This window comes from Paraglaciecola hydrolytica, from assembly GCF_001565895.1.
GTDB classification, from domain to species: domain Bacteria; phylum Pseudomonadota; class Gammaproteobacteria; order Enterobacterales; family Alteromonadaceae; genus Paraglaciecola; species Paraglaciecola hydrolytica.
The window spans coordinates 85313-127203 of sequence record NZ_LSNE01000015.1; the positions used below are offsets into that span (position 1 = coordinate 85313).

Below are 41891 nucleotides of genomic sequence, written 5' to 3' on the forward strand. Positions count from 1 at the left end.
TAGATTCAATGAGTAAAGCACAAGAGCGTGCCAACGAAAGTGTAGATCATGCCAAAGACTCATCCATTGTGTTACAGGAAATCATTACCGCCATGTCTGAAATTGCGAATATGAACACCCAAGTATCAGTTGCGACTGAAGAACAAACCATGGTGGCCAGCGAGATCAGTAAAAACGTTAACGAGTTTAGTATTAGCATTGCTGTGGTAAACGAAAGCTCCCAGCAAAATGCCATCGCCAGCGGAGAATTAACCCAATTAGCGGATAAATTACAAAAACAAATCTCGATCTTTAAAATTAACAAAAAATACTAATAGCGCTCAAGGTAAGCAAAAAGTCTTCTAACTTGGTGGCCATTTCTCGCTCGGGCGCATGTTCAATTTCTACCCGCAAGTATTCTGAGTTTTCAATTAATAACTCAAAATTTTCGAGGTATTTAATCCCTCCCCACGCCAACTTAGACGAGTTAGAACGGGTGCAAGCGGCAAAACCTCTTTGATCGATTAAGGCCCCCCCAAGCCCCTACCGCACCATTCTACCACCACCGAAAATCCATACATTGAAGGTGTGTATAATACCAACTCCATTAAATAAGGAGTTTTTTGAGATTGCTGGTTCTAAGTGAGCCCACAGTTGTCCTGAACAATTAACTTCAACTTTATTAAGGGTTACTTTAGCGCTGTCTACATGGAAAAGTAGCGGAATCACTGATTACCAATAACAGATCACACTTTTTTGCTCTGGCCTTTTCCAAAAAATTCAAAGATGTGCAAACAATACAATTCGGCTACCATGACAACTCTACATCGCTTCAGGAAAAAACATGAATTTACTTAGTCTTATTTTACTCAGTTGCGTGATATTGAGCGGCTTATCAACGGCCCATGCCAATCAATCAGGCAGTATTATTCGGGCTGCCCAGATGCTCGATATAAAAAGCGGCAAATTGATCTCACCTGCCGTATTAGTAGTACAGGATGGCAAAATAACTGCAATAAACCCAACCAGCCTACCTACAGGTTTAGCCACCTATGATCTTGGAGATAAGGTGCTATTGCCCGGCTTTATTGATATGCACACTCACCTCACCCAAGACTTTTTTAATGGTAATCATTGGGAAACCGAAGCGGTTAACGAAACGCCTGCTGACTGGGCCTTACATGGCGTGGAGTTTGGTAAAAATATGCTTTTGGCAGGTTTTACTTCGGTCAGGGATGCAGGCGCGTGGCCGGGATTTCCTGATGTCGCTTTAATGCGAGCCATTGAGCGGGGTGCGGTGGTTGGTCCTCGAGTATTTCCTGCTGGGCATTATATTTCTATCACCGGAGGTCATTGTGATGTAACGGGTTTCGCTCCCGGCATAATGGAATTAGGCCCTAAACAGGGCATTGCCGATGGCAAAGACGAAATCCTCAAGGCTATTCGTTATCAGGCCAAACACGGAGTAAAAGTCATTAAAGTCTGCGCCACTGCCGGAGTTTTTTCCAAAGGCTTTAGCCCCGGAGCTCAACAATATTCTGATGAAGAATTAAATACCATAGTGCAAGAAGCCTCACGCCATGGTTTGAAAGTGATGGCACATGCCCATGGTAGCGAAGGTATCATGGCCGCGGTTAAAGCTGGCGTTGCCTCTATCGAACATGGCTCGATGTTAACCCCAGAAATAATCAAAGAAATGAAAAAACGCGGTACCTATTATATTCCTACTATTCATCTTGCAGATGTACCATTGCCCCCCGAAACACCACAATGGACAGTAGACAAATCAAACTTCCTCGCCCCTTATGTGGAACGCAGTTTTAAAATGGCTTTGGATGCCGGTATCAATATCGCCTTAGGCAGTGATGCAGGTGTGATGGCACACGCCGATGCGAGATTTGAATTTAATGCCATGGTCAAGCGTGGTATGAGTGAACTACAAGCGCTGCAAGCGGGCACCATCAAAGCCACCGAGCTACTAGGTGTGAGTGATAGAGGTGAATTGAAGGTCGGCATGTTAGCGGATATTGTAGCGGTTAAGGGCAATCCACTTAAGGATATTCAGGTGGTGGAGAATGTGACATTTGTGATGAAAAATGGTGAAGTTTATAAACATCTACAATAACCACTCAGTACACAAACAACGGGGTTTAGCTAACATTGTTAGTTGACCGACTAAGGCCTTCGTGATCCAATAGGCGGCTCTCAGCAGACAGTCGCCCAATCTTAATTTGCGACGTTTTTATAAAAATGACACAGGACTGACCATGTTAACACCCACCCAACTAGCCACTATGCTTAAGCTGCAAGACGGCATGAATTGCAAAGTAAACCCAAGCTGGTTAACCGCCGGTTATGCGTATTTACGCGCCGCCATGATTGAGTCCGTTGAAGGTATCGAACATCACGGTTGGAAATGGTGGAAGGCCCAGCACAAAGACCTACCCCAATTACAAATGGAGTTAGTCGATATTTGGCACTTTGCCCTTTCGCACATCATCATTGAATATTCTGGTGATATTCAACAATCGGCGCGCACTATAGCCGAACAACTCGCTTCACAGCGCAGCAAAGTCACTTTTGACGGTCTTGATTATCACTTTAACACCCTGGATATATTAGATAATCTCGAATTAATGGCCGGACTCTGTGCCGCTAAACGTTTTGATGTGCCCTTGTTTATTAAAATTGTTGAACAGGCAGAGATGAATTCTGACGAGCTCTATCGGCAGTTTGTAGGCAAAAACGTATTGAATTTTTTCCGTCAAGACCATGGTTACAAAGATGGTACTTATATCAAAGTCTGGCACGGCCGCGAAGATAATGAGCACTTGGTTGATGTACTCAACTCACTGGATATCAGCCTGAGTGACTATAGCGATCAAGTGTATGTAGGTTTGCAACAACGCTATCCACGTTAAGCCAGATTGCAGCAATTAACCTTATTTTGTTGCTAAAATTAACTAACTAATCATCAAGTGCAAAACCAATAAGGGTTTTGCACTTGATAGCGCAAAACATCTCCCTCTTTCTTTAGTTTTTAATAGGCCATGTTGACCTTTGCTGTATATTGATATATCAAAGAACAATGCAGCCTTAAATAAAAAAATTTAACCTCACTATTTTTAGCTAATTAGCTTTTCAGTAACGTTGATTCAGGTTAGATTAAAAACCTTACTTTATTAGTGGTTAAGTAAACGTTGAACAAATTGATAATTACTGGAAGCGAATTGTCATAGGGGTTTTATATCGTTTAGGTGTGCCATTAAAAGGCAATAGTCGCAGTATTAACTAAGATGGACGTAATTTTTGCTAGCAATTCCTGATAAAAAAGCCTTACAAGAATTTAATGTACTTATCATCGACGAACAGTCATTTGCTCACGATGTGATCAAATCAGCCTTAAAAGATTTAGGTGTCGATAACGTTAAAAGTGCGCAAAATGCTTTTTATGCCTTAAGTCTATGTGAAACTATTTCATTCGATATGGTCCTGATTGCCTTTGATGTAAAAAGTGATAAAGACGGATTCAACTTACTCGAAGAGATGAAGTTCAAAGGTTTTATCACTAAAACCACTATCGTTATTTTTCTTAGCTCTAATACTTCAGCGGATTTGGTCAATTGCGTGGTTGAACTGCAGCCCAACGATTTTTGGGTCAAACCTTTGGATAAATCCAAAGTCGAAAAACGCATACGGCACATCCTCGATTTTGAGCAAAAACTGCACAAATTGCATTACTGTTTTGATCAGGAAAAATATAACACTGCGATTTATTTAGCTCAGCGCCATTTAGCCGATCAGAGTTTGAAAAACTATCATCCGCAAATCAACCGACTAATGGGTAAGTCATTATTTTTAATGCATGAATACACCGAGGCCGAAACTTTTTATCGGTATCTCAGTGAAATGTACAAGTTTGCGTGGGTTTATGTGGAATTAGCCAGAACCTTATTCAGCTTACAAAAAAATACCGAAGCCATGACATTGATTGATACTTTACTGAAACGGGATGACGCAAGATTTAGTGCCTTTGATTTATTAGCAGAACATTACATTGCCAACGAAAATTTTGCTAAAGCCTACGAGATTATTAAACAGGCCTGCGAATTAGCCCCACGTAATATTGAGCGTAATAAAAAATGTTGGAACCTAGCGCGCCTGAATCATGATCGCATGGGTCAATATACAGCCACCAGAAACATGGCCAAATACGCTAAAAACTCCATTCATGATTCACCTGAACTGACGTTAAATATCATCAGAGCCGGTTTAGATCTGGCCACCGCATTAACCGGCCAAGATGCCCAAACCATGGTCAGTAAAATTGAAAAAGATATTGTTGCACTCGAAAGTAATAAACCACAAATGCAGGCGTTTAATAGCCAAATAAATATTATTCGTGCTCGTTTATGTAATCTAAAACAGGATAAAAAAGGCGCTGAAAACTTGATGAAGGACAAGTTAAAAGACCAAACTAATGGCTCTTTTGAAGATAATCTGGATAAAATGAAGGTCTATCACGAGTTGGGAGAGCGGGAACAGTCTATTGCTTTACTCGAACAGATGAATATCGATAAGTTAGGCCATTCATTTACCGCCAAAGTCCTCTCGCAATATTTGGAGCAAGAAACTGTCGAAAGGAAAGAAATTCAGTTCAGCCCTAAAGAACTCATTGAAATGGCTTCGGCACATTACAAAGGCCGGCGTTACACACCGGCCTATGAGCTATTATCGCAGGCCTTAACCCTATCACCCAAAAATGCCCACATCATGTTATCTATTGTCAAAGTGTTGGTTTTTATCGCTGAACTAGAAGGGCTCGATGAGGAACAACAAAACACTAAAGATGCCTGCGCAAATCTACTGAAAACCAGCAACTTATCTGACTTACATCGTGACGAGTTAAACAATTATTTGTTACGGATCCAAGCCACGGCACCACTCAGTAAAATCGTCAGCCATTGAGTTAATATTAACAACGCTGCTGGCGATACCACTCGCCTAAAATCAAACTGGCCGCAACACTGACATTGAGTGATTCTACCTGACCAGATCCAGGAATTTGCAGTGCCACATCAGTACTTTTGGCTACTTGGGGCGATACTCCATCCATTTCTTCGCCAAACACCACCACGACTTTGTTAGCAAGTTTACTTTGATACAAAGACACACTGGCATGGCTAGAGGTAGTCACCAAGCTATAACCCGCTTGTTTGCACTGTTGCAGCGCCAAGGGCAAATTATCACAGCTTAAACCATCCACAAATTCAATCCCGCCTTCTGCAGTGCGAGCAGCCGCACCGGATTGCAGCAGATAGGGCTGAGTCATCATCACCCCTTTCACCCCAAAGTGCGCACAACTGCGGGCGATAGCACCTAAATTATGTGGGTTACCCACACCATCTAAGGCCAGCAAACAATCTTGCTTAAGATCTTTATTAGCGGCCAAATAAGCAGCTAACGTCAGTTCGGGTTTGCGTTTAACTATCAATACCACGCCACCGTGATGTTCGCTGCCAGCAACTTTTTCTAACTCAGCGTTTTCGACAATGTGATAAGCATATTTGTTAGCGGCCAGATATTTCATCACGTCAGCAAATTTTTTAGCCATGTTGACTTCGACATACATTTTGACCACAGACTGAGGACGTTTGTTAAAACACACTCTACAGGCATTTTCGCCCTGCACTTTGGCCTCTTCTAGTCGATGCTGCCTTAAGGTAGCGGCACTGACTTTAGAGGTAAGCGTTTTTTTATTGTTTTGCCGAGCCGTTTTATCCCCCTCTTTAACCCAAGGTTTTTGTGCAGCATTACCACTACTGCCTTGAGTATGGCGCGGCTGACTTGGTTTACGAGGGCCACCTGCTGTATTGGATGAAGGCTTGCCTGGAGAACGGCGAGAATTGGCTTCTTTAGACACGAATATTTCCTTTAGGCATGCACCTGCGTTGCAGGCACCAATAAGGGGATATTCTAACCTAGTTATCAGCAAGCACGAAGGCCAGACTTACTCCTTCTTAGTCCTTATCACTTTCAAGCCAAACAACCAGCGCGATAGGCTAAACCGGCGCACCAACTCATAGCCCAATAAACAGCCCAAGCTAGTTAACAAAATTAATATTGGCGCTTCTATTCCAGCGGGTAGATTAAACGGCAACAACTGCATGGCAAATACCACTATCAAAGTTTGGTGAAAAATATACCAAGGCAAAATGGCTTGATTGGCATAAGTCAAAAAGCGATTAGTAAAATTCAAATAATGGCCAGCATAAGCCACCACGACTAGGATCCACGCCCAATAGTTAAGACTAAGTAATACACCGTGTATTAATTTAATAATAATTAAACCATCCAGCTCGTCACCCACATCCAAAAAGCCGTGGCGATCAAACATTAGCCAGCTATAACCCAAGACGGCAATAACTAACAAAACACGACGACCTTGTATGATTTGCTGCCATACACCTTTAACAAAGGCTAATAACACGCCAAAAACAAAGGCCAAAAAGTACTTAGCATGACTGTACCAATCGTCTAATAAAGCGTGGGTGACGGGATAAGTCTCGCGCAAACTTACCCAGATTAAAGCCATCGCCATCACTAAAAACCCAAAGACCAACCATAACTGCAGATTTAACTTATGTAAGCCGGTGCCCAAATTATTAAAAAATGGAAACAACAATAAAACCACTAAACTGTAAGCCCACAAATAAGGCAAAAACCACAGATGATTCCAGGTCAGTAAACCGATAGAAGATTGTTTAAATGGCGCAAGGTTAGTATCCACATTCCAGTATTCTTGTAAAAATGCCCAAAAACTCATTGTTAAACCATGTTGTTGCTGGAGTTCATAAAACAGCTGGGGCGGCACGATGATATACATGGAAATTATCAGCGGTACTAATAAACGATTGGTTCTGAGGCCACTTAAACGCCAACGGCTGAATTTATGTTGTTGTAAAACTAAGGACAAGGCGATGCCTGAAATCAAAAATAATAAGGACATGCGCCATTGGTTTGTCAGGATCATAAGATCCTGTAACCACACACTTTGTTGACCGCTTTTAATATGCCAATCCCAATCGGCCACGTAATACATACCCACGTGGTACAAAATCAGCAAACCAAAGGCGAGTGTGCGTAACCAGTCAACATCGTAACGGCGTTGATCATCTACTTGGTTTTTTACTTGAGCTAATACTTGAGTCATAACAACCCTTGCGGTTAAATATGCCAAGAATGATGTGGTGACTTGAGTCCACACACTAGCGGTAAACGCCCAGTGGACATGCCTCAGGGACAAAGGGTGGATATGAGGGGTAAACAGTAGTGACTTTATTTGAACGCTTTGACCAACATAAAACGGCTTATACCGCCCTGCTCATTGTGCTCTACCTATTTATCAACAATGGCATTAATGCCACCTCTGATTGGATGGAAACCACCCGTGATGGCAGCCCCGACTTTGCATTATGGGAACCTTTTGTGTGGGAGTATTCCAGCGCTCTGAGTAGCCTGTTATTACTGCCAGTTACTTTTATGCTGTGGCAGCGCATGCCCCTCAGTCTCACTCATGTCAAAACTCAAATAGTAAAACATTTGTTATTGTCACTGCTTTTTTCGGCGGCACACGTCACCTTGATGGTATTAATGCGCGAAGCTGTCTATTGGTTCATGGGTGGCAACTACGACTTTGGCCCGCCACTACGTGAATTTTTTTATGAATACCGTAAAGATGTGTGGGGCTATGTGTTCTTTTTAGGACTCTATCATCTCTTCCATTTTGTTTACCGCCGTCTCAAGGGTGAGGCGAATTTAATTGAAGCCGAACCGACTGGGAATAAATACGCCCAAGTGCCTGAACACCTATTAGTGAAAAAACTTGATCGAGAATTTTTAGTGCGAGTGGCCGACATTGAATGGATGGAATCTTCAGGTAACTACGTTAACTTGTATAGCGGTGGGCGCATCTATCCTTTGCGCTCTACCTTAGCCGAGCTGACCGATCGCTTGAGATCAAAAGGCTTTAGCCGTATACATCGCAGTTATGCGGTTAATCACTATGCCATCGACCATATCAGTTATCAGCCAAGTGGCGATGGCGAGATCCAGTTAAAAAATGGCCACAAGCTGAACTTATCACGACGTTATAAAGACGAATTTAAACAGAAGCTCGTTTAAGCAAAATGTCTAACCACAGCGCTATTTAGGTAAGTTTTGCATAATCCACTGTTTGAGTTGTGTTTCATTAAGTGCACCCGACATACGTGCCAGCTCCTTGCCTTGCTTAAACAAGATCAAAGTAGGAATACTGCGGATACCCGCCTCTGCAGAAATTTGCTGGGCTTGTTCAGTATTCACTTTAGCAAACAACAAACCCGGTGATTGCGATGCCACTTTAGTAAAAATCGGCGCCATCACCTGACAAGGCCCACACCAACTCGCCCAAAAGTCCACCAGTACGGGCATGTCATTTTTTTCAATATATTTATAAAACGAGTCATCGTTAAGCTCAACGGGTTTATTAGCATATAAACTCGCCTGACATTTGCCACACTTGGCTTCAAGATAAGGTTTACTCTCTGGTATACGGTTGGTTGCCTTGCAGGCAGCACAGACTAAATGCATGAAGTAACTCCGCTAGAAATTAGAAGGTTGCTTAAGCTCACACATTAGGCGAGCTTAGCCAACAATTCTGAAATTTTAACTAAGGTATTAAGGTTACGGGCTGTTGTCGCAACACCTAAACATTTTTCAACTTTTTCTGCTAGCTTTGAACGACCAATGCCATCGGGAGCGTAGAGATAAAAGCCATCTTGTTGTAGGTCGAATTGTTCAGTAGCCGATTTTAATGCATTTAACTTTTCTATATCCGCTGAATTAGCTGGTTCGTCTAAAAAGAATAAATGTAGATTTTTGGGCTGCTCGTAGGCTTGTTTAAAGGGATTATTAGCTAATAACTGGCAAAATTCATCAGCCCTCAATAATAATACCTTAGGTTTAAAACCAAAATGCTGTTCAACCAAAGTGGATAATAATGTGGCAAGCTCGGCTTTATTAACGTCCTTATATTTAAACAGTACATTGCCACTTTGAATATAACTTTGTGCCTCTTCACAGCCCACCTGAGTCATTAAATCAAGCAGTGCTTTCATTGGTAGAATATTATTTCCCCCAACATTAATACCGCGAAATAAGGCTACCCAAGTTTGCATTATTAATTCTCGTTCAGGTAAGTGATAGCAGCCGCTATCATAGCCGTATGCAATGGATTAGCTTGTGGCACTGAACAGGCTTCAACCTCACCTAAATTGCTCATGTCATAATGCATATCTTGCAACTGAGTATCGCTGATCACCAAATCTGCATGGCAGACATTTTCGCTAAGGGGGATTTCGAAAAACTTATTTTGACCTTGATTGGCCGCCATTAAATCTTTTACGCCTTGAATTAAGGTAGTGGCATCAGCCTGCGAGTGAGCCACAAAAATAGGTAGATTTAACACCGATTTTTGTTTAATTTTTTCCCGTACTGAACTAATTACATCGACCAGTTGCAAGGCGGCGTAAGTGGATACTTTAGGGTATTTAACCGGATTACGACCTGCTGTTTGATAGTCCCCATCCATCAACTTAGCTACCCAGCGCATGCCCCAGACATTAGCCAGCGTTTCTACGGTTGAATCTAAACGTAAGGCGCCAGAAAACAGCAATAAGCCTTTATATTCACCAGGTTGCTTTAATACATATTCAGTAGCCAAAGCTCCTCCGGTAGAAAAGCCGCCGATATACTTACTATCACCAAGGTTGATAGCCAGTTCACTAATATCTGCCACTCGTTTACGCCAACGATTAGCCAGTTCAGAGTCTTGCATATCGGCATCAGCGTTAAGCAAACCATGGCCGGGTAATAGAGCCACTACCACGTTGTAACCTTCCAGATGAAAAGCACCCGCGATGGAACGCAAAAAGAAGGGTGAATCACTTAAACCATGAAATAACACTATCACTTTGTCGGTGGGTTTACCGTGATGCAAGATATAGGGCGCATTGCCATCACCACGTAAGGCGCTTGAACAAACCGCAAACTCTTGCAACTTTGGCTCTTGGCAACCTTGGGTAGAGCCCAGTTCCTGTTGGTAAATCTGCGCAAAACGATCAAAGGCCGTATCTAAAGACTGCGCATTAAGCACAGAGCCAGAGACATAAAAAGCCAAAGTCAGGCCAAGTAACAAAGTGGTAAAAAGTGATTTCATGTAACAGAACTTAAAGTAGTTAATGTGGCAATACTATAACGACAAATTGGGGCCTGCGCCATGGCTGACAAACATGGCCTACGGCCACTGAGATTATAAGCTGCGCTTACAACGCAATGGGCTGCGCCCACTAAGATATGTGCTGGGCACACTAAACGACCTATTCCTGAGTTGAACCTGATTTGACTCATCAAGTGGTGGGACTTATTTGCGTTTGTGCGCGGAGCCCATAGGCTTTGTGGCCGTAGGCCATTTATTCTCGACTCCAACTTACCCAATTTCAGTCTCATCTTGTCAAATGACCAGACATGGATGTCTGGCAAGGCGAGATGAGTACATGCGACCTGCATGGATGCAGGAAGGTAGAATAACGCAGGGAGCAGTTATCGAGACGTGCTCTCCGCGCCGGTTTGAAAACAAGTTGGGGCTGAAATTGGAATAGAAAGTTGGTTGGAGAGCGGCCCTTTTTGCTTACTTTTTACGGCTATTGGTAAAAAGTGAGTCGAGCCACGGGACGTGGTTTGAAAAATCGCCAAGGAAGGCGTAAGCGCTAGCGGATAATCTTAGTCGCGAAGCGATAAGTGCGCGCAGCGCATGCTTTCAGCTTGCCCAGCAAAGTAAGTTTGGTGGCCGCAGGCCATGCTTGATAAGCATGGCGCATGCATTTTCTAATTAGGCGAAGTACGCCGCTAGGTCGTCACTTCCACCTATGTGTTTGCCACCGATAAATACTTGTGGCCAGGTTTCTTTGCCTGACAAAGCTTTTAGGCTGGTGAAAGACACTTCTTTGCCCATTACCAATTCTTCATATTGATAACCTTTTTCTTTTAACAAGGCCTTAGCTTTAGTGCAAAACGGGCAACCTGGTTTAGTCAAAATCGTAGTTGGCAATTGTTTAACTGCATTAGGTGCAATGTAGCTCAGCATAGTATCAGCATCCGATACTTCAAAAGGGTCACCTGGTTTATTAGGTTCAATAAACATTTTGTCTACTATGCCGTCTTTCACCAGCATAGAGTAACGCCAGCTGCGTTTGCCAAAACCTAGGTCCGCTTTGTCTACTAATAAACCCATGCCTTGGGTGAATTGACCATTACCATCTGGGATCAAAGTAACATTGGCAGCTTCTTGCTCACTTGCCCATGCGTTCATTACAAAAGTGTCGTTAACTGACATACAGATAATCTCGTCTACGCCATGGCTTTTAAAAGTAGCCGCGAGTTCGTTATAACGAGGTAAATGAGTTGACGAACAAGTTGGGGTAAAGGCTCCAGGTAGAGAGAAAACCACCACGGTTTTACCTTTGAATAATTCTTCAGTTGTACGGTTTACCCATTCATCGTTAACACGCATAGCAAAAGTAACATTGGGTACGGCTTGGCCGGTTTTGTCTTGAAAAGTAGAGTTGGACATCGTTGTTCCTTGTTAGTAGATAAGCAATCAGTGCAAGCATAGTAAGAAAATATGCCCAACAAGGGAAACTGATAAATACGATGGGCTTAATCTTAAAAATAGATTAAAGATGAATTATCTGATTAGATTAGGCTTGCTTTTGGAATACAAACTTATTGAAAAAAGTCATCGCCTTGTTCGGCGAGCAATGCCTCAATATCTTCGATATCTGGCAAAGCAAGCAGCTCCTGATCTTTATTGGCAGCACAAGGGATAGCTTTTTCTTCGTTTGCCCATTCACCTAAGTCAATAAGCTGACATTGTTTTGAACAAAAAGGCCGAAATTGGCTGGCACTTGACCATTCGACGTTTTTTTTGCAGTTAGGGCACTCTACTTTCATTTTTAAATCAGTATCTCAAGATCAGCAACAAGCAAGTTTAAAAGGGACTACCGCATCTACCGAGCTATTGCCTTGCATCGAGGGGGTAAACATCGTAAAGCGGATCGCATAGCGATATTTATTACCACTTAACATCGGGTAATAACCTTGATCGGTAGAGCTAAATACGCGGATCAATTCGTTTTTATCTTCGGCGATACCCTGATAAAAACCTTTTTCAGCTTCATATTGCACAAAACGTCCACGCTCACGTAAAAACGACAGAGTAATTTCAATCGCTTCTTTAATGGCACTTAATTCCTGCATCCAAGTTTGTACCTGACGTATTTTATCCGCATTGGCTTGTTGTAACCAATAATGTAGGTTGGGTAAATCAAAGCTACAAGTACCACCGGGTATGCTAAAACGCTGACGTATTGAAGCCAAAAAGCGTTCTTCTTTTAAATCAGCACCGATTTTTTTAGTGCCTTTTAAAGACTCGCGCAAACGCAGGATTTTTTGTAATGACTGTTGCAACGCTTCGGTGTCGATATTCGGATGTTGTGACCAAATAACCAGATTTTTTTCATGTAATTCAATGTCTTTGAGTACATCGTTACGTAAATCAAGGCGTTCTAACAAATCTAATAAAGTAAATAATGAGCTGAAAAAGTGAATAAATTGCCAGTTTTCTGTGGCCGAATTAGCATTCACAAGCTGTTTAAACAGTTGCTCGAGGCGCAGGTACGTTCTGACCTTTTCATTGAGCGGAAATTCGTAAATCGCTTGTGACATAGTGGCTTGTTACCGTTTTTATATTTGTGATGAATTTGCTTCTCAACTAAGCAATGTAACATTGTAAAGAATATTTAGGCAAATCAATAGGCTATTATGCTGTAAAAGCGCTTAAGCGTCGAGGTGTGGTATAAAAACTAATCAATACAAAGGTGGAATTTTAATGCACCGACAAATAGCCGAAAAGATCAGCAACTCATAAATACCGCTTAATACTGATTAAGTGCCAATAGCGACAAAAAAGCCCCTTACATTGAGGTGTAAGAGGCTTTCATCAGGTATTCACTTAATACCAGCAAACACGCTGGTAACTGTATTTAAGCGTTATAGGTAGAAGACGCAGTATTTCCACCACGGCCTGTCCAGTTAGTATGGAAAAATTCACCACGAGGTTTATCTGTACGTTCATAGGTATGAGCACCAAAATAGTCACGTTGGGCTTGTAACAAGTTAGCCGGTAAACGCTCTGTGCGGTAACCATCAAAATAGTTAAGCGCAGCGGTTAAACAAGGTGCAGGCACACCGTTACTGATGGCACTCATTGCCACACGGCGCCAACCGTCTTGGGCATTAACCACGGTATTGGTGAAGTAGTCATCCAACAACAAGTTATTTAAGCTAGGATTTTTATCAAAGGCTTCTTTAATCTTGCCTAAGAAAGCCGAACGAATAATACAACCACCACGCCACATTAACGCAATGCCACCGTAGTTCAGATCCCAGTTGTATTCTTTAGCCGCTTCACGCATCAAGGTATAACCCTGCGCGTAAGAAACAATTTTAGAAGCCAATACTGCTTGGCGTAAATCTTCGATAAAGGCGGCTTTGTCACCATTAAAAGATTTAGTGGGGCCAGTTAACACTTTAGCGGCTTCAACACGCTCGCTTTTAAGGGCTGATATACAACGGGCAAAAACTGATTCAGCGATAAGGGTTAGAGGTACGCCTAAATCTAGCGCGATAACGCCTGTCCATTTACCTGTACCTTTTTGGCCGGCGGTATCGAGAATTTTTTCAACCAGTGGGCTGCCGTCTTCGTCTTTATAGGCAAGGATGTCGCGGGTAATTTCAACTAAGTAGCTGTCTAATTCAGTAGTATTCCACTGTTTGAATACTTCATGCATTTCGTCGGCAGACATGCCAAGTACTTCTTTCATGATTTGATAGGCTTCACACAACAACTGCATATCGCCGTATTCAATGCCGTTGTGCACCATTTTGACAAAGTGACCAGCACCGTTTTGACCAACGTAATCACAACAAGGTGAACCATCATCCACTTTGGCAGAGATAGCTTGGAAAATTGGTTTAACTGCTAGCCATGCTTCGTTTGAACCACCAGGCATAATCGAAGGACCCGTTAACGCGCCTTCTTCACCGCCTGATACGCCAGCGCCAACAAAATGTAGGCCCTTTTCAGCTAAATACTTTTCGCGGCGAATAGTGTCAGGGAAATGAGTATTACCACCATCAATGATGATATCGCCTTTGTCTAAATACGGTACTAATTGCTCAATAGTGGCATCAACCGGTGCACCCGATTTAACCATGATCATGATCTTGCGTGGACGTTCTAAAGACTGGACTAATTCTTCTACAGAAAAAGCTCCGCGAATGGATAATCCTTTAGCACGACCATTAATAAAACTCTCTACTTTGTCAGTGGAGCGATTATAGGCAGTGACGGTAAAACCTTTACTCGCCATGTTCAGGATCAGGTTTTCACCCATAACAGCAAGGCCAATTAGGCCAATATCAGATAGAGTTTTCATAGCGTTCCAATTTTAACTTGAATGATGGTGTGCGACCTTGGCAGCTCAAAGAGTAGCTTAACTGCTGATAAAGCGCATTACCGTGACACCTTAAGTAATAACATCTGCATTTTAACGATTAAAGCACAGCTTAACACCTTCAAATTGCATAATATTTCATAGATTAATATCTTTATTATCTAACAAATAAAAATTGGCTTTAATATCAAGTTATTATCGACAAAATTGTGAATAAATTGCAGCATAATCTAGCTTACACCAAACAATCCATTAACAAAAAGTTCCTCTTCGAAAAACATTTTAAAACAAATTGGTATTTGTTAGTTTTTTAACTCTCTCAGCATTTTTCATAAGAGCTTATGCTTTATAGTGCATAGAATATATACCCAAGCAACCTGAAGATGTAGGACTAAGTTGGAATTACCCTTATGGCCACCAAACTGGAGTGACCGTTATTCAACATAGTGAGCGGGTTGGGATATTCAACGTTTTGGTATGCAACAGTACTTTTCCACAGAAGCTGGCCACAACATACCAGTAGCGACTTTTACCTCAATGCACTTAACTTTTATTAGGTGTACCCCCCGATAACAATACCATGTCATTTGTCTCGGGCGTGGGCTCTGAATCGGCCTTAGTAGCTTATGGCGTAAACCGTGCAGACTGGTCGCATATTCCTGGCGTCATCTCAGATACAGCGTTGATCCGCCCCGACTTGTCCGAGTTAAAAATATGGCGCTATTTTTGGCAACAAACTGAATATGTAATGGGAGGCGGTGCGACTAACTCTATGTTTTTAGCATTAGCTGCCGACCCGTGGTATAGCAAAAAATAATAATGTTTTTGCAATACCATAAGCTCAAAATACAAATGAGCTTATGGTTATTCTATGTTCTATAGATTCATTATTCGAACTGTATAAGTGCCAAACGTTGGTCAATAGGCAATCTTAATGTTGCAGTTTACGCTCGCTCAGCAAGAGCCTAATGTCCTTCAGCAGCAACTCAACCGATGTATTATTTAGGCCATTGTAAATGCCACGGATATGTCTGTTGCCATCCACTAGTACGAGGTTTTCGGTGTGCAAAAAGTCTTGTTGGCTAACAAATTCACCTAAGTCTTCGTTGGCAAAATACGCATTACGTGCCAAAGCATAAATTTCATCTTGGTCACCCGTAAGTAGTTGCCATTTACCCGCGTTAATATCGTTCTCTTGGGCATAGGCTTGCAAAACGTCGACCGTATCATTGGACGGTTGAATAGAATGTGAAATGATCATGACATCGTTATTTTCCATAAATTTATCTTGTACCTTGGACAACTGCGAACGCATCTTGGGACAAATTCCTGGACATGAAGTAAAGAAAAAACTGGCCACATAGGTTTTGTTTTTGACCTTATCTTGCGTGATGTATTCACCTTGTTGATTGATCAATTTAAAGTCTGAAACTTGATGAAAATTAATTAATTCAGGGCTATTTTCACTAAACCAATGAGGTGTAAATTCTGCACTACCATAATAAGGCAAGGCAGATATTTTATTATCTTCCTTGGCATGTTGTTCTGCGTGTAATGCCAAACTCAATATTAGGCAACTAATCAGCCAAAGATATTTTTTCATTTTCTAATCCTACGCACATGTTCGCTCGTTTAAGGCCATACACCCGACCATTTTTATACTCGTAATTACTGTATAACTTGCCGTTACGCCGCCAAGCTTGTTGCAGTCCCTCTTCCTGACCTTCGAGGTAGTGCATTTTTTTAAATACTTCGCCACTGGCATACCACTGTTCAGTGACACCATGCACCTTACCGGCCACATAAGGAGTAATGGAACGTAAATTACCATTACTCCACCAGCTTGTAGTTGGCCCTTCCAATTGACCATCTAGGTATTGCGAATCAAAGGCTAAAACCCCGTGAGAAAACCATTGTTTAAGCTTGCCATGGCGCAAACCCAGCTTAAAACTCTCCAGCTTGGCTAGTTGACCGGAGGGGTAATATTCAACAGATTGACCACTAAATGGCGAACCTTGGTACATGCGTAACCCGGTATTAGCAGCAATGCTAATCTCACTGCTGGGCACAACAGCTTGGTTCGCTTGTAGATTTAACAAGGGCTCAGCATCTGCCATGGCTGCACTGACAAAGGTCAGCATCCCAAGATTAGTTGCCATTATCAGCAGCATCGTTTGGCCAATATTAAGCAACAATGTCAGCACAACGATATTATTAACGGATCGCATTGGCCGTACCTTGATAATTACCTGGGAATAATATGTAAGATGAACCCAAATACACTTCGTTTTGAATATGGTAGTGATATTCAGCTGCTTGGCTATGCTGAGTGATTGAAGTATGCCCACCCGACTCATCTAAATCAGTGGGATAGGTGCCAGTAGAATTACACTTGCGACCATATAGAAAAAAGCCATCGGCAATAACACCGATCAAATTACTATCATCTTCTGAAAAAGAAATAGGCTCTAAATGATAGTGATAACTTTGTGGACCGGTATGGGCACCATTAAAATCTAAACTACTAAGCGCGCCATCTAAAGGAATACCGGGGCCTTCCTCATCGTTGTAAATAACAGCACCACTGACGGCAATACCGATTGCACCTAATCCCGTGGCTGAACTTGACGTCGCTTTGCTTGGATTATTAGCTACGGTTAAAGTGTAGGTACCCACAAAATCATCAATATTGCCCGGGGCCATATGTGAATATGTTGTGGTACTTGGAGGCACAAACAAGACATGGTTGCTGGCAGCTGCTGCTGTAATAATTCCACCACCGCTACGAGCCGTGGTATTTGACCAATAGGGCGACGTATGATTAGGTAAACCATTGGTTTCTAGCACCACCTTGCTACCGCTTAATACCACAGTGACATTATTATCATCGAACTCAGCATAAGCATTATGTAAAATGCCAGTACCAAAATCATCAGTGGTATTGTTGTCATTGCTATCGGTCGTCAACTCATCAGTGGAGCCACCACAACCACCTAAGCTCAGTAAACTGCTTATTAGTAAAACAGCAAACCAAAGTTTGTTTATTGCGAAAATTTTCATGTCTTGTTTCCATCAAATTACGCTGTTTGTAAGCATAATCGTTGATTGTGCAGAACCAGTGCAGATTTAATGGAGAACCTCGCTATTCAATCTTAAGGGCTAGGTTGTTGGGATTTCTCTCGATATACTGCAAATATGAATATATCCAATAAACTTTTTTGGTCCTTACTTGGCCTAACCAGCGTAATTTTGCTTGCCACATTGTCACTGGCAAGGTGGAGTTTTGAGCGCGGCTTTTTAGACTTTATTAGTGGTCAAGAAAACCAGCGTTTACAACTGGTCGCCGAAGAGTTGTTAGTGGACTACACCAGTGCAGACAACAACTGGCAAAACATTCTATTTAATGGCTTGGAGTATTATTTAAATCAGCACATCGGGGCACGACCAGGACGGCGCCCTCCGCCAATAGGGGCGCAATCCCCTCCATCGCATTTTCGGGGAGGAGATAATACACAACGTCCACCTAGATTGAACAACAATGCAAAGTCAGAAATAGGACCTCCGACAGCCCTATTTGATCATCAAGGCAATTGGCTGGCTGGCGATAATCAACATCAAGATCAAAGCAACGAAATTCGCGTGCCACTGTTTTTAAATAACCAACTCATTGGCGAATTACGTAGTTGGCCACGATCCAATCTAGATTCCCCCTTGGCGAGCGCTTTTTCCCGAGATCAATTGTGGACTAGTTTATTAATTGGACTCATCTGCCTTGTGCTTGCCAGTTTGATGTCTTGGCTATTAGCACGACTACTTTTACAACCCTTGAAAAAAGTCCTAAGCGGCGTGTCCCAATTGTCAAAGGGGAATTACAACTTACGCTTTGAGCACAATAGACACGACGAGTTAGGGCAACTAATGGACGATGTGCAACATTTGTCAGTCACCTTAGACAAAAATCGTACTGCCAAAAACCGTTGGTTAGCCGACATATCCCACGAATTGCGTACCCCACTAACAGTGTTGAGCGGTGAAATAGATACTTTAAAAGCAGGCCTACGACCTTTTAATCAACAGCAACTAAGCTCTTTAGAACAAGAAACTGCGGTGTTACGACATTTAGTCGACGACTTGTATGAATTATCTCTGTCAGATATTGGTGGTTTACGCTATCAATTTAGCCGGATTAATTTAAACGATAGCCTAGCGAACTCCCTCAATACACTCAGTCAGACTATTCAAAATAAAGGCATCGATTTAACTATTGAGTCTGCCGATGCCCTTTGGCTGAATGCCGATCCACGCCGTATAGAGCAGTTGCTTAACAATTTATTGAACAATGCCATTAACTATACCGATGCCCCCGGAAAAATTGCCATTCAACTTATTCACCAGCAAGACTGCATTGTCATGTTAATTGACGACACCCCACCGTCGGCATCTGAGACAGAATGCCAGTTTTTGTTTGACCCTTTGTATCGGCAAGATTCTGCCAGAACAAGACGTAGTAGCGGTGCAGGCTTAGGTTTGAGTATTTGTAAAAACATTGTGGAAGCGCACCAAGGTAGTATAAACGCTAAGCCCAGTAAATTAGGTGGATTACAAATCGAGGTCATTTTACCTTGTGGGAGAGAATCATAATGAACACAGTAGCCACTATCTTAGTCATTGAAGACGAGCCTAAAATTGCCAAAATATTGGTGGATTTTTTACAACAAGAAGGCTTTAACGTTGAAGTGTTGCATGACGGATTAGGTGCTGTCGAACATATCAAACAACACCAGCCAGACTTCGTCATCTTGGATATCATGTTACCTAACAAAGATGGCTTGAGTATATGTAAAGAAGTTCGTCAGTTTTCTGCCGTACCTATCTTAATGTTGACTGCCAGAATAGATGAAATAGACCGCTTAATGGGTTTGGGCTTTGGCGCCGATGACTATGTATGCAAACCCTTTTCGGCTCGAGAAGTGGTGGCGCGGGTGCAAGCAGTTTTGCGCCGAACTCAAATTAAAGCCTCGCCCATTGATCCACAAGTTGTCACTTATAAAGCAATTAACTTGAATCTTGAACGATTTCAATGTCTGGTTAATCAGCAGTTAGTTGAGTTAACCCCAGTAGAATTTCGACTGTTACTTGCCTTAGTCAAAAAACCAAGGGTGGTGTTTTCCCGTGACAGTTTAATGCACAGCAGTTATGACGATGATCGCATAGTCAGCTCGCGCACTATTGATAGTCATATGAAAAATTTACGCAATAAATTGGCTCAAGCTCTACCTGAAACCGAACTGTTACATTCAGTTTATGGTATTGGTTATAAGATTGAATAAGCAATACCACGGTAGATTTTCTTAAAAACTTATAACGTTCTGGCTTTTACCTCAATACTACTGAGGTAATCAAATACCATTCGACTGGATTTTTCCATCCGCTCCAATTCATCACTAACATTGTCTAACTTGCCTGCCCTCTTTGCATGTAACGCTTCTTTGCCTGCCTTATGTAGATACGCTGATGTTTTGTTGGGGTAATACTCGCAGCAGCTAATGCCTCATTGATAGTCGAATATTGCGGGTAGCTTGTCGCAAGTTTTTGTTGGCTGACCAGCATATCAACCTTACCCAGCCACTTAGGTAACACATCAGCCTGCGCAGTCGCGGAACAGATTAACCAAAGTATGCAGAGTTTTTTTTTCATTTTACTTCCGGCGCAGGCATGTGTCGTTTTAAAAACTGATCAGTTAACTTAACCGTTTGGCTAAGGTAAGGATCAAATAACCAAAAGGTATGAAACAACTGTTTAAATTCATGATACTGGTGGGGGATCCCGAGTTGCTGTAGCTGTTCAAACACTTGCTCTTTACCTGCCGTAAAACGCAAGTGACTACTACTGATAACCAACATGGGCGGAGTGGCTGCATTGATATGACTGGCGGCTGAAGCCTCATGCCACCGCTGTGGTATTTTTTCATATGAGCCACCGAACCATAATGCCGCTGCAGACTCTTCACCTTTGGCGTTTTCATTGGCAAGACCCAAGGCTGAAGTAAAATCCAGAACACCATCCAAATCAATTATGGCAGCGACGCTAGTATCTTGAGCTGTCAGCCCTTGTTTAAACACATCAGTGTCTGCTGTAACCCCCTGTAACGCGGCCATCTGCCCACCCGACGATCCACCACCGATTACCATGCGACTCGGCTCAAAACCCAATTCTTCAGCATGCTGTTTAGCCCAAATAATGGCATGGTTAATATCGTTCAGACCTGCGGGATACTGAGCCTCAACTGACAAACGATATTCCGGCAATACCACCACATAACCCAATTGCGCCAGTTTATTCGCCATCGGATAAAAATGTGATTTATTGCCGCTGCGCCAACCACCACCGTGAACCAATAAAATGGCTGTACGTCGTTCCATTTGCGCTTTTTTCGCGGCGTCACCCGGAAGAAATACATCTAAATGCAGTTCTCGCCCCTCCACCTGACGATAAGGCACGTCATTCATCCATTGTTGCCCCTGAGTAAAACTCATGGTCGGCCAGGATATTTCAGGATAGTTTTTTTGATTACGAACAAAACGCTCTGCCACCGTATAACTATCATCCACCTGCAATAAATGTGCGCCGTAATTACGTGCTGAAAACGTTAAGGAAAAGAGTAAAACTGTAGCTATGATGAACTGTTTAAACGTCATTTGTAGAAAATGCCAATGGCTAATTTCATTAACACTAATAAATAAGGCTGACCCAAGCAACTGAATTGGCTCAGGTAATAACAGTAAATAGCCTATAACTGCGTTGATTATTCAAATAAGGAATGGCTGGGTATAAATGCAGGCGTTTTGTGGTTTATTTTGTGCAGCATTAATCTACACACCCATCAGCTTTAGGGCATAAAGCTGATGTAATGCATAACGTGAGGTTTAATCAAAACGATAGACAGGGGGTAAATAAACGGGCTCACCATTTTTAAACTTTTTTTCAGCATAATCATAAAAACCTTTGACTGATATGCCATGCACTTTTTGAATATTCAGTTTAGTTTGTAAGTCTTCAATAAAATCTTCGGTAATGTTATGGGCATATTTAATCAACTCCAAATCAGCTTCATCACCGTGCTCAAAAGAATACAGCATAAACTTATGTAACTGAGAAATACGAAACACCACTTTCATTAACGATGGATTCCAGCTCTTAAATTCCATCTCTGGCACATTACGTAACTCCCGTTCAAATTCCCGATCTTTTAACCAAGGAATACAGTGAATTTCGAAGCCATATTGAGTAAATAATTTATAAATAGATAAACGTGGCATTTTTTGGCATTCAATATCACCAATGCCATTTTCGCGGCCACCTAATAATTCTAAATTCCAATTCTTTTTATCGAGCAGAATATCTAAAGAATTTTCGAAGCCGTATTTATACATGCCCTCAGCCAAACCCAGTGAGGTTGACACCGAATGATAAAAATTGGAAATATTGCCAAAAGTAATCTTCTTTTTTAATCGATTAATTTCGCGCAATCTTAAATCGGGCTGATCAACGCCTTCTAACACCAGATACTCCTCTAAATAAATAACGCTAAAAGCTTTGCGTAAAGCATAACAAAATACATTTCAACATGTCGCGCTAATCAATATCTTTAACTTAGTAAATTACCATTTTTGCGTGGATTAAAATCTGCAAAAATACCACCAACAACAGTACTTGTTTGTGAATGAGCATTATCCACGACTGCCTGCGGCGATGCTAACAGCCACACATGTTTTAAACATATCAAACTTTATACCCCTGTATTTGTTTCCATCCCACAGGATAATTTAAGCTTGTTACAAATCGGTTTTTGAAAAATTCAGGCCTAAGCTAAATTGCCTCTTAAGCAATAATCAACTCACCCAACTTTGCAAAATCACAGTGGCGATGGGAAGTGCCATATTGAGCAGATGTTTTGGAATTGAGCCTTGGGTTAGATCTTTCATCGGTATTCCAAATGACTTAAATACGCTATCACATCAGTTGTGATTCAATTACTCTGGTTTTGCAACTGAGCCAGTAATGCCAGACATTGTTGCAACTGGGTTTCAGTCAGAGTTTGAGTTGAGCTATCCGCTCTATTTTCAAAGCTCTGCATAGCATCGATCAATAACTGCTGACCTACTGGTGTTAATTTCACCAGACTGACTCTGGCATCCCGAGCATTTTGCTCTTTTTGGATAAGGCCAATTTTTTCGAGGGGTAATAATAAACGGGTTACGCCTGAGGCACTCAAACCCACACTATTGGCCAGTTCTATGCGGCGCAAAGTAAGATTGGGAGCAGAGGCTAATTCATGTAGCACCATCAGTTCAGTAAAGCTAATACCGTGGCAACTCAATGTTGAATTGAGGGAATTGGCCAACTGACTTTGTGCTTGGGATATTGCCATGCATAGTTGCATGGCAGGTGTCATAGAATACATAGTGTGCTCATCAGTGAAATTGAACACCCACAATACTTGATCACTCAAGCATATGTCAACCATATAGCAAGCAAATGTCTCCGAAAAATAATCAGAGACGGGCTATCGACCTTATTTGCTGGTGATACTCACGTGCGCAGCCTCTAAACCTTCGGCCTCCACACTTAAGCTAATGTTACCTGGTTCGCCTTTTTTAGCTTTAATAATCACCAAAGCCAGGCCATTAAAGGCTGCACGCTGATGAGATGGAAAAGCCACTAAATTAGCCGAGTCGCCGTTGTCGGTCGCCACTATTTCACCCGGCCCTTGCAGACTGAAGCTAAGTTGATGTTTAGCCCTAGGTACCATTAGTCCGTCTTTATCAACAACTTTAACCGTGACAAAAGACAAATCTACACCATCTGCATTAATCTCAGCTCGGTCGGGAGTGAATGCAAGTGCGGTGGCTGCGCCGGTGGTGACTACTTTATTTTCTGCCCATGGTTTGCCTAGTTTGTAGGCTTGTACTTTTAGCTCACCCGGCTCATACACCACATCGTCCCAACGTAAACGAGCAGCAAATTCGGCTTTTTGTTTACGCCCTAATGAACGACCGTTGAGAAATAGTTCAGCTTCATCACCCGAGGTAAATACATGCACAGGAGTGATTTTGCCAATACGCTCCGGCCAGTTCCAATGGGGTAATATATGCGCCATTGGAAAGTCTGGGCGCCACATTGATTGATACAGATAAAAACGATCTTTTTTAAAGCCCGCCAAATCAATTACACCAAAATAAGAACTACGGGCCAGATAATAAGGTGTCGGTTCACCCAAATAATCCCAACCACTCCAGATAAAACCACCCGAAACATAAGGATGCTGAGCTAAAGACGCCAATACCTTGTCTGCTGATGAACCAAAGGGCGCGGTATACAGCTCATATGCACTGACTTGCAGCGATTCGGGATCACCACCTGCGCCATCGGCAACCGGAGCACTAACACCATCATTGACTGGAAATAAATATTCACCGCGCGAACTTACCGCAGCGGCATTTTCACTGCTCATTATCACTTTATTAGGGAAGGCTTGGTGAAATGCAGGGTACAAAGGTGCGGTACGAATACCTTGTAAATGAGCATAAGCTGGAGCGTTACGTATGCCTTCACCTTGATAATTCAAACTAACGGTATCAAATACCGCAGACAGTGGCATATCCGGTTTGGCAAAGTTCATCGAAGCCGCAGTGGGGCGAGACGTATCTTCTTGTTTAGCTATATTTTGTAAACGCTGGGCCAATTTTGCGCCGTCGGCACCGGTATATTGCTCACCAACTTCGTTACCTATACTCCACATGACTACAGATGGACTATTACGATCACGACGAATAAAGGCACGTAAATCAGGCTCTGCCCATTCAGGGAAAATTAAATGAAAATCCAGCGGCGTTTTTTTACGCTCCCAGACATCAAAAATTTCATCAATCACCACAAAACCCATTTTGTCGGTCAACTCTAACAATTCCACGGCAGGCGGGTTGTGTGCCAAACGAATAGCATTAACGCCCATTTCTCGTAATAACTCGAGTTGGCGCTGTGCGGCTCTGACATTAAATGCAGCGCCCAGTGCACCTAAGTCGTGGTGCTGGTTCACGCCTTGAAAGTAGATGTGCTCGCCGTTTACGATCAAGCCCTTATTGGCATCAAAATGCAGCTCACGGATACCAAAACGGGTTTCATAGCTGTCAATGACCTTACCTGCTTGTAGAATATTAGTCACAGCCACATAACGGTTAGGTTGTTGATTGGGTAATGGCCCCCACAGTTTAGGATTGTTAATCACTACTGAGCCATCTACTCTAGAACTTTGGCCACCATCTATCAAAATAGCATCGGTAGCGATAGTCGCACTGGCCGACTTAGCCACCACATCATCCATATCTAAAGCATAAATATTAGTCTGAGTGCTGACCTCAATAGTTTGCGCTGAATCATTATCAATAGTGACACTTAATGAGACTTTGGCGCTCTTTTCACTAATATCAGAACTGCTTATTGCAGTGCCCCATTGCCCAACATGCACTGGATTAGTTTTAGTCAACCAAACATTGCGATACAAACCACCGCCGGGATACCAGCGTGAAGAAGCCGGTGGATTATCGATGCGTATCGCCAGTTGGTTTGCTTCACCAAGTTTAATGTAGGGGGTTAAATCCAAACGAAAGGATGCATAACCATAAGGCCAGCCTCCAACTAGATGACCATTTAACCAGACCATGGCATAGGACATCGCACCGTCAATATCTAAGAAAATAGATTTCTCAGCATCGGCGGCTGTCAGCTCAAAATGCTGACGATACCAGCCAACACCGGGGCTGGGTAAACGCCCCATACCACCACCTACCGGTGCATTATGCCCAACATAAAATGGCCCACTTATCGCCCAGTCATGGGGAACTTGCACTTGTTGCCATTGACTATCATCAAAATCGCCTTGTACAAAAGCAAAATCTGCACCTGGGTTACCCTCAGGGCGTTGATGTTGCTGTGCAGGATCGTCGATAAAAGGATTGGCTGTCGGCAGTATCCATGGTTTTAAAACAAAGGCTTCGCTTACAATATCCACAGCTTCCGTAGGTTTCGCATCGGCCGCTTTGCCATCTTCATCTGATTCGATTTCAGGGCGCACATCATAAATAAGACTGTCAGTCACTTGATTGTCTGCGTATTTATAAAAGCGCCAATTATCGCTGAGTAATATTCGCTGGCGAGTGAGTTGTGATGGTTGATCCTCAACTTTATGGATTTCACTGCCAGCTTGTTCCACCTTGCTGCAGGCGCTTAGCAGCACCACAAGACTTAACAAAGAGAAGATAAAAATTGAAAACGTGCCCTTGTTCATTTTTATGCCTTACGTTTTGTATGTAAACCAACTAACAATAAACCATCATTAGATGTGCAATTTTTAACATTGGTAATTAACCCCACACTTTAACCAGCAAACAATATAAAAGCTAAACATGAGACCTTCTGTTTTTTGCAAAGACAGTTACCTTTAATCGTATTCATACAAAACCACTATTTGACCTGTATTTAAGGCTGTTTGTGTTTTGCAGCCCATATCCGCTATCATCAATTTATTGTTAAATAAGGCAAATACACTGATGTCACGGACTCAATGGTTTTATGCTGCATTACTGTGCTGGGCATTCTCTGCTCAGGCTGAAGACAAGCAGAAATTGCTTATTTATACAGAAGATTTTCCCCCATATAACTTTGTTGAGGATGACAAAGTGGTGGGTATCAGCATCGACATTGTGAAATTACTGTGCCAAGCGACACAAGTTAAATGTGAATTTATATTGCAGCCTTGGAGCAGGGCTTATACGAATACCTTGAATAAAACAAATGCAGGGTTAGTCACTATTTCCCGTCACGCTAAACGCGAAAGCCAATTTCAATGGGTCGGCCCATTAGTATCCTCACAAGCTTATCTTTATCGTTTGACAGAGCGCAACGACATTAATATTCACTCTTATCAAGATGCCTTGAAATATACCGTTGGAATTCCACGAAATGATGTTTATGAAACAATATTGTTAAGCAAAGGATTTATAAAAGGGGTCAATCTACTGGATTTTTCCTATAAACAGGAAATGAACGAACTATTTTTTAAAGGCAAACTCGATTTGATAGTCGGTTCTGCATTTACCCAGCCTTATCAACTATTAGCCAGCAAACAAAATAGCGCGGCAGTCATGACTCCCGCATTAGAATTTGAGGTGCCTGAACTGCAAGGTAATCATCTGGCATTTAACCTGAAAGTTGATCCCAAATTAGTTGCGGCTATGCAATCAACCCTGAACAGCTTAGTTAAACAAGGGCTTATACAGCCTATTATTGCTCAATACATAGCATTAGGTGAGCACCGCTTAGATGCTCACTAATTCTTGCTTGAACTCTAGTGTTTATATATGGCCGGTTGACCTTCTGCCGGGGTGGCAGCCTTAATAAATTCACGTAGGTCATCATTCGATTGTTTTAAATCTGCATGACGTAAATACATCATATGGCCACTTTCATAGGTTTTAAAATCTAAACGATCCTGCATTTTGCCACTGGGATCCAACTGCCACATACTGTATTTAGCATCAAAATAATTACAGGCTCCATCATAATAACCTGACTGAATTAATACTTTCAGATAAGGGTTTTCTGCCATCGCTTGGCGTAGGTTTTCACCGGTATTATCGTTGCTATTGTCCCACGGATGTACCGAACCAAACATATTGTATTTAATGTCGGTTTTGTAATTTAACTCTTCACGCAGATAATAATTAATCGCCGGGGTAAACGAGTGCAACCATGAGGTTAACTCTGGGAAATAATCCACTTCAACACCAGCTTCTTTTTTGTCAATGCCCAAATAACGGCTATCCAAACGTCCTATAGTTTTGCCTTCATCACGCAGTAATTCCTTCCAGAAAAAGTCTAGGCTCACATCCATATTGTTTTGCATGATGGCCTTGCTACTGATCCCTGCATAACGGGCCATTTGTTGAATAACTTGTTGTTTTTCCTCAGCGCCGATAAAACCGCCTTTAGTTAAAGCAGGCAGCAGAGTACTCATGGTAAAGGCCTCCACTTGCGGTAAAAATTGCTCTAGGGTCATGGCCTGAAACTCTGGCGCCAGCTTTTTGTGATACCAAGCGGTTGCCGCAAAATAGGGTAAGCGATTAGCCACTTCAACTGGACCTTCGCGTTTAATGCCAATCTCGGTAGGTGACACTAATATTACCCCATTAAGATACATCCACTGACTTTCTTGCAGCGCTAGCGCTAAACCAGATACGCGGGTGGTACCGTAACTTTCACCAATCAAATACTTGGGTGATAACCAGCGATTATTACGAGTCACAAAGGTATTCAGCCACTCGGCTAAATATTTGATATCAGCATTGATGCCAAAAAACATTTCTTTTTGTTTGTCTTTAGCAAGGAGCTTGCCCTCTTTATCCTTTAGTACTCGGCTAAAGCCGGTATTAACCGGATTAACATAAACAATATCCGCGACATCCAATATAGAGTAAGGATTAGACTTAACGCCGTAAGGCTGGAGAGGATAACCTTCATCATCAATATTCAAAATACGCGGACCAGTGTAAGCCACATGCATCCACACCGACGCAGAACCCGGACCACCGTTAAAACTGATCACCAAAGGGCGACGACTGATATCTTGTACATCACTGCGTTGGTAATAAGTGTAATGTAAAGTAGCAACCGCATTACCTTCTTCATCCCACACTGGTTGAGTACCAATGCTCGCTGAGTACTTTATAGTTTGGCCTAAGATGGTCGTTTTATGTTGCGTAGTAACTAAGTTGTCGACATCTATTTGCCGTTCATTTTCTGCCAATACTGGCAGGCTAAATAATAAAACCAGCCCTAAAAATACTGATTTACCGTGTTTATGTAGTGACATAGCTATTCTTCTTATTAATTAGATTTAAGAGGGTAATACAGATGATACCAACAGCCTCAATGCTAACATTGCCCATACGGCTTGCCGACTTAAAAACGACAAACGGCTGAATTTCACCGATAGCATTAACTGATGCCGGGTGCTAATGACAGCTGACACCGGCCACAGTCACTTGCTTAAATCCCATTGCGCCAACCATTTTTGCTGTTCTAACAACAGATCTTGAGCTTGTTGCACTGCAATATAGGCAAAGTAAATTTGGTCGCCAGCGACTAATTGACCTAAGGCAAACAAATCTACGCTGATCACATTAGCGATACGTGGATAGCCGCCTATGGTTTGGCCATCAACACTAGATATAATTGGCAGTCCTGACGGAGGTATTTGCACCGAGCCTTGTGTGAGTCCACTGGAGGTCATCTCAAGCATATTTTGCATGGCTAAGGGCTCCCCCTCAAAACGCAAACCCATGCGATTTGACGAAGGGCTCACCTTATAAGTCTGCTGGTAAAAAGCTTCTTTTTGTTGTTGGCTAAATTGCGCGCTTTCAACACTGTCGGTACAGCGTAATACATACCTACCGGAATAGCGTTGAGCAATATTACTATCAAGTTGTCGTGTTACACGGCGTTGACATTGACGCAGGGGGATCACATCGCCGCTTTTTAACGGCCGTCCAAACACGCCACCAAACTCAGCCAAAATATGCGTCGCGTAACTGCCTAAAATGGCTTTCGCATCCAGTTTAGCGGCAAAGGCTAAATAGGCTCTGGCACCTTGTAGACGTTTGCCAAAATGCAAGGTATCGCCAGCTTTAAGTTGGACCGTTTGATCGTTAAACACAGTGCGCACATGCCCTTTTTTATCACTGACACTGAGTTCAAAATAAGCACCTGTAATGGCGATAGTAAGAGCTTGTTTAAACAGCAAAGCAGGACCAATCAAACAGATCTCGATAACAGCTTGGCTCGGCGGATTGCCCACTAGCCAATTAGCCAGTTGCATAGACAAGGTATCCATTACACCACCATGGGCGACTCCCATATCCATATAACCGCTGCGCCCATCATCCTGAATAGTGCTTTGCATGCCGGGTTTTAACACTTCGATACTCATTAAGCCTTCTCTCTTAAACGCAGGTCACTTAAAGACGTGCCGCTTAAACGCACAAAATCTTGTGGGCTAATGGGTTCAAAAATGATTTTATCGAGTGGGTTAGCAATACAAGGTTGGGCCCGATTAGGATCGAATAACGTAAGTGGAGTGCGGCCAATAATATGCCAACCGCCAGGTGACGCTTGTGGATAGATACCGGTTTGATTGCCACCGATGCCGACACTGCCTGCAGGTACACTGGTGGCCGGTATGGCTTTACGCGCACACCTTAGGGCTTTTGCCATGCCACCCAAATATAAAAATCCGGGTGAAAAACCTAACATATGCACCAGATATTCTGGCGCAAAATGTAAAGCGATGACTTCTTGGCTGCTAAGGCCACAACTTTCAGCCACACTTGACAGATCTGGTGCATATTCACCTTGGTAACAAACTGGAATATGGATGTTTTTAGCTTGGTAATCATCTTGTGGTACAGGCTGTTGCAAGATGAGCTGTAAAGCCTCTTGCAACATTTGATAGTTATTTGCACTGGGGTGATAAAGCAAGGTCAAACTTTGATAAGCAGGGATAACATCAATAAGTTGCTCTGCAAATTGACGTTTACAAGCTTTACTCAACCATAAAATTTGCCGTGATAATGGCTCGCTGATTGGCTCAGCAAATAATACAGTCAGCCCTGCATCACCATTGGCTACAATTGAAAATGACAAGGTACTCATTGGATCTGATATCCCGCTTGGCTTAGCTCAGAGTGCAAAGTGGTGGCGAGATCCAGCGCAATTTTGCTATCTCCATGCAAACATAAACTATCGACTGCAAGCTCTATCCTGTTGCCATCTAGGGTTGGTAGCGGTGTTTGCCTGAGAATCGTCAATACTTGGTTTATGCACTGTTGGGGGTTTTGATAAACCGACCCGGGCAAGGTGCGAGGGGCAAGTTGCCCACTGGCTAAATACGCTCTATCCATAAACCCTTCGCGTAAAAAATCAAGGCCATATTGTTTAGCAGCATGTTGCATGGCTCCACCGGACAAGCCTAGTACACTAAGCTTTGGGTAATTTACTGCCACGGCCTGACACAAAAGATCAGCTAGATCACTCGATTTTTCGGCATCATTATAGAGAGCGCCATGTAGCTTTATATGACTTAAAGCGACACCAAGTTCAGTGGCAATATCGACAAGTTTTTGAACTTGTAACAAGACACTGTCTACTATCTGTTGATGAGTGACCTTAAGCGACACACGGCCAAAATTATCGGGATCAGGGTAACCAGGATGGGCGCCACATTTTAGCCTATAACCTTGTGCATTAAGCAGAGTTTGCCTCATAGTAAAGTCATTGCCAGCATGAGCACCACACGCAATATTACAGCGGGATATATAGGGCATTAACAAGGCATCTTGCTCACAATCATGGTGTGACTGCCCTTCGCCCATATCGCAATTAATATCAATAATATGCAGTTGCATCACGCGGCTCCCTCACCTTAACTTAAGCTTTTAACACCATGCAGAAAATAGCGGTAATAAAAGCTCACCAACTTACCATAATCAAATAAGATCTACTTTCACAAAAGTAGTTAGTTCTGCTATTAGTCTATCTAAATAAAGCTTCATTCAGTATATTGATTAGCTGAATACATGGAAATTGAGTATTGCGAAGGTGAAGTATGAATCGCGGTTTAGATGCATTAACAACTAACATTGCTAAGTTTTTAGCTACCAGCAGTGACGGTTATGGCATTTTTGATAGGAACGACAAATTAATTGGTTGTAATCAAGCTTTTGCTGAAATTTTCCAATATTCTCATGATGAAATAATTAATCAGTCTTTTGCTGACATAGCTCGAAAAAGTTTTTTAACCAAACAAGGCCTCAAGATTGACTCCGACAACATTGAGCTATGGATTGCACACGCACTAACTCGTCGACGCTCACAAGAATTCAGAGTATTTGAGATTGACTTAATCGATGGCCGTTGGTTTTTACTTTCAGAGCAAACTCTTGAAAATGGCGATATGCTGACCCAGGCACGCGACATTACTAAACTAAAAATCAATGAACGTAATTTATCAGAACATTCAATCAAACTGCACAACCTCGCATTAACAGATGAATTAACTCAAATTGCTAACCGCCGTAGTTTTATCGAATCAGTCAAAGCTGAAATCAGCCGCTGTCAGCGCCAACACGCTAACATGGCCTTTTTATTGATCGACATCGATTACTTTAAAAAAGTCAATGACACCTACGGTCATTTTGCAGGTGATAAAGTACTGATTACTATGGCCAAACTGATTAAAACCATGTTGCGTGAATACGACATATTTGGCCGTTTAGGTGGCGAAGAATTTGGTATTTTTTTAGCTGAGACATCCTGTCAAACCGCTCAGGAAGTCGCAGAACGTATCCGCGAAAAAATCATGCAGACCACCATGGAAATTGATGGGCAAAGCATTAATGTCACTCTGTCGATTGGTATCTCTATCGCCGCCCAGGAATGCAAATTTGAAACACTTTATAAAGAGGCCGACGTTGCTTTATACGAGGCCAAACACGCTGGGCGTAATAAAGTGGTTATGATAAATGGTTGTGCTAAATAATCGTCACATAATGCTGTTACACTAGCCTATCTAAATCCTCTTTAAATATTCATTACCATGCAAGCATCTCGTTTTTTAGCGCTGCTATATTTTTTCAGCACCTTCAGTGGCGCCGCAGAATGGCAAAATTTATTAGATAAAAATCTCAGCCAATGGGATACCTATTTAAGTTATAAACATACTGAAAACTACGACGGCAATATTCCTTTGGATGCACAAGGCAACGCCGTCAGCCCCATCGGCTTAAATACCGGTAATGATGTACATCAAGTATTTACGGTTATAGAAGAAGATCAACAGAATGTACTAAGAGTCAGTGGTGAGATCTATGGCGCGGTGACCAGCAAACAAAGCTATCGCAATTATCATCTCAAATTGCAATTTCGTTGGGGCGATTTGAAATGGCAACCACGGTTACACAAACTCAAAGACAGTGGCATTTTGTATCATGGCACTGGTGAACACGGGCAAGAATATTTTCGCTCTTGGATGCTATCCCAAGAATTTCAAATAATGGAAGGGCATATAGGGGATTATTGGTCACAAGCCACCTCTGCCATCGATATTCGTGCTTATCAGCCAGAGTATGTGATGAATGCCGTGGCCGATGAAAGTCAAGACTATTTAAAAGTAGGTAAAGGTGAGGCTCTGCTTGGTTTTGTATTACGCAAAGAAAATCACGAAAAACCTGCAGGACAGTGGAATAGCTTAGAACTGATTTGTTTTGAAGGCCAAAGTTTGCATATAGTGAATGGCCATGTAGTAATGGTTCTACGTAATTCGCGCTATTTAAAAGACGGCGTCAGTACGCCCCTTGTTGAAGGAAAAATCCAGTTACAAAGCGAAGCTGCAGAAATTTTTTATAAAGATATTACGATTAAAAAGCTAAGTACTCTACCTACCACTTATGAACGTCTTTTTATTGATTAAACAAACCACATTTGTTGTTTAAGCTCCTGGCTAAACCATTCTAATGCTTTACCTGCCCGTCCTTTTTCGACAGCAAAATACACGGGAATGGGTGGCCTTGGGATCGCACAACCTTTAATAATTAACTCTCCCGTTTCAAGTTCTTTTTTAATCAAATGCAAGGGCAAAAAACCCACACCAATACCTTGGATTTGAGCTTGAATTTTACTTGGCATATTACTCACTCTAATCACTTGTTTACTGTCGAATAAACCAGACGAACGCCCTGGCAAAGTGCGGGAACTGTCAGCCACCACTAGGGTAGGAAACTGCTTGATATGCTGAGTTTCAATCAGCCCCACAAAATCGGCTAAGGGGTGGTGTCTGGCAACCGCAAACACAAATTCAAGTTCCCCCAAAGCATGTACATTAAACTGGCCTTTGGGTAACTCGCCCGTTACTCCAATGGCGATATCGGCTCGTTTGGTATACAAGGCATCCCAACCGCCGCCGAGCACTTCTTCGATAATGGTAATCTCGACCTGTTTATTCAAACCACAAAAACGCCCAAGGATCTCAAACAACTGGGCGTCAGGGATGATGGTATCTTTGGCAATGGTGAGCTTAGCTTCCCAGCCTGATTCCAGTTGATGGACTTTTTCTTCAAGTCGGGCGCTAGACTGTAAGAGCTGAATGCCTTCATCTAATACTAAACGTCCGGCGGGTGTCAGCACAGCGCGTTTGTTACTGCGATCAAACAATACCACTCCCAGGTCACTTTCGAGTTTTTGCATGGTATAGGTAATCGCTGAAGGTACTTTAAACAGAGCTTGCGCAGCGGCAGAAAAACTCCCTTTATTATCAATAGCTTCGAGTACTCGGATGGCATCAAGGGTGATAGCGTTGCGCATTTTTTCTAATCCATGACAATAAAACAAAGGCCTAAGTAGAGATCTATCGTCCGCTACTTAGGCTACATTACTCCTCATTATTATTATGGCAAATCAAATACTAATGCGACAACAGCGTCATCGCCTTGATTAACCAAACTCAGTTGCTTAACTTGACTGATTTTAGCTCCATCACCAGCAACAAGCGTTTGACCGTCAAGTTGCAAAACGCCTGTTACTACATGCACATAAGCCTTGCGCTGTGCTGCAATAGTGACTCTCTCCTCAGTATTGCTCGCCAAATATAACTGACTCACCGATGCCTGTTGGCGAATTTTCAGCGTGCCGTCGATACCAGTTGGCGTAATTACCGGCGTTAAGCCCTGAGCCTGACCAAAGCTTTTTTGCTGATAGCCAGGCTCCCCCCCTGTTTCATTAGGCTCTATCCAAATTTGCAAAAACTTCAAGCTATCGGTTTTTGAGCCATTGTATTCACTATGGGTCACACCTCGACCTGCTGACATCAATTGAAATTCACCGACAGGCAAACGCTGTATGTTGCCCATACTGTCTTTGTGTTCAATCACACCTTCGGTAACAAAAGTAATGATTTCCATGTCGCGGTGACCATGAGTACCAAAGCCCGCAGCAGGTACAACCGTGTCATCGTTGATCACTCTTAAGGCCGAGTGTCCCATATGTTTTTCATCATAATACGAACCAAAGGAGAAAGTGTGACGGCTATCCAACCAACCAAAATTGGCTTTGCCTCTGTCATTTGCGTGTCTAATTTCAATCATTTTTATACTCCTTCCAGCTTAACTATTAGGCTAATTTTTTGGCAATGACAGTATCTAAAGCCACTTTACCTGAGCCAGAAAATACCAGTGAAACCGCGGCTGCCAATAAAGCTAAGCCAAACTCATAACCATTGTTAGACATAAATAAGCCATTTTGGAAATGCACACTGAATATCGCTACAACCATAGTCACGGCCAAAACTAATGCCGCAGGGCGAGTGACTAAGCCCAATAAAATCAATAAACCGCCAAAAAATTCGCCACTACCGGCCAACAATGCCATCAAATACCCAGGCTCTAATCCGATAGACGCCATCCACTGACCTGTACCTTCTAAGCCATAACCACCAAAAGCACCAAATAGTTTTTGGGCGCCATGGGCAATAAATGTGATGCCGATGGGTATACGCAAGGCTAAGGGTGCAAAACCTGCGTTTGAGCTAAAGAGTGTCGCTAATGTTTGTTTGTTCATGGTGTAATCCTCTTCATTAAGTTAAATTTTTTAACGCTTCGTTTAGTGTTTACTACGCAGCTGTTTTGCTGTTGAAATAACTATAGAGGCAATCACTAAAAGAAAAAATCGAAACATTTTGCATTGTTAGTTCAATTTTTTTGAACAAAAAAATATAGATAAAACAAAGATGAATACCAAATTGACTTCAATGCGATGTCAGCGTTATAACAACTGGCAACTTATTGACTTTTAACTTGTCGATATAAAACTTAATTTAGGCATTGTGTATTTAACCATGACTCGTACCACTAAAGCTGTTCTGTTGTCTGCCCTGGCCTTTCCGGGTTGCGGCCATCTATGGTTAAAAAGCAAATTCATGGCTGGCCTGTTAATTGCGGTTTCTATGGCGTGTTTATATTTTTTGCTGGCCAGCGCCGTAGATATTGCCAATGATATTAGCGCTAAGATTTTGAGTGGAGCCATTCCGCTGGATATAGGCAAAATAAGTGCGGCGGTATCCGCAGAATTGGCCGGCACTAATAGCCAGCAACTTACCATGACAACTTGGGTGTTAGTGGTTTGCTGGTTAGTCGGGATAGTAGATAGCTACCGGATTGCTAAAAAAACCTGAGCGCCTCAATTTTACTTAATCGCATAGGCCCCCCTTGCAGCCTTACCAACACTCACATGCTCCCTATCTCACCGTAAGTTAACAAAACCCTAAAAGTCCATAAATCAGCCGATATGAACACTAGGCACGCTAATTGCTGAGTATGCAAATACACCGTTATTTGTTTAGTTATTCGACAATTTTTTGGCAGGAGAATATTTTGGAGCAACTCAACCCGATTTATGATGAAGGGATCAGTGATAACTTCTTCAATCTGGAACAATTCAATCAAGGAATGAGTCATACCGAAATCAATCAATTGATGCACAAATTGTTGAGCACCATTGATTTACCGCGCCTAACCGATATCTTTTTTCAACAATTGACCACTCGTTTGCAACTCAAAAGCCTCAAGTTACAATTTGACGATCAAGCCCTTGTATTGGGTGAGTGGCATGAACAGATCAAACTTAAAACCCTAAGCTGTGTGCGTAATGGGCAAGTTGTAGCCAGCCTGCACTATGGTTTTAGCCGTACTTTGTCAGCCAAAGACTGGCAGATATTGCAACAAATGCATTTGTATTTTGCCAACCCGCTGAAAAACGCGCTAGAACACCATCAAATTAAACAGTTTGCTATGCGAGATTATCTGACCTCTTTAGGTAACAGAGCGAGCTACACCGAGTCAGTCAGCCGTTTACTCAGTCATGCCCAAAGACACTCCAGCCCCTTTGGTTTGTTGGTATTGGACCTAGATAATTTTAAACAAGTTAATGATAAATGTGGTCACCATGAGGGCGACAAAGTACTGATCGCTTTTACCCAAACTCTTACTCACTGCATGCGCGAGTCAGATTTTGCTTTTCGTTTTGGTGGCGATGAATTTTGCTGTTTGTTGCCTGACACCAGCACCGACACCATTATTCAAATCGCCCAAAGGATTTCCTCTGTGGTAGCCGCAGATCCGCTATTAAAACAACATCAGGTCACTTGCAGCATAGGTACTACGTTGTCGAAATTACATGATTCATCGCTCAGTTTATTTTACCGTGCCGATACGGCCTTGTATCAAGCTAAAAAAAATGGCCGTAACTGCATTTATACCGGATAAGCCTTTAACACTCTCAGGTGACTACATTCTGTCGTTGACAGGCCATAGTCTTCTTGCCTTTGCGGTGCATTTTTGCCTTTTCTATCGCCACCCGGCAAGCTCTTGCCTATGTGAGTTTGTGTTTGCCTTGAGTGTTTGTTAATTTATTGTAAAGATATTTCATAATAATAAAAAACAGGAAAACTTATGCCAAACACCAAACAGACTACGACTGAACAAACACCACAAATCGCCGGTTGGTTTAAACCCGTAGCAATTGTACTGCTGATCTGGAATTTACTCGGCTTGCTGGCTTTTATTCAGCATCTTATGCTAACGCCAGAACACATTGCGGCACTGCCTGTGGCAGAACAAGCGCTTTATCAAAATAATCCACTGTGGATAACGATTGCCTTTGCCTGTGCGGTATTTGGTGGTGTATTGGGTTGTCTTGCGCTGGTGTTAAAAAAAGCGTGGGCAATCCCTTTGTTGTGGCTTTCTTTGTTGGGGGTACTAGCACAAAACTTTCACTCATTCTTTATGAGTGAAGTCTTGGAGGTTTATGGTGTAACCGCCCTCATCATGCCAACACTGGTGATCTTAATTTCGATTTATTTATGTTACCTAAGCCATAGCGCTGTTAAGCGACAGTGGTTGAATTAATCGGATCACTGCATGTACCCGCTCAACGATATGTTGCAGATCTATGCCTATATCCAGTGTCACTACATCAGGCTCGGCATCCGGTAACTCTAAAGCACTGTACTGACTTGCCAACAAGGAGGTTGGCATAAAGTGATCTTTACGCTTTTGCATACGGCGCAAAATTACCTCTTGCTCCCCATACAAATGCACATACAAGGTATCAAAACCCAACTCTCGAAATCGCTGGCGATGTTTACGTCGCAAGCCCGAATAGGCCATTACAGTATTTTGCTGGGGGCTGGCACTGATGATATCCATTAAACGCTGCAACCAAGGTTCACGCATGGCATCGGTCAACGGTTTGCCCGCCGCCATATGTTTTTTGGCGGCTGCTGAATGATGATCATCGGCTTCGATAAATTGAAAACCTAGATCTTTGGCTATGGTTGATCCAACTGACGATTTACCACAGCCACTGACTCCCATGACGATGATAAGTTTTAACTTACTGCTAGGTTTTTGCTGAGTTTCCATCTCACTTTCCACTCTAATTATTGTAATCCTATAGGCAAATTCACAGTTACCTGATAGTGATTACCTGCTGAAAAATCGCTAATACACTGCGCCTCGACGGGAGAATTATCAACAAAAACTTGCTGTTCAGTGATACCAACCATACGTTGATACTCAATAGTGAACAACGCGCCCCTAAAACGACGTTGGATAGTCGCCGTATTCCAGTGGCTAGGCAATTGGGGCTTGATGATTAACCCCTTTTTGCTGCCTCGCACCCCAAATAACTGTTCAAGCAAAATACGATAATACCAAGCCACAGTGCCGGTATTAAATAGTTGGCTCGACTTACCCGCTTCATCGGGAAACTGATAATACGCCCCACGATAGTAGTTAGGGATAAACAAAGGCAATTGCCCTCTTTGCAGCATATCCTGTTGTTTTGGCAGCATTTTAAGCAACTGCTCAAAGGCTAAATCCGCCTGGCCTATGTGATACAAACTATAAATATAAAAGGCACTAGCATGGTTATAAACTGAGCCATTTTCTGCCGTACCAGGGAATTTTTGAGTTACTCGACCAATGTCTTCGACCATAGCGGTATAACCCGGTGCCAGCATCATCACGCCATAAGGGGTATGCAATTGCTGCTCAATCGCCGTTAACATAAGGCCGGTTTGACGTGCATCTGCCGCACCACTAAGCCAGGCCCAGCTTTGAGGATTTAAAAATATCTTGCCCTCTTTATCCGCTTGGGTTGCAAATACTCGGCCTGCATCGGTAATCCCTCTGGCAAACCATGAGTCTGCCCAGCAGTGTTGATTCACCGCTTGATTCATTAACTCTGCTTGCTGGTTAAAAAAGACCATTTCAGGCTTAGTAGTGCCCAGATGCTCTTGTAATATTTGGGTCCACAATTTTAAGGCATAAGCGCTGGCCAAACTTAACCACACCGAAACCCCTTTGCCTTGATAACCCACCATATTCATCGGGTCACACCAATCGCCCTGATTGATATAACTGAGGCCACGTTCGTCACGACTTTTATCTAACCAATGCATGGCCAAACTAATGTGCTCACTGACACTTAACAACTGCTCAGAATCACTAAAGGGCAGTAAACTGTCGAGCAACGCATAATCACCTGTCTCATCTAAATAGGCTTGCAGACAAATTGGTAACCACACACAGTGGTCCGTATGGGGCACCTGATTGATGTACTTAAGCTCAGCCCCAGCCGTTAATAAAATCCCATCAGGCATTTCACCGGTGGATTTTTGCTGACTCAATGCACGTACAAACGCATCACGAGTCGTCGTTGGTTTGATGTAACTCATGCCCATATTATCTTGTAAATAATTGCGGGTTTGAGGGTCAGTGGTTAAACGGTTTACATCACCGTGATAATAGAGCTGGCGTGCCATCCAGTGATTTACATAGGCATCAAATTCCGGCTCAGGGGTACTGACTTGCAGTACGCCTTCCCCTTGTGCCAGATAAGCCTGATATTGCTCTCCTAATTGCGCAAAGGTTTGCTCGGCATTGTTTAAAAACTGCTTTTTATACTTAGAAATTTGCTCACTGTTTTTGGCTGGGCCAAATATAAAGTGTAATTTTTCAGACTGGCCTTGGTTTAGCTTCAACTTAAATTGCATCACCGCAGTGGGAGTGCAGTAGTTAGCCTGACCATTAGCTAAAGTGGTATTTTGAATGGCCGAAGGATTGTGTAAACCACCCTCGCCTTCAAATTCATGCTGGCGGGTTTCCCAGCTATCAGCACTGCGCTCACAAGCCAAAAAGGTTAACTCGTGCAAACTTTGATTTTTAAAATAATCGGCGACTTTTTGATAAGGCTCAATACTACGGCACACCACCGCGTTAAGCTCACTATTATACTGCCCTGACTGATTCATCCACGAGCGATAACCAATAGGAAAATACGGATACACACTAATATCTCGTGCATTATCGCTGAGGTTTTCCACGCTAAATTGCCAACATTCAATAGCCGTTTCAGTAGGTAGACGTAAACACAAAGTCACTCTTAATTGTTGGCATTCCACCAACCAAGAGATTTGATGAGCCTCATTGATAAATTCAAAACGCGCTAGAGGTGCACGTACCGGCTCATAAGGCGCGGAAAAAAGCTCACCCGTAGCATTATCTTTAATATAGAAAAAACGACCAGGATGATTGGCATAATAAGGTTGCTCGGGCTGCATAAAGGTTTTCGCTTCAAGTGCTGGCCCAGAAACATATTTGCCCGCATCAGGCTGCATAAACTGGGCGATGGCATAACCACGGCAGTTAGCCTGGATCAGCATTTGTTGATTCCACAAAAAGCCGCCCGCATTGGGCAGACTAGTTGGGCTTTTCAGCACATATTTAGCACCTTGTGATTGGCAATCCAAAATCATATTTGTCACCGCCTTATTAACCACCTTAACCATTAAACTCCCCCAGTTTTAATTCACTTTGTATTTGCTTGACTTGTTTTTCATTTAACGAATAAAAACGCACTACGATTACCGCTAATAAGGCAAAGGCCGCCGGTATTAAGGTCATTAGCAATACTATGCCTAATTCAGAGCCAGCGTTTTGTTCTTGATTGGCCACATAACCTAAGGCACCTAACATCCAGCCGATCATAGCGCCAGCCATCGCCCCACCGAGTTTTTGTGAAAATGACGCCGCTGAAAAGATCATGGCCGTTGCCCGACGACCATTACGCCACTGTGAATAATCGGCAGTATCCGCATACATCGAAAACACCAAAGGTGATTTTGGTCCCAGACACAAACCAATAGCAAACTGCAAACTGTACATCAGCCAAATGGCATCTTTGGGCACAAAAAAGAAGGCCGCCGATAACACCGATACCAGCGACATCAAGATAATCAATAAAGTACGTTTATCAAAGAAGCGGCTTAATAAGGGCGTACTCGCGGCGCCTAGCGCTAAAGAAATCATGTAGATGGTTAAAAAGTCTGCGATCAAATCTTCACGACCCACATAATATTTAAAATAAAAGGTCCCCACACTGCCACGCAAGGTAATGGTTAACATGATGATCAAAGCCAGCGCAAAGAGCACTAACCAAGGTTTGTTAGACAACAGATCTTTAATATCCTGCGCTATAGGTGTTTTTTGCCCGACAGGTGGAGCTATGCGTTCTTTTGTGGCTAAAAAAGTCACTAAAAATAATACCAGTGCCACAAAACCATAAGCTGTCATGGTGAGCTGCCAACCTAGTGCTTCATCACCCTGACCTAAAAACGCCACTAATTTGGGAGTCATATAGGCCACCAAAGTGCCGCCTGAAAAAGCCCCGATAAAACGGAAACTGGTTAAAGTAGTACGTTGTTGACTATCAGCAGTGACAACGCCAAGTAACGCGCCGTATGGTACATTGATAAAGGTGTAAGCCAGCATCATAAAAATATAGGTGCAATAAGCCCAAATAAGCTTTCCTGAGTCATCAAAATCAGGAACAGTAAAAGTCAGTATTCCAGCAGCAGCTAGCGGTATAATCCCCCACAATAAATAAGGCCGAAATTTACCAAAACGGGTTTGAGTACGGTCAGCCATCGCGCCCATAAGGGGATCAGAAAAAGCATCGATTAAGCGGGTCACCAACATCATGGTACCCACCGCAGCGGGTGCTATACCAAAAACATCGGTATAAAAGATAAACAAAAAAACATCGAATACCCGCCAGTAAAAATTTGAGGCC

Annotated in this window: 41 protein-coding genes (1 of these 41 cut by a window edge); 14 read left to right on the forward strand and 27 right to left on the reverse strand. The window is 42.6% G+C overall.

Going from position 1 to position 41891, the window contains the following annotated elements; genetic code table 11:
* The 4 genes from AX660_RS20405 to AX660_RS20420 form a co-directional block, all read left to right on the forward strand.
* On the forward strand, positions 1–314 hold the end of the coding sequence (locus AX660_RS20405) for a methyl-accepting chemotaxis protein (RefSeq protein ID WP_068381403.1). 1324 nt of this gene lie to the left of the window's left edge; only the last 314 of its 1638 coding nucleotides appear in the window; its start codon lies off the left edge, out of view; its stop codon occupies positions 312–314.
* A gap of 509 nt (positions 315–823) precedes the next feature.
* A complete protein-coding gene (locus AX660_RS20410) occupies positions 824–2104 on the forward strand; it encodes a metal-dependent hydrolase family protein (protein ID WP_082769048.1) in 1281 nt (426 codons plus the stop codon).
* 142 nt (positions 2105–2246) lie between these two features.
* The gene (locus tag AX660_RS20415) at positions 2247–2900 is read left to right on the forward strand and encodes a dUTP diphosphatase (protein WP_068381405.1); all 654 of its coding nucleotides are present in this window, start codon (positions 2247–2249) and stop codon (positions 2898–2900) included.
* Positions 2901–3288: 388 nt separating this feature from the next.
* Entirely contained in the window at positions 3289–4947 is a 1659-nt protein-coding gene (locus AX660_RS20420; protein ID WP_068381409.1) for a response regulator, read from the forward strand.
* Positions 4948–4954: 7 nt separating this feature from the next.
* On the opposite strand, the gene AX660_RS20425 is transcribed toward AX660_RS20420, so the two are convergent.
* A complete protein-coding gene (locus AX660_RS20425) occupies positions 4955–5902 on the reverse strand; it encodes a tRNA/rRNA methyltransferase (RefSeq protein WP_082769049.1) in 948 nt (315 codons plus the stop codon).
* A gap of 87 nt (positions 5903–5989) precedes the next feature.
* The gene (locus AX660_RS20430) at positions 5990–7192 is read right to left on the reverse strand and encodes an acyltransferase family protein (RefSeq protein ID WP_068381412.1); all 1203 of its coding nucleotides are present in this window, start codon (positions 7190–7192) and stop codon (positions 5990–5992) included.
* A 119-nt stretch (positions 7193–7311) separates the two neighbouring features.
* Here AX660_RS20430 and AX660_RS20435 point away from each other — a divergent pair, with 119 nt between their 5' ends.
* The gene (locus AX660_RS20435; RefSeq protein ID WP_068381415.1) at positions 7312–8163 is read left to right on the forward strand and encodes a LytR/AlgR family response regulator transcription factor; all 852 of its coding nucleotides are present in this window, start codon (positions 7312–7314) and stop codon (positions 8161–8163) included.
* A gap of 21 nt (positions 8164–8184) precedes the next feature.
* Here AX660_RS20435 and trxC read toward each other — a convergent pair whose 3' ends face one another.
* The 7 genes from trxC to gnd all read right to left on the reverse strand — a co-directional run bounded on the left by trxC (position 8185) and on the right by gnd (position 14576).
* Positions 8185–8610, reverse strand: coding sequence for a thioredoxin TrxC (gene trxC, locus AX660_RS20440; RefSeq protein WP_068381418.1), 426 nt, complete (start codon positions 8608–8610; stop codon positions 8185–8187).
* 44 nt (positions 8611–8654) lie between these two features.
* Positions 8655–9197 (reverse strand): DUF1697 domain-containing protein, encoded by a 543-nt coding sequence (locus AX660_RS20445; protein ID WP_068381421.1) that lies wholly within the window; start codon positions 9195–9197, stop codon positions 8655–8657.
* A 2-nt stretch (positions 9198–9199) separates the two neighbouring features.
* On the reverse strand, positions 9200–10237 hold the full coding sequence (locus tag AX660_RS20450) for an alpha/beta hydrolase (protein ID WP_068381425.1): 1038 nt from the start codon (positions 10235–10237) through the stop codon (positions 9200–9202).
* Between the two features lie 672 nt (positions 10238–10909).
* A complete protein-coding gene (locus AX660_RS20455) occupies positions 10910–11650 on the reverse strand; it encodes a glutathione peroxidase (protein WP_068381428.1) in 741 nt (246 codons plus the stop codon).
* Positions 11651–11802: 152 nt separating this feature from the next.
* Positions 11803–12030, reverse strand: coding sequence for a DNA gyrase inhibitor YacG (yacG, locus tag AX660_RS20460; RefSeq protein WP_068381431.1), 228 nt, complete (start codon positions 12028–12030; stop codon positions 11803–11805).
* Between the two features lie 21 nt (positions 12031–12051).
* On the reverse strand, positions 12052–12804 hold the full coding sequence (zapD, locus tag AX660_RS20465) for a cell division protein ZapD (protein ID WP_068381434.1): 753 nt from the start codon (positions 12802–12804) through the stop codon (positions 12052–12054).
* Between the two features lie 317 nt (positions 12805–13121).
* Positions 13122–14576, reverse strand: coding sequence for a decarboxylating NADP(+)-dependent phosphogluconate dehydrogenase (gene gnd / locus AX660_RS20470; RefSeq protein WP_068381436.1), 1455 nt, complete (start codon positions 14574–14576; stop codon positions 13122–13124).
* A gap of 598 nt (positions 14577–15174) precedes the next feature.
* Here gnd and AX660_RS23510 point away from each other — a divergent pair.
* Positions 15175–15411, forward strand: coding sequence for a hypothetical protein (locus AX660_RS23510; protein WP_068381439.1), 237 nt, complete (start codon positions 15175–15177; stop codon positions 15409–15411).
* A gap of 114 nt (positions 15412–15525) precedes the next feature.
* Here the strand turns inward: AX660_RS23510 and AX660_RS20480 are convergent, their stop codons facing one another.
* From AX660_RS20480 to AX660_RS20490, 3 genes are read right to left on the reverse strand one after another with little or no spacing between them, the layout of a single operon-like run.
* Positions 15526–16197, reverse strand: coding sequence for an SCO family protein (locus AX660_RS20480; protein WP_068381442.1), 672 nt, complete (start codon positions 16195–16197; stop codon positions 15526–15528).
* Entirely contained in the window at positions 16172–16822 is a 651-nt protein-coding gene (locus AX660_RS20485; protein WP_235594798.1) for a toxin-antitoxin system YwqK family antitoxin, read from the reverse strand. Before AX660_RS20485 ends, AX660_RS20480 begins: the two co-directional genes overlap by 26 nt.
* Positions 16809–17654 (reverse strand): YHYH protein, encoded by an 846-nt coding sequence (locus AX660_RS20490; protein ID WP_068381445.1) that lies wholly within the window; start codon positions 17652–17654, stop codon positions 16809–16811. The genes AX660_RS20485 and AX660_RS20490 overlap by 14 nt, the downstream gene beginning before the upstream one ends.
* 135 nt (positions 17655–17789) lie before the next feature.
* On the opposite strand from AX660_RS20490, the gene AX660_RS20495 reads away from it, so the two are divergent.
* Both AX660_RS20495 and AX660_RS20500 read left to right on the forward strand, forming a co-directional pair.
* Entirely contained in the window at positions 17790–19235 is a 1446-nt protein-coding gene (locus tag AX660_RS20495) for a HAMP domain-containing histidine kinase (RefSeq protein WP_068381448.1), read from the forward strand.
* Positions 19235–19924: a response regulator gene (locus AX660_RS20500; RefSeq protein WP_068381450.1), complete on the forward strand. Its 690-nt coding sequence runs from the start codon at positions 19235–19237 to the stop codon at positions 19922–19924. Before AX660_RS20495 ends, AX660_RS20500 begins: the two co-directional genes overlap by 1 nt.
* A 124-nt stretch (positions 19925–20048) precedes the next feature.
* Here AX660_RS20500 and AX660_RS20505 read toward each other — a convergent pair whose 3' ends face one another.
* The 5 genes from AX660_RS20505 to galB form a co-directional block, all read right to left on the reverse strand.
* Positions 20049–20291, reverse strand: coding sequence for a hypothetical protein (locus tag AX660_RS20505; protein ID WP_068381453.1), 243 nt, complete (start codon positions 20289–20291; stop codon positions 20049–20051).
* On the reverse strand, positions 20288–21292 hold the full coding sequence (locus tag AX660_RS20510) for an alpha/beta hydrolase (RefSeq protein WP_068381711.1): 1005 nt from the start codon (positions 21290–21292) through the stop codon (positions 20288–20290). The genes AX660_RS20505 and AX660_RS20510 overlap by 4 nt, the downstream gene beginning before the upstream one ends.
* A gap of 228 nt (positions 21293–21520) precedes the next feature.
* Positions 21521–22156 (reverse strand): hypothetical protein, encoded by a 636-nt coding sequence (locus AX660_RS20515; RefSeq protein WP_082769050.1) that lies wholly within the window; start codon positions 22154–22156, stop codon positions 21521–21523.
* 467 nt (positions 22157–22623) lie between these two features.
* Positions 22624–23058, reverse strand: coding sequence for a MarR family winged helix-turn-helix transcriptional regulator (locus AX660_RS20520; RefSeq protein WP_068381714.1), 435 nt, complete (start codon positions 23056–23058; stop codon positions 22624–22626).
* A 111-nt stretch (positions 23059–23169) separates the two neighbouring features.
* The gene (gene galB / locus AX660_RS20525; RefSeq protein ID WP_082769052.1) at positions 23170–25941 is read right to left on the reverse strand and encodes a beta-galactosidase GalB; all 2772 of its coding nucleotides are present in this window, start codon (positions 25939–25941) and stop codon (positions 23170–23172) included.
* A gap of 262 nt (positions 25942–26203) precedes the next feature.
* Here galB and AX660_RS20530 point away from each other — a divergent pair, with 262 nt between their 5' ends.
* The gene (locus AX660_RS20530) at positions 26204–26986 is read left to right on the forward strand and encodes a substrate-binding periplasmic protein (protein ID WP_068381459.1); all 783 of its coding nucleotides are present in this window, start codon (positions 26204–26206) and stop codon (positions 26984–26986) included.
* Positions 26987–27000: 14 nt separating this feature from the next.
* On the opposite strand, the gene AX660_RS20535 is transcribed toward AX660_RS20530, so the two are convergent.
* The 4 genes from AX660_RS20535 to pxpA all read right to left on the reverse strand — a co-directional run bounded on the left by AX660_RS20535 (position 27001) and on the right by pxpA (position 31114).
* Entirely contained in the window at positions 27001–28524 is a 1524-nt protein-coding gene (locus AX660_RS20535; protein ID WP_082769053.1) for a S10 family peptidase, read from the reverse strand.
* A gap of 168 nt (positions 28525–28692) precedes the next feature.
* On the reverse strand, positions 28693–29640 hold the full coding sequence (locus AX660_RS20540) for a 5-oxoprolinase subunit C family protein (RefSeq protein ID WP_068381463.1): 948 nt from the start codon (positions 29638–29640) through the stop codon (positions 28693–28695).
* Positions 29640–30362 carry a 5-oxoprolinase subunit PxpB gene (pxpB, locus tag AX660_RS20545; RefSeq protein WP_068381466.1) on the reverse strand — a complete coding sequence of 241 codons (723 nt, stop codon included), beginning with the start codon at positions 30360–30362 and terminating at the stop codon, positions 29640–29642. The genes AX660_RS20540 and pxpB overlap by 1 nt, the downstream gene beginning before the upstream one ends.
* Positions 30359–31114 carry a 5-oxoprolinase subunit PxpA gene (pxpA, locus tag AX660_RS20550; protein ID WP_068381468.1) on the reverse strand — a complete coding sequence of 252 codons (756 nt, stop codon included), beginning with the start codon at positions 31112–31114 and terminating at the stop codon, positions 30359–30361. Before pxpA ends, pxpB begins: the two co-directional genes overlap by 4 nt.
* A gap of 200 nt (positions 31115–31314) precedes the next feature.
* Here pxpA and AX660_RS20555 point away from each other — a divergent pair, with 200 nt between their 5' ends.
* Both AX660_RS20555 and AX660_RS20560 read left to right on the forward strand, forming a co-directional pair.
* Complete coding sequence (locus tag AX660_RS20555; RefSeq protein WP_068381471.1) at positions 31315–32247, forward strand: sensor domain-containing diguanylate cyclase; 933 nt, start codon at positions 31315–31317, stop codon at positions 32245–32247.
* A 57-nt stretch (positions 32248–32304) separates the two neighbouring features.
* Positions 32305–33177: a 3-keto-disaccharide hydrolase gene (locus AX660_RS20560; RefSeq protein WP_068381473.1), complete on the forward strand. Its 873-nt coding sequence runs from the start codon at positions 32305–32307 to the stop codon at positions 33175–33177.
* Here AX660_RS20560 and AX660_RS20565 read toward each other — a convergent pair.
* The 3 genes from AX660_RS20565 to AX660_RS20575 all read right to left on the reverse strand — a co-directional run bounded on the left by AX660_RS20565 (position 33174) and on the right by AX660_RS20575 (position 35318).
* Positions 33174–34067: a LysR family transcriptional regulator gene (locus tag AX660_RS20565; RefSeq protein ID WP_068381476.1), complete on the reverse strand. Its 894-nt coding sequence runs from the start codon at positions 34065–34067 to the stop codon at positions 33174–33176. The two genes, AX660_RS20560 and AX660_RS20565, sit on opposite strands and share 4 nt — an antisense overlap.
* 83 nt (positions 34068–34150) lie before the next feature.
* A complete protein-coding gene (locus tag AX660_RS20570; protein WP_068381478.1) occupies positions 34151–34846 on the reverse strand; it encodes a pirin family protein in 696 nt (231 codons plus the stop codon).
* A gap of 25 nt (positions 34847–34871) precedes the next feature.
* Positions 34872–35318: a DoxX family protein gene (locus tag AX660_RS20575; protein WP_068381481.1), complete on the reverse strand. Its 447-nt coding sequence runs from the start codon at positions 35316–35318 to the stop codon at positions 34872–34874.
* A 358-nt stretch (positions 35319–35676) separates the two neighbouring features.
* On the opposite strand from AX660_RS20575, the gene AX660_RS20580 reads away from it, so the two are divergent.
* From AX660_RS20580 to AX660_RS20590, 3 genes are all read left to right on the forward strand, one after another.
* Entirely contained in the window at positions 35677–35931 is a 255-nt protein-coding gene (locus tag AX660_RS20580; protein WP_131811842.1) for a hypothetical protein, read from the forward strand.
* Positions 35932–36130: 199 nt separating this feature from the next.
* Positions 36131–37021, forward strand: a complete 891-nt coding sequence (locus AX660_RS20585) for a GGDEF domain-containing protein (protein ID WP_068381487.1) — start codon at positions 36131–36133, stop codon at positions 37019–37021.
* A 186-nt stretch (positions 37022–37207) separates the two neighbouring features.
* Entirely contained in the window at positions 37208–37663 is a 456-nt protein-coding gene (locus AX660_RS20590; RefSeq protein ID WP_068381489.1) for a hypothetical protein, read from the forward strand.
* Here the strand turns inward: AX660_RS20590 and AX660_RS20595 are convergent.
* The 3 genes from AX660_RS20595 to AX660_RS20605 all read right to left on the reverse strand — a co-directional run.
* Positions 37625–38179: a gluconokinase gene (locus tag AX660_RS20595; protein WP_068381494.1), complete on the reverse strand. Its 555-nt coding sequence runs from the start codon at positions 38177–38179 to the stop codon at positions 37625–37627. The two genes, AX660_RS20590 and AX660_RS20595, sit on opposite strands and share 39 nt — an antisense overlap.
* Positions 38180–38196: 17 nt before the next feature.
* Positions 38197–40575 (reverse strand): GH36-type glycosyl hydrolase domain-containing protein, encoded by a 2379-nt coding sequence (locus tag AX660_RS20600; RefSeq protein ID WP_068381725.1) that lies wholly within the window; start codon positions 40573–40575, stop codon positions 38197–38199.
* Positions 40576–40600: 25 nt separating this feature from the next.
* Positions 40601–41891 (reverse strand): MFS transporter (locus AX660_RS20605; RefSeq protein WP_068381497.1); only part of this gene is annotated, 1291 nt, incomplete at its 5' end.

Bases quoted from the DNA above. Each gene is read 5' to 3' on its own strand.
- AX660_RS20410 (WP_082769048.1), top strand. From the start codon at position 824: ATGAATTTACTTAGTCTTATTTTACTCAGTTGCGTGATATTGAGCGGC.
- AX660_RS20415 (WP_068381405.1), top strand. From the start codon at position 2,247: ATGTTAACACCCACCCAACTAGCCACTATGCTTAAGCTGCAAGACGGC.
- AX660_RS20430 (WP_068381412.1), bottom strand. From the start codon at position 7,192: ATGACTCAAGTATTAGCTCAAGTAAAAAACCAAGTAGATGATCAACGC.
- trxC (WP_068381418.1), bottom strand. From the start codon at position 8,610: ATGCATTTAGTCTGTGCTGCCTGCAAGGCAACCAACCGTATACCAGAG.
- AX660_RS20445 (WP_068381421.1), bottom strand. From the start codon at position 9,197: ATGCAAACTTGGGTAGCCTTATTTCGCGGTATTAATGTTGGGGGAAAT.
- AX660_RS20450 (WP_068381425.1), bottom strand. From the start codon at position 10,237: ATGAAATCACTTTTTACCACTTTGTTACTTGGCCTGACTTTGGCTTTT.
- AX660_RS20455 (WP_068381428.1), bottom strand. From the start codon at position 11,650: ATGTCCAACTCTACTTTTCAAGACAAAACCGGCCAAGCCGTACCCAAT.
- yacG (WP_068381431.1), bottom strand. From the start codon at position 12,030: ATGAAAGTAGAGTGCCCTAACTGCAAAAAAAACGTCGAATGGTCAAGT.
- zapD (WP_068381434.1), bottom strand. From the start codon at position 12,804: ATGTCACAAGCGATTTACGAATTTCCGCTCAATGAAAAGGTCAGAACG.
- gnd (WP_068381436.1), bottom strand. From the start codon at position 14,576: ATGAAAACTCTATCTGATATTGGCCTAATTGGCCTTGCTGTTATGGGT.
- AX660_RS23510 (WP_068381439.1), top strand. From the start codon at position 15,175: ATGTCATTTGTCTCGGGCGTGGGCTCTGAATCGGCCTTAGTAGCTTAT.
- AX660_RS20480 (WP_068381442.1), bottom strand. From the start codon at position 16,197: ATGAAAAAATATCTTTGGCTGATTAGTTGCCTAATATTGAGTTTGGCA.
- AX660_RS20485 (WP_235594798.1), bottom strand. From the start codon at position 16,822: ATGCGATCCGTTAATAATATCGTTGTGCTGACATTGTTGCTTAATATT.
- AX660_RS20490 (WP_068381445.1), bottom strand. From the start codon at position 17,654: ATGAAAATTTTCGCAATAAACAAACTTTGGTTTGCTGTTTTACTAATA.
- AX660_RS20495 (WP_068381448.1), top strand. From the start codon at position 17,790: ATGAATATATCCAATAAACTTTTTTGGTCCTTACTTGGCCTAACCAGC.
- AX660_RS20500 (WP_068381450.1), top strand. From the start codon at position 19,235: ATGAACACAGTAGCCACTATCTTAGTCATTGAAGACGAGCCTAAAATT.
- AX660_RS20505 (WP_068381453.1), bottom strand. From the start codon at position 20,291: ATGAAAAAAAAACTCTGCATACTTTGGTTAATCTGTTCCGCGACTGCG.
- AX660_RS20510 (WP_068381711.1), bottom strand. From the start codon at position 21,292: ATGACGTTTAAACAGTTCATCATAGCTACAGTTTTACTCTTTTCCTTA.
- AX660_RS20520 (WP_068381714.1), bottom strand. From the start codon at position 23,058: ATGTATTCTATGACACCTGCCATGCAACTATGCATGGCAATATCCCAA.
- galB (WP_082769052.1), bottom strand. From the start codon at position 25,941: ATGAACAAGGGCACGTTTTCAATTTTTATCTTCTCTTTGTTAAGTCTT.
- AX660_RS20530 (WP_068381459.1), top strand. From the start codon at position 26,204: ATGTCACGGACTCAATGGTTTTATGCTGCATTACTGTGCTGGGCATTC.
- AX660_RS20535 (WP_082769053.1), bottom strand. From the start codon at position 28,524: ATGTCACTACATAAACACGGTAAATCAGTATTTTTAGGGCTGGTTTTA.
- AX660_RS20540 (WP_068381463.1), bottom strand. From the start codon at position 29,640: ATGAGTATCGAAGTGTTAAAACCCGGCATGCAAAGCACTATTCAGGAT.
- pxpB (WP_068381466.1), bottom strand. From the start codon at position 30,362: ATGAGTACCTTGTCATTTTCAATTGTAGCCAATGGTGATGCAGGGCTG.
- pxpA (WP_068381468.1), bottom strand. From the start codon at position 31,114: ATGCAACTGCATATTATTGATATTAATTGCGATATGGGCGAAGGGCAG.
- AX660_RS20555 (WP_068381471.1), top strand. From the start codon at position 31,315: ATGAATCGCGGTTTAGATGCATTAACAACTAACATTGCTAAGTTTTTA.
- AX660_RS20560 (WP_068381473.1), top strand. From the start codon at position 32,305: ATGCAAGCATCTCGTTTTTTAGCGCTGCTATATTTTTTCAGCACCTTC.
- AX660_RS20565 (WP_068381476.1), bottom strand. From the start codon at position 34,067: ATGCGCAACGCTATCACCCTTGATGCCATCCGAGTACTCGAAGCTATT.
- AX660_RS20570 (WP_068381478.1), bottom strand. From the start codon at position 34,846: ATGATTGAAATTAGACACGCAAATGACAGAGGCAAAGCCAATTTTGGT.
- AX660_RS20575 (WP_068381481.1), bottom strand. From the start codon at position 35,318: ATGAACAAACAAACATTAGCGACACTCTTTAGCTCAAACGCAGGTTTT.
- AX660_RS20580 (WP_131811842.1), top strand. From the start codon at position 35,677: ATGGCTGGCCTGTTAATTGCGGTTTCTATGGCGTGTTTATATTTTTTG.
- AX660_RS20590 (WP_068381489.1), top strand. From the start codon at position 37,208: ATGCCAAACACCAAACAGACTACGACTGAACAAACACCACAAATCGCC.
- AX660_RS20595 (WP_068381494.1), bottom strand. From the start codon at position 38,179: ATGGAAACTCAGCAAAAACCTAGCAGTAAGTTAAAACTTATCATCGTC.
- AX660_RS20600 (WP_068381725.1), bottom strand. From the start codon at position 40,575: ATGATTTTGGATTGCCAATCACAAGGTGCTAAATATGTGCTGAAAAGC.